Origin of the sequence: Psychromonas sp. psych-6C06 (assembly GCF_002835465.1) — a bacterium.
In the GTDB taxonomy this organism is placed as follows: Bacteria; Pseudomonadota; Gammaproteobacteria; order Enterobacterales; family Psychromonadaceae; genus Psychromonas.
On sequence record NZ_PIZM01000007.1, the window covers coordinates 1 to 57,671 of the forward strand.

Annotated in this window: 49 protein-coding genes and 2 pseudogenes (1 of these 51 running past the window's edge); 19 read left to right on the forward strand and 32 right to left on the reverse strand. The window is 39.8% G+C overall.

The window, feature by feature from the left end; translation table 11 throughout:
* A partial coding sequence (locus tag CW745_RS11010) for a transposase (RefSeq protein ID WP_153069761.1) occupies positions 1-260 on the forward strand: 260 nt, incomplete at its 5' end.
* Positions 261-288: 28 nt separating this feature from the next.
* Here CW745_RS11010 and CW745_RS11015 read toward each other — a convergent pair.
* From CW745_RS11015 to CW745_RS11025, 3 genes are all read right to left on the reverse strand, one after another.
* Complete coding sequence (locus CW745_RS11015; protein ID WP_101108734.1) at positions 289-558, reverse strand: hypothetical protein; 270 nt, start codon at positions 556-558, stop codon at positions 289-291.
* Positions 559-1,367: 809 nt separating this feature from the next.
* Positions 1,368-3,026, reverse strand: coding sequence for an FAD-dependent oxidoreductase (locus CW745_RS11020; RefSeq protein ID WP_101108735.1), 1,659 nt, complete (start codon positions 3,024-3,026; stop codon positions 1,368-1,370).
* 106 nt (positions 3,027-3,132) lie between these two features.
* Entirely contained in the window at positions 3,133-3,333 is a 201-nt protein-coding gene (locus CW745_RS11025) for a DUF2892 domain-containing protein (protein WP_101108736.1), read from the reverse strand.
* Positions 3,334-3,470: 137 nt separating this feature from the next.
* Here CW745_RS11025 and CW745_RS11030 point away from each other — a divergent pair, with 137 nt between their 5' ends.
* The 4 genes from CW745_RS11030 (at position 3,471) to CW745_RS11045 (ending at position 5,615) form a co-directional block, all read left to right on the forward strand.
* Positions 3,471-3,776 (forward strand): metalloregulator ArsR/SmtB family transcription factor, encoded by a 306-nt coding sequence (locus CW745_RS11030; RefSeq protein ID WP_101108737.1) that lies wholly within the window; start codon positions 3,471-3,473, stop codon positions 3,774-3,776.
* 30 nt (positions 3,777-3,806) lie between these two features.
* On the forward strand, positions 3,807-4,229 hold the full coding sequence (locus CW745_RS11035) for a YeeE/YedE thiosulfate transporter family protein (protein ID WP_101108738.1): 423 nt from the start codon (positions 3,807-3,809) through the stop codon (positions 4,227-4,229).
* A gap of 1 nt (position 4,230) precedes the next feature.
* Positions 4,231-4,707, forward strand: coding sequence for a YeeE/YedE family protein (locus CW745_RS11040; protein ID WP_101108739.1), 477 nt, complete (start codon positions 4,231-4,233; stop codon positions 4,705-4,707).
* 341 nt (positions 4,708-5,048) lie between these two features.
* The gene (locus CW745_RS11045; RefSeq protein ID WP_101108740.1) at positions 5,049-5,615 is read left to right on the forward strand and encodes a hypothetical protein; all 567 of its coding nucleotides are present in this window, start codon (positions 5,049-5,051) and stop codon (positions 5,613-5,615) included.
* Positions 5,616-5,640: 25 nt separating this feature from the next.
* Here CW745_RS11045 and CW745_RS11050 read toward each other — a convergent pair whose 3' ends face one another.
* A complete protein-coding gene (locus tag CW745_RS11050; RefSeq protein ID WP_101108741.1) occupies positions 5,641-7,218 on the reverse strand; it encodes a GGDEF domain-containing protein in 1,578 nt (525 codons plus the stop codon).
* Positions 7,218-8,678 carry a hypothetical protein gene (locus tag CW745_RS11055; RefSeq protein WP_101108742.1) on the reverse strand — a complete coding sequence of 487 codons (1,461 nt, stop codon included), beginning with the start codon at positions 8,676-8,678 and terminating at the stop codon, positions 7,218-7,220. Before CW745_RS11055 ends, CW745_RS11050 begins: the two co-directional genes overlap by 1 nt.
* A gap of 216 nt (positions 8,679-8,894) precedes the next feature.
* Between CW745_RS11055 and CW745_RS11060 the strand changes: the two genes are divergently transcribed.
* From CW745_RS11060 to CW745_RS11090, 7 genes are all read left to right on the forward strand, one after another.
* Complete coding sequence (locus tag CW745_RS11060) at positions 8,895-9,641, forward strand: SPOR domain-containing protein (protein ID WP_101108743.1); 747 nt, start codon at positions 8,895-8,897, stop codon at positions 9,639-9,641.
* Positions 9,642-9,880: 239 nt separating this feature from the next.
* Positions 9,881-10,549 carry a hypothetical protein gene (locus CW745_RS11065; protein ID WP_101108744.1) on the forward strand — a complete coding sequence of 223 codons (669 nt, stop codon included), beginning with the start codon at positions 9,881-9,883 and terminating at the stop codon, positions 10,547-10,549.
* 299 nt (positions 10,550-10,848) lie between these two features.
* Positions 10,849-11,214 (forward strand): hypothetical protein, encoded by a 366-nt coding sequence (locus CW745_RS11070; protein WP_101108745.1) that lies wholly within the window; start codon positions 10,849-10,851, stop codon positions 11,212-11,214.
* Between the two features lie 27 nt (positions 11,215-11,241).
* Positions 11,242-12,075, forward strand: coding sequence for a molecular chaperone (locus CW745_RS11075; RefSeq protein ID WP_101108746.1), 834 nt, complete (start codon positions 11,242-11,244; stop codon positions 12,073-12,075).
* 3 nt (positions 12,076-12,078) lie between these two features.
* Complete coding sequence (locus tag CW745_RS11080) at positions 12,079-15,138, forward strand: hypothetical protein (RefSeq protein WP_153069762.1); 3,060 nt, start codon at positions 12,079-12,081, stop codon at positions 15,136-15,138.
* Positions 15,139-15,271: 133 nt separating this feature from the next.
* Positions 15,272-15,868 carry an SPOR domain-containing protein gene (locus tag CW745_RS11085; RefSeq protein WP_101108748.1) on the forward strand — a complete coding sequence of 199 codons (597 nt, stop codon included), beginning with the start codon at positions 15,272-15,274 and terminating at the stop codon, positions 15,866-15,868.
* Between the two features lie 60 nt (positions 15,869-15,928).
* Positions 15,929-16,501, forward strand: a complete 573-nt coding sequence (locus CW745_RS11090; RefSeq protein WP_193755592.1) for an SPOR domain-containing protein — start codon at positions 15,929-15,931, stop codon at positions 16,499-16,501.
* Positions 16,502-16,711: 210 nt separating this feature from the next.
* Here the strand turns inward: CW745_RS11090 and relA are convergent, their stop codons facing one another.
* Positions 16,712-18,925, reverse strand: a complete 2,214-nt coding sequence (relA, locus tag CW745_RS11095; protein ID WP_101108750.1) for a GTP diphosphokinase — start codon at positions 18,923-18,925, stop codon at positions 16,712-16,714.
* 221 nt (positions 18,926-19,146) lie between these two features.
* Entirely contained in the window at positions 19,147-20,481 is a 1,335-nt protein-coding gene (gene rlmD, locus CW745_RS11100; protein ID WP_101108751.1) for a 23S rRNA (uracil(1939)-C(5))-methyltransferase RlmD, read from the reverse strand.
* A gap of 235 nt (positions 20,482-20,716) precedes the next feature.
* Between rlmD and barA the strand changes: the two genes are divergently transcribed.
* Complete coding sequence (gene barA, locus CW745_RS11105; RefSeq protein ID WP_101108752.1) at positions 20,717-23,491, forward strand: two-component sensor histidine kinase BarA; 2,775 nt, start codon at positions 20,717-20,719, stop codon at positions 23,489-23,491.
* Positions 23,492-23,509: 18 nt separating this feature from the next.
* On the opposite strand, the gene CW745_RS11110 is transcribed toward barA, so the two are convergent.
* Positions 23,510-24,586: a mechanosensitive ion channel family protein gene (locus CW745_RS11110; protein WP_101108753.1), complete on the reverse strand. Its 1,077-nt coding sequence runs from the start codon at positions 24,584-24,586 to the stop codon at positions 23,510-23,512.
* 202 nt (positions 24,587-24,788) lie between these two features.
* On the opposite strand from CW745_RS11110, the gene CW745_RS11115 reads away from it, so the two are divergent.
* Positions 24,789-26,324 carry a glycosyl hydrolase family 18 protein gene (locus CW745_RS11115; protein WP_101108754.1) on the forward strand — a complete coding sequence of 512 codons (1,536 nt, stop codon included), beginning with the start codon at positions 24,789-24,791 and terminating at the stop codon, positions 26,322-26,324.
* Positions 26,325-26,437: 113 nt separating this feature from the next.
* Here the strand turns inward: CW745_RS11115 and cgtA are convergent, their stop codons facing one another.
* The 3 genes from cgtA to rplU form a co-directional block, all read right to left on the reverse strand.
* Positions 26,438-27,610 (reverse strand): Obg family GTPase CgtA, encoded by a 1,173-nt coding sequence (gene cgtA / locus CW745_RS11120; protein ID WP_101108755.1) that lies wholly within the window; start codon positions 27,608-27,610, stop codon positions 26,438-26,440.
* A 156-nt stretch (positions 27,611-27,766) separates the two neighbouring features.
* Entirely contained in the window at positions 27,767-28,024 is a 258-nt protein-coding gene (gene rpmA, locus CW745_RS11125; protein ID WP_101108756.1) for a 50S ribosomal protein L27, read from the reverse strand.
* Positions 28,025-28,040: 16 nt separating this feature from the next.
* Positions 28,041-28,352 carry a 50S ribosomal protein L21 gene (gene rplU / locus CW745_RS11130; protein ID WP_101108757.1) on the reverse strand — a complete coding sequence of 104 codons (312 nt, stop codon included), beginning with the start codon at positions 28,350-28,352 and terminating at the stop codon, positions 28,041-28,043.
* 343 nt (positions 28,353-28,695) lie between these two features.
* Between rplU and ispB the strand changes: the two genes are divergently transcribed.
* Positions 28,696-29,667 (forward strand): octaprenyl diphosphate synthase, encoded by a 972-nt coding sequence (gene ispB / locus CW745_RS11135; RefSeq protein ID WP_101108758.1) that lies wholly within the window; start codon positions 28,696-28,698, stop codon positions 29,665-29,667.
* Between the two features lie 43 nt (positions 29,668-29,710).
* Here the strand turns inward: ispB and CW745_RS11140 are convergent, their stop codons facing one another.
* The 12 genes and pseudogenes from CW745_RS11140 to CW745_RS11190 all read right to left on the reverse strand — a co-directional run bounded on the left by CW745_RS11140 (position 29,711) and on the right by CW745_RS11190 (position 44,836).
* A complete protein-coding gene (locus tag CW745_RS11140) occupies positions 29,711-31,705 on the reverse strand; it encodes a Cache 3/Cache 2 fusion domain-containing protein (protein WP_101108759.1) in 1,995 nt (664 codons plus the stop codon).
* Between the two features lie 167 nt (positions 31,706-31,872).
* On the reverse strand, positions 31,873-33,186 hold the full coding sequence (locus CW745_RS11145; RefSeq protein ID WP_101108760.1) for an adenylosuccinate synthase: 1,314 nt from the start codon (positions 33,184-33,186) through the stop codon (positions 31,873-31,875).
* A 150-nt stretch (positions 33,187-33,336) separates the two neighbouring features.
* Positions 33,337-34,203 carry a protease modulator HflC gene (gene hflC, locus CW745_RS11150; protein WP_101108761.1) on the reverse strand — a complete coding sequence of 289 codons (867 nt, stop codon included), beginning with the start codon at positions 34,201-34,203 and terminating at the stop codon, positions 33,337-33,339.
* A gap of 2 nt (positions 34,204-34,205) precedes the next feature.
* Positions 34,206-35,381, reverse strand: a complete 1,176-nt coding sequence (gene hflK / locus CW745_RS11155) for an FtsH protease activity modulator HflK (RefSeq protein ID WP_101108881.1) — start codon at positions 35,379-35,381, stop codon at positions 34,206-34,208.
* Between the two features lie 99 nt (positions 35,382-35,480).
* The gene (gene hflX, locus CW745_RS11160; RefSeq protein WP_101108762.1) at positions 35,481-36,773 is read right to left on the reverse strand and encodes a ribosome rescue GTPase HflX; all 1,293 of its coding nucleotides are present in this window, start codon (positions 36,771-36,773) and stop codon (positions 35,481-35,483) included.
* Between the two features lie 163 nt (positions 36,774-36,936).
* A complete protein-coding gene (gene hfq / locus CW745_RS11165) occupies positions 36,937-37,164 on the reverse strand; it encodes an RNA chaperone Hfq (protein WP_101108763.1) in 228 nt (75 codons plus the stop codon).
* Positions 37,165-37,293: 129 nt separating this feature from the next.
* The gene (gene miaA, locus CW745_RS11170; protein WP_101108764.1) at positions 37,294-38,220 is read right to left on the reverse strand and encodes a tRNA (adenosine(37)-N6)-dimethylallyltransferase MiaA; all 927 of its coding nucleotides are present in this window, start codon (positions 38,218-38,220) and stop codon (positions 37,294-37,296) included.
* Positions 38,213-40,048 (reverse strand): DNA mismatch repair endonuclease MutL, encoded by a 1,836-nt coding sequence (gene mutL, locus CW745_RS11175; protein ID WP_101108765.1) that lies wholly within the window; start codon positions 40,046-40,048, stop codon positions 38,213-38,215. Before mutL ends, miaA begins: the two co-directional genes overlap by 8 nt.
* A gap of 20 nt (positions 40,049-40,068) precedes the next feature.
* Positions 40,069-40,209, reverse strand: a pseudogene (locus CW745_RS16935) (LysM peptidoglycan-binding domain-containing protein); the annotation flags it as partial.
* 33 nt (positions 40,210-40,242) lie between these two features.
* Positions 40,243-42,879 (reverse strand): annotated as a pseudogene (locus CW745_RS17050) (LysM peptidoglycan-binding domain-containing protein); the annotation flags it as partial.
* Entirely contained in the window at positions 42,876-43,334 is a 459-nt protein-coding gene (tsaE, locus tag CW745_RS11185) for a tRNA (adenosine(37)-N6)-threonylcarbamoyltransferase complex ATPase subunit type 1 TsaE (protein ID WP_101108767.1), read from the reverse strand. The pseudogene CW745_RS17050 and the gene tsaE, both read right to left, overlap by 4 nt.
* Entirely contained in the window at positions 43,334-44,836 is a 1,503-nt protein-coding gene (locus tag CW745_RS11190) for an NAD(P)H-hydrate dehydratase (protein WP_101108768.1), read from the reverse strand. Before CW745_RS11190 ends, tsaE begins: the two co-directional genes overlap by 1 nt.
* 33 nt (positions 44,837-44,869) lie before the next feature.
* Here CW745_RS11190 and queG point away from each other — a divergent pair, with 33 nt between their 5' ends.
* The 3 genes from queG to CW745_RS11205 all read left to right on the forward strand — a co-directional run bounded on the left by queG (position 44,870) and on the right by CW745_RS11205 (position 46,917).
* Entirely contained in the window at positions 44,870-46,036 is a 1,167-nt protein-coding gene (queG, locus tag CW745_RS11195; RefSeq protein WP_193755593.1) for a tRNA epoxyqueuosine(34) reductase QueG, read from the forward strand.
* A 118-nt stretch (positions 46,037-46,154) separates the two neighbouring features.
* On the forward strand, positions 46,155-46,484 hold the full coding sequence (locus CW745_RS11200; protein WP_101108769.1) for an antibiotic biosynthesis monooxygenase: 330 nt from the start codon (positions 46,155-46,157) through the stop codon (positions 46,482-46,484).
* A 46-nt stretch (positions 46,485-46,530) separates the two neighbouring features.
* Positions 46,531-46,917 carry a DUF2750 domain-containing protein gene (locus tag CW745_RS11205; protein ID WP_101108770.1) on the forward strand — a complete coding sequence of 129 codons (387 nt, stop codon included), beginning with the start codon at positions 46,531-46,533 and terminating at the stop codon, positions 46,915-46,917.
* A gap of 848 nt (positions 46,918-47,765) precedes the next feature.
* Here CW745_RS11205 and CW745_RS11210 read toward each other — a convergent pair.
* A complete protein-coding gene (locus CW745_RS11210) occupies positions 47,766-48,479 on the reverse strand; it encodes a pirin-like bicupin family protein (RefSeq protein ID WP_101108771.1) in 714 nt (237 codons plus the stop codon).
* Positions 48,476-49,423: a glutathione S-transferase family protein gene (locus tag CW745_RS11215; RefSeq protein ID WP_101108772.1), complete on the reverse strand. Its 948-nt coding sequence runs from the start codon at positions 49,421-49,423 to the stop codon at positions 48,476-48,478. The genes CW745_RS11210 and CW745_RS11215 overlap by 4 nt, the downstream gene beginning before the upstream one ends.
* A 371-nt stretch (positions 49,424-49,794) precedes the next feature.
* Here CW745_RS11215 and CW745_RS11220 point away from each other — a divergent pair, with 371 nt between their 5' ends.
* Positions 49,795-50,700, forward strand: coding sequence for a LysR family transcriptional regulator (locus CW745_RS11220; RefSeq protein WP_101108773.1), 906 nt, complete (start codon positions 49,795-49,797; stop codon positions 50,698-50,700).
* 27 nt (positions 50,701-50,727) lie between these two features.
* Here CW745_RS11220 and CW745_RS11225 read toward each other — a convergent pair whose 3' ends face one another.
* The 7 genes from CW745_RS11225 to CW745_RS11255 all read right to left on the reverse strand — a co-directional run.
* On the reverse strand, positions 50,728-52,575 hold the full coding sequence (locus CW745_RS11225; RefSeq protein ID WP_101108774.1) for a pilus assembly PilX N-terminal domain-containing protein: 1,848 nt from the start codon (positions 52,573-52,575) through the stop codon (positions 50,728-50,730).
* Between the two features lie 517 nt (positions 52,576-53,092).
* Positions 53,093-54,832 carry a polymer-forming cytoskeletal protein gene (locus CW745_RS11230; protein WP_101108775.1) on the reverse strand — a complete coding sequence of 580 codons (1,740 nt, stop codon included), beginning with the start codon at positions 54,830-54,832 and terminating at the stop codon, positions 53,093-53,095.
* A gap of 10 nt (positions 54,833-54,842) precedes the next feature.
* On the reverse strand, positions 54,843-55,448 hold the full coding sequence (locus tag CW745_RS11235; RefSeq protein ID WP_193755594.1) for a prepilin-type N-terminal cleavage/methylation domain-containing protein: 606 nt from the start codon (positions 55,446-55,448) through the stop codon (positions 54,843-54,845).
* Positions 55,445-55,906 carry a prepilin-type N-terminal cleavage/methylation domain-containing protein gene (locus CW745_RS11240; RefSeq protein ID WP_101108777.1) on the reverse strand — a complete coding sequence of 154 codons (462 nt, stop codon included), beginning with the start codon at positions 55,904-55,906 and terminating at the stop codon, positions 55,445-55,447. Before CW745_RS11240 ends, CW745_RS11235 begins: the two co-directional genes overlap by 4 nt.
* Positions 55,894-56,379, reverse strand: a complete 486-nt coding sequence (locus CW745_RS11245; protein WP_101108778.1) for a GspH/FimT family pseudopilin — start codon at positions 56,377-56,379, stop codon at positions 55,894-55,896. The genes CW745_RS11240 and CW745_RS11245 overlap by 13 nt, the downstream gene beginning before the upstream one ends.
* Positions 56,380-56,784: a type IV pilin protein gene (locus CW745_RS11250; protein WP_274521253.1), complete on the reverse strand. Its 405-nt coding sequence runs from the start codon at positions 56,782-56,784 to the stop codon at positions 56,380-56,382.
* A gap of 453 nt (positions 56,785-57,237) precedes the next feature.
* A protein-coding gene (locus tag CW745_RS11255; protein ID WP_193755595.1) for a pilus assembly PilX N-terminal domain-containing protein crosses the window boundary here: on the reverse strand, positions 57,238-57,671 show its final stretch. It continues 1,177 nt past the right edge of the window; only the last 434 of its 1,611 coding nucleotides appear in the window; its start codon lies beyond the right edge, outside the window; its stop codon occupies positions 57,238-57,240.

Consider the following 57,671-nt stretch of genomic DNA (forward strand, 5'->3'; position numbering starts at 1 on the left):
GGGCACCAGTTAATAAAGAAAGTGGCAGTTACGAAGGTCAACGAAATATACGAGGAGGCCGTCATAAAATCCGCACAGTGATGTACATGGCAATGATGTCAGCGATGCAATGCAACCCCGTTTTCAAAACTACATATCAACGCTTATTGGAGGCTGGAAAGCCAAAGAAAACAGCAATAATTGCGTGCGTGCGCAAGATGATTGTTATCTTAAATTCGATGGTAAGAGATGGTGCCATGTGGGATCCTAAAATGAGTTAAAATTAGGATTTGACACCATAGTCACTTGTTAGATTTTAAACACAGCTCGCCAACTTGAGGATAATAATGTAGCTAAGACACTCTCTGCAACTGCGCTATTTTCTGACTCTAAGGCATACATTCGCGGATTATCGTTATAAAAATATAACGCCTCTTCTGTGTTTGATGCTTCAATTGCTTGACTACTGAGTGTGAAACCTTGTTCGGTCAAAGACTCATATTCATCTTTTGAGTCTGAAGTGCCACACTCTACAGCAACGAATAAATCACCTTTTTTGAAAATCACATATTGCGACATATATACTCCTACTAAATATTTAACAAGTAAAACTAATCATGGGAATTGATAGCCCCTCCATATTAACAACACGATCCCAAAATGACATCAATATGTACTTAAACTGCCCGCCATCTTCCAGAGTATTCAGACTATTTTCACCATTTGGTATTATCTAAATACCTAGTTCTTCTACGCTCATCCAGTCGATATTTAAACTTACTGTGCAGATATTTCACCTTGTCGGCGACATTACTTTCTCTCAACAGCAAGAGAAAGTAAGCAAAGAGTGCCGTTCCGAAACGTTTTTGGTCTTGCTAAATAAATTCCTTTATACGCACCAGCTCGGACCGCACCTCCATGTGCGGAACCGAACTTAGTCGAGGCATCCATGCCTCAACTTGCTAAAGAAATTGATTTATCAAGAAAAACGTAAACGAAAACTTTGTGTATCCGTATTGAGCTTTTATACCGGAAAAGATTCTAGGTTTTACTATTTGAAAGTGCGTTATGTGCAATCAGGACGTGCAAATCAGAAAATGCTGGGCGGCCTTTCTTTGGAACACTTTTCTTTGGCCGTTCAAAGAGCATGCTTATTTATCCTTCGAAACATGTTTCGAGTCTAAAACGCTTACTCGCCAAAGGCGAAACACCCACTAAGAAATACCGAACAGTAAAAATTTTAGCTCTGTACTTTATGCATAAGGAAAAGATAGGTACTGAGTTACAATAATTTTTATAAGTAAGGTTAAACAGCTATTTACTGGATTTTCCATCACCCACAAAAAAGGGAAGCGATGCTTCCCTTGTTATCCTAGTATTCTAAAGCATTAATAGTTAACCGATTTCCAGGTTTTAAAACCGCCTGTTAAGTTTTTCACGTTATAACCTAAATTTTTCAATAGTGTTGATGCCACGTGTCCACGTAAGCCAACCTGACAATATACAAGAATCTCTTTTTGTTTATCAAGCTTACATAAGTTTGCACGCAAATCATCAACCGGTATATTGATAGCGCCCGGGATCATGCCCATATTATCGACTTCTTGATGAGTACGAACATCAATTAATAACTGATTATCATCTAACGCTTCTAGCTTATCGCAATGAAAGATAACCTCATCACCTTTCATCACATTACTTGCTAATAAACCCGCTTGATTTACAACATCACGCGCGGATCCAAAAGGTGGCGCATAACATAGTTCTAAATCCTGTAGATCATAAACAGTCAAACCTGCACGTTGAGCAACAGAAAGTACATCAATTCGCTTATCAACCCCATCCTTACCCACTGCTTGAGCACCTAAAATCTTACCGGTTTCAGGGTTAAACAATAATTTTAAACTAACAGGGTGCGCACCGGGGTAGTAACTCGCATGGCTCATCGCGTGTACGTATACTTTTTCATAAGACATTTTTTTGCGCTGTAATGTTTTTTCATTCATTCCCGTTGATGCAACGGCTAAATCGAATACTTTACAAATCGCTGTCCCCTGAGTTTTATTGTAGACCTCTGCACTACCAAAAATAACATTCGCAGCCAAACGACCTTGACGGTTTGCAGGCCCCGCTAAGGGTGAAAGCATTGCATCGCCAGTCACAAATTCAGGTGTTTCAATCGCATCACCAACAGCAAAGATTGCTTCATCGCTAGTTTGCATCTGCTTATTAACTTTAATGCCACCAAACTCGCCAAGCTCAAGTTCAGCTTGAACAGCAAGCGCAGTCTCAGGCTTAACACCAACCGCCATAATCAATAGATTAGTTTCCAGTGTTGAGCCGTCATTTAAGGTTAACGACAGATTATTATCTTGCGGGGTAGACTCGGCCACTTTTTGTAACGCTTTTCCTAATTTAAGTTCAACGTTATGTTGGACTAACTCTTCATGCAATACATTGGCTATCTCAATATCAACAGGCGCCATTACTTGTGGTGCTAACTCAACAAGCGTCACGGCAATATCTCGATGACGAAGTGCTTCCACCATTTCCAGACCGATAAATCCACCGCCACAAACTGTTGCATGCGCAGGTTTATTAACTTCAATAGCATGAATAATCGCATCCATATCAGGAATATTACGCAACGTATGCGTTAAGTGATTTTTAACGCCTGCAATAGGTGGCACAAAAGGACCAGCGCCAGGGCTAAGAATTAACGCATCGTAAGATTCGATATACTCTTTTTGCGCTAAGATATCGCGAACAGTAACCGTTTTGGCTTCTTTATTAATACTTAATATCTCATTTTGAACTCGAATATCAACGTTAAAACGCGCCTTAAAGCTTTGTGGAGTTTGCAGTAACAGCTTATCGCGTAGCTCTATTTCACCGCCAATGTGATACGGCAACCCACAGTTTGCAAAAGAGATATAAGGGCCTCGTTCAAAAACAATGATCTCCGCAGATTCATCTAATCGACGAGCACGAGCAGCAGCTGAAGCGCCACCAGCGACACCACCAATAATTAATATTTTTTTAGACATGCTTTTCCCTCAAGAAAAAATTTATAAAAGTGTAAAAGATAATTGAAAATAGTATTTAATATTTATCTCCCCCGACCTATTGGTTGGGGGAAAGGATTTTTAGCTTTTATTTTTCAGCTTCTGGTTTACAACCAAGTTTTTTTAGAAAAAAAACCGCTGGGCAAATACCGGTAAATGCGCTTTGTAATAAGTTAGCGCCGGCAAAAACCGTCAACCAAAAAAAGTTAGGATGAACAAATTGCGTTAATAAAACTGACAATAACACCATCGTTCCTGCGAGCACTCTAATACCATTTTCAATTGTCATTTTTTAAACCCTTTTTATTAAAAACAAGTCAATCATAAACCCCTTAATTAGAAAAGTCTAATTAATCTTTTGCTAAATTAGCTTGAAGATAATTATTTACAACGGTAGTATGGCAACATACTAACAAAGGGTGAACTATGGATAACAAATTAGCACTAATTCATGACAAAGCGAAAGAGGTCAGTGAACTTTTGAAACTGATGGCACATGCTGACCGAATGGTCGTATTGTGTTTATTATCTGATGGAGAGATGGGGGTTTCAGAGTTACGTGAGCACACTAAACTTAGCCAGTCTGCCTTTTCACAACACCTAGGTGTCTTACGAAAAAACAACCTTGTAAAAATACGTAAAGAGTCACAACAAGTATTTTATTCTATTGCTGATGAACGTGTCAGTGTCCTGCTTAGCGCCCTTCAGGCTGCGTTTTGCCCCAGTGACTAACATTAAAAAATAAATAATTAGGAGTCTTTCATGGATAACTTTACACCTTGGACATCATTGGCCGGGGGGGCTTTGCTTGGCCTTTCAGCAGCATTATTGATGTTATTCAGTGGTAAAATAGCAGGAATTAGTGGTGTCATTGGTGGCTTGTTAAGCCCTAAAAAACATGAGTCAAGCTGGCGAGCAGCCTTTCTAACCGGCATGATTTTAAGCTTTTTAATCGTTGCGCCATTAGGGTTTACATTACCAGATATTAGCGGTGAAAACATTTTAGTGGTTTCACTGGCCGGACTCTTAGTTGGTTTTGGCACCCGCCTGGGCAATGGTTGCACTAGTGGACATGGCATTATTGGTATGGGGCGATTTTCAAAACGATCTATTTATGCCACCCTCACATTTATGGCCTCGGCAATTGTAATGGTGTATTTACGCGGTTTAGTTGGAGTTACTTAGTATGTCAAAATCAAAAAAAATTCGCATTTTAATGGGGTGGATTTCAGGAGCCCTATTTGGCAGCGGTATGATCATCTCAGGTATGGTTGACCCCAATAAAGTGATTGGCTTTTTAAATATTAGTGGAGACTGGGATCCAAGTTTAATGTTTGTCATGGGTGGCGCTTTAGCCGTATTTACCCCTATTTATCATTTAGTAATTAAAAAGCGTAAAACAGCGATTAGTGGCGATGCCTTTACTTGGACTAGCAATACAAAAGTTGATGGCACTTTAATATGGGGCGCGATTATTTTTGGTGCAGGCTGGGGGTTAGCGGGGTTCTGCCCAGGCCCAGCTATGGCAAGTATTGGTGGAGGAACCAATATTATTCTAGCTTTTACGCTGAGCATGTTAGTGGGCATTGTACATGCTAATCAATACCTAGCAGGTCGCTTTCCGCTCCCTTTTGTCGGATACCGAAAAAACTGCCAAGATTAATAATATTAAATCAATTAACACTAGGGTCTGTTGATCTTTCGAGTTTATTTTTGCAACAATTTGTTGGCTATTGCTGTAATGACTTCGTCAATTCCACGCAATACAAAATAAAGAGACATTTTGCTGCTTATGCCGTGTGGTTATTCCACATCAATAGGTTAAAACGCAGTAAAAATGGCCAACAAAATTTAAACGGCAAAGATCCCCCCCCCCCTACTTTCATGATTACCGCCCTATTTCATGAAACTAGGGTTTAGCTAGCCCACAGATTTTCCTTTTTTGTCTTTACAAAATCCTCAGCGCATTCTTTACTAACATCATTATAAAAATGGAGAATTACTATGAATCAAAAACAGTTAATAACCGGACTGATATTAGGTGCTGGCTTAACATTCTCAGCATCAAGCTTTGCAGATGAAATTGTATTTACAGAAGATTTTAGCGGTGACTTTTCAAAGTGGCTTGGTAAAGAAGTTGAAGTTGATACGCCAAAAGGGAGTAAATTACAAAATTTAGACGTTTTGAGTAAAATTGTTGATGATCCTGTTCGTGAGGGAAAGAAAGCGGCTCAATCTACAGTGAAAGTATTTGGTGGCGACTTTATTAGTAAAGAAAGCTTTACACCGGGTAAATACACGCTCAGCTTTGATTACATGGGAACCTGTAAGCGAGACTGTGGCGGAGTAGTTGGTTATGGAGAAGGGTTCCCTGGTGTTAAACATCATTGGCTAGCAGGAACGACGCGTGCTTTTCCGAAAGGGCTACGTGATAATAAAGGTTGGAAACGTTACGAGTTAGCGTTTAAAGCTAATTATGATTTCCATGTTATTTTCGAACAATGGACCGACTCAATTGGTGAAGAGGGAACGGTATTCTTTGCAGATATTGAGCTTAAGAAACACGATTAAAGATTATTAATGAGGAATAGGCCCGCTATTCCTCATTATAAACATAACAGTTTCTGCCATTAGCTTTGGCTTTGTATAACGCACTATCAGCACGCTTTATTAGCCTTTCAATGAGTTCCCCCTGCCATCTTATTGCCCCACCGATACTAATAGTTAGCGGTCTACCCGGTAAGAGATCAGACCAATAAGCAACTTCTACTGCATTGCGAATTCGTTCTGCTAACCCCATTAGTTGTAATTCATTGGTTTCACATAAAATAATAACAAACTCTTCGCCACCAAATCGAATCACACTGTCAATTGGACGTATCTCTGAAGTTAATATATTAGCTAGCCTTTTTAAAACATGATCGCCAATTTGATGTGAGAAATCATCATTAACAGTTTTAAAATGATCAGCATCTATCATCAGTAGGGCATAGCTTTCATTATCATGTTTATTTTTTAAGGTTTCATCCATCCATCTACGATTGTAAACTTCGGTCAAAGGGTCAGTGAAAACATCATGCTGGAGTCGCTCAACCATATCATGTTGATCTTCAACCTGATCTTTTAACTCTTTATTTTCCAGTTGTGTATGCTGTATTAACAATAAGCGCTGTTGCTTAGCCAATTTATTAAAGTATTCACATTCTAGGGTGCCAACAGGTATTTTATCTATCAAAGATAATTCAATGGCATGGGCTACTTTTTCATGCTTTAGTGCCATTTCAAATTCACCTAATTGTGCATAAGCATCACTCATTGCGTCATTAAACTTTTGCTCTAAGAAATCCAGACCAACACCTTTAATACCTAGGAAAGTATCACTAAGTAAAGAGACAGCTTGATGGGCTTGGTTATCTGCAATTAAACAATTGCCATGCTCTAGTAAAAGCATGCTACGAGTCCAAGTTTCTCCGCCATTTTTTAATAATTGATTACCTTTTTCTATCGCCTCTAAAGCCTCTTTTATATGATCCGTTTGACGTAATATCTTAGCTTTATATAAATGTATTAATGCTTCAAATTCCAGCACAATTTCAAGCGTTTCATTACTAGCGCAAAAGTCTAAATATTTCTGTGCTTTATCATATTTTTTCAGTGATATATAACAGGCAACAATATGAAAGTTTAATCGAGCATGAGTAGTACCTGACTTAGATTTTTTAGAAAGCAGTTCAGCTTGGTTAAAAAAGTTTAATGCGCCACTATGCTCTGCGACAATCTCAAGCATTGATCCGATGCCCAAAAGTGCTTGGATGAAGAAGTCAACGTGTCCGACCTCAGCGCTGTATTCAGCAACACTCAGCCAATTTTGTGCAGCTTGCTCATATAAGCCAAGGTCATTGTTACGATAACTAAGGGTGGATAAAACCTGTAATCTGTCATCCGGTAAGGTATCTGTAGAAAAAAGGGCGATTGCTCTTTCTAAAGAAGCTACACTTTCATCGGTGTAACCTAGCTCAATCAGTATTTCCGACAGTAATAATTCACCATGTAGTTTTTCATTATTACGATAAGCTATTTTATCCACAAATTTTTTACATAATACTAGCGCTTCATTGAGGTTGTTATTTTTAAATTGCTTTCGTGCTTGTTGTAACAAAGGCATATTTCCCATTACTCACAGCCCTCAATTTTGTCTAAGTAACTTTCTTTATTATCGAGGAAATCATCAATAGAAAAATATCTTACATTTAACCCCATGCCTGTTTTGCCTATTCGCCACCACGGATAAGCTAACAATGTCGCCTTTAAGTCATTCAGCATTTTACCTTGATTCTCCGGCCCAACGTCTAGCAATAAGGCCAAACGATTGTTCTTAAAACGAGTAATTAATTCATGGGGCTGACAAAGAGCATGCACAATTGGCAGGATAGCAATTAGCTCCTTTTCGCTGTTCAACTCTAAAATAAACACCGTGCTATGGTTTTCAGTTTGTGCTCTTTGGCAAGCGTATAACCATATAGAGGCTTCTCTGAAAGCAGGGAAGCCACCTTCAGAAGCATTAAATGCACCAGCTTCTAATCGCCCAATCAACAGTTCTGCTTTATAGTTTAAAATATCAACCGTCAATTCACAGCGATCTTGCCCAAGTGCAAGACTACGACTACGTAATAGTTTTATGCTGTATTTTCTGTATTTTTTAAAATAGAGCAACATTAACTCAGAAGCTTGTTGGTGGCTTTCTAAATCGAAACGTAATAGATAGAGTTGTGCTAGCAACTCTAATTGGTTAAAACGCAAGGCGACCGATTCCGCCTCATCTAAAAATTGTCGCGCTAGATTATATTTTTTAAGCTTAATTGCCACCATTGCACGACTAATGGGAGTATAGGTTTCAACCCATTGTCCTCTTACCTTGACCGTTTCTTTATCACGCTTTTGTGTTATCTGCTCAGCCTCTGCAAAATGTCCCAGCGTGGCTAAGCCCATACTTTTTAAATCTTGAATTTCTGCATGCCAAGTAGAGTCTGGGTGACCATATAAAAACGATTCTGCTTTAGCTAAAACTTCAAGCATAAGCGTATGTTGGTTTAATTCATTGAGCACCCTGCTTAATAAAATAGCACTTTGACCGGCCAATATATTAAAGTCATATTGCTCGGCTAAGGTCATTGCCAGTGACAATGCTGAATAAGAAAGTTCTAACTCTCTATTCACTCGCCAGATATTAGCAACGCCAATCAAGGATTCAATCTGTAAGTTGAGTTGATTATGAACTAACGACTTTTCCATCGCTAGGTTCCAAAAGTGGTGTGCGGAACGAAATTGCTCTAAACCCCAATACTGCTGAGCATAGATATGATATAGCTCAGAGAGGTACTGGCTTTCAAATTCAGGTAACAGTAACTGTTCGGCTCGCCGACATAAATTTATCCCTTTATCGTATTGATTAAGGTGCCAAGCGATACGTGCTAGTTGCATAGTTGCAACTAATTGAGCACGATTTTCATTGAGTGCTTGCGCGCGTGAAAAAACACGCAATACCTTGGCTTCGGCCTGTTGAGGATTCTCTACGATTAGCGTTTCAATATCAGCCAAAGCGAGCATTAACGGACTATTATTTTCTGAGGTCATTTAATCTCTGAATAGTTATTAAAAACAACAATATGGTTAATAAAGTAGCATATCTAAAAAGTTAATTCGTGATATTGTGATTTATTGTTCACCAATCTTTGAAGGGTCCCACAAATAAAAGATGGCACTTTATTTGCTTATATTCGATAAACTCCATTAAGTGGCAATATTTTGTTGTCGTTAACGGAAGGTACAATTATAACTAATAGGTGACGGATGAACTTTCTGGGAAATAAACATGGTGGCATGGAGTATAAAGCGTCTTTAGTGGTCCGCTTATGCATCTCGCTGTGTTTGTTATTCAGCACCTTTATGTGCGTAGCGGCAGACACAAAGGCAAGCAATGAAGCCGACGCTATCATCAAGAGCGACACCTCTGCAACTACATTAGATGACGTAAAGGCATTGCTTGATCAACAGATAGCGGAATGGAACGAAATGAAACCCGCTTTAAAACGCTTAATTCAATCCGAAAAAGATTTAGCTTTAATCATTGATGCTTTAGATAAAACAACCCCAGTCGCGTCATCACCAAGTGATCAACAATTACTAGAAAGCCCTTCCCTCACTTTACCCATCGCTTCTAAAAAAACATCAGATAAACAGGAAAAAGTGGCCACTATCAATCCTATTACTATTAAGAATAAAGTCGATATTGCTCTAGCCGCTGACAGTGAAAAAACAGTCACAACAACCGTTCAGATAGGCGTTCATTTGGCTTCTTACCAAGAGGTCAGCAATGTGGAGCCCGGCTGGAAGATGATTAAAAAGCGATATAATCAATGGTTAGGTGATAAAACCCCCTTCTATTATCAAATGAATGTTGGCCAACAAGTTTTCACTCGTCTCGTCGTCGGCCCATTTAATAGTGAAGAACACGCCAAAGAAGCCTGCCAATTACTACAACAACATCAGCAATATTGTCAGGCAGTCAGCTATAAAGTGCTATCAAAAAGTTTATAAAAACGACTTCTGTGAAGTGCCCAACAATAAAAACACTTTATAGCTCACAAAAAAATTACTCACTAGGCAAGACAGTTAAAGTTACACCATACTTTGCCGATAAAACTCCTATTACGGCATGATTGCTTGCATCTAGCTCAGTTCTTATCGCATTCAGTTTTTTGCAATTTAAACACCATTAACTACGATTAAACCAATATTAAAAATCTTATTTTTCTAACCAGAAAAGGTGAAAACATATGAACAAGACGTTATTAACTACGACAAAACTGCTCGGCGTAACGGTTTTATTATCAGCAACAACAAGCGCAGTTGCTGTTGAGTCGGTGACATCAACAGCAACAGTGACAGTACAAAATGCATTTACCTTTTCAGAAGGAGCTGCGCTAGATTTTGGTACAATTCGAGCAGCAGCAGTGGCAGCCGGTGATGCTACCAATGGCTCAGACACCGGTGCCAGTGGTGGTACAACCCCTGACGTCGCAAGCCTAACATTAGCGTCTATTGATGCAGGCACATCTATCGTCGATGGTGCAACTGCTGCAATACAAATTTTAACACCTGGGACTGCAGGTACTTACACCATTGCAGGTGTTGCGCCCTATTCAACACTGACCATCACATTACCGACAGCAACTTCGGCAGCGGCCATTAAACTCACCTCAGGAAGTGTTCCACCAGGATCCGCTTATTTCTGGATGTATGACTTTGAAGCAACCGTCACCAGTGGCACGAAAAATGGAACCGCCTATTCGACAGCGGGTGATCTCACCGCTGATTTAAATGGAGATGCTAGCTTTAGTGTCGGTGCAACATTAGCGACCTCTCATCCCGCAACTGCAAGCGCGCAGGCTGGATATCAGGATGTTGCTTACACTGGCAGTTACACCATTACTGTCGATTATTAGCTTTGTGCTACAGCACTATATAACTAAGGCATAGTGATTCACGTGCCTTAGTCTCTTTATCGACATAAATGACATGCTAATAGAAAAATAAACTATTTACATAAAATTGAATGCATCTCCCTGTTTTACTTATCTTTACATCTAGAATGTAATGTACCTGTTAGCACAATGTCACTGGAAGTAGCCGTATCTTTAACTATCTTACTATTAAAACACTCTGTTATTTTGCATTGATATTAGTGCCTACGCAGGCTTTTTCTGGAATTATTGTCGAAAGGAAACTCTCTTTTGGCACGGTCGTGGTCACAGATAATAGCAGCGTGAGTAGCGTAACCGTTAACTTAGTCGATGGAAAAACATTATCAAACAATAAATTACGCGTTTTAGTCCCGGGGCAACTTGGTGAATTTACACTGATAGACTTTCCTCCCTACACACAGTTATACATTAACGCTGTAATTTTAAGCTCAGAAACCACCAGCGATGATTACTCTCCCAGCCAATTTACCTTAGATAATATTACTACCTTACCCACGATCACAGTTAATGAGAGTGGCATTGCTACCCTTTTTATCGGTGGCACTTTATCCACCTCTGGTGATGGCACTAACCAATACATTAATAGTAATTATGATGGTATCTATAACATCTCTATTAGTTATTAATAACACTTGTAAAGGAAATTTTTAGACATGAAAAACCGCTCCTCATTAATGCTCAAAATAACCATTTTATTGTTGCTATTTAGCCACTCGATGCTTCAAGCTGCATTACTTATCTCTCCTACAAAAATAAAATTGGAAGATAGAGAGCGTGCAACGCAACTTATTTTAATAAACACCTCAGACGCACCGATCACCTATCGTTTGTCATGGGAAGAAAAAACCGTTTCTGACAAAGGAAAATATCAACAACTTACAGAGCAACAGCTGACTACCTTTCCCAGCGCCAGTAACATGATTCGTTTTAGCCCTAAACAGGTAAAATTAAAGCCAGGATCACGACAAGTAATTAAAATTGCAGTGCGTCGTCCAAAGGATCTACAAATGGGTGAGTACCGTTCACATTTAAAATTAAGTGCGGTGCCGGATGAAAGAGAAAAACCTCAAAACAATGAAATGTCAATTAAAGCAACCATGCTATTTAGCTATGTATTACCCGTTATTGTTCGTAAAGGTGTTGCCACTTCTGCGGTGACGATTACCGATATTTCTCTTAAAAATAAAACCGAGAAAACCCCAGTACAATTGATTGTACAGATGAAAAATAAAAGTAAATATTCAACCACAGGAAATTTAATTGCCTATTTAGCTGATTCAAATGGCAATGAGGAGGTTATTGCACGACTACATGACTTTACTTTTTATCCCGACAAAAACCGCACCCAAGCACAGCTTGTTTGGCTTGATAATTGTAAAAACAAATGCAGCGGGCGATTACGTGTCGCCTTTGAAGGAATCAAAGAGAATATAGGTAAAATATTTGCAGAGCAGCAGATAGATATTAATGCAGATAGTTTCAAGTAATGAATGATGTATAGAGCAATCTGCACACACTACACACGATGCCTTATTATATTGTTGCTTACTTTTAATAGTCAGGGACTATTTGCAGCCCCTGAAAACAAACTATCGATAATATCAATTGAGCAATTACTGTTATCGCCTAACTTAGTTAATAATTTAAAACAGATTGAAAAAAAACAAAGCCTAACACTTCAAGAGATAGACACTACCTCCCCGACAGAAAATAGCTCTGCTATTCCTGCTGGCGAAGATTTGATTCTCTCGTTATACATTAGTGAATCGAAATATAGCTCCCTATATATCGCTGACATTTTCGCAATAAAAAGCGAACAAGGGGCGAAATTAAGCCTTCTCTCTCTTTTTGAGTCTCTCGACTTTCCAATAGCGGTTAGTGCGCGCAGTAAAAATATAGAAGGCTGGTTTATCAAGGAAGAGAATACTTTTAAACTGCAACAGCCAACGAATGAAACACAGACGCTAAACGTATTACTAGCAGATAATCAATATAGCTTATCAAAGGAAGAATACTTAGTGATCGACGATGATATTTTTGTCGAAGCAACATCTATTGAACAGTGGTTTGACCTTACATTTACCTTTAGCTTTGCCGATCAAACTGCACATATTAGTACTCAATCTCCATTACCAATACAGATGGCTATAGCGCGTAGAAACAAACTAAACAACACAGGTTATAGTAATAAAGCAGTGTTACCATGGAAAGAGAGCACTTATCAGCCTATTTCTGCACCTCTACTTGATGTTCAGTTAAACGGCTCGATCAATCAAGATCAAGTTTATGGTAACTACTCATTACTCAGCGTCCAAGACATCGCTTATTTAAGTAGCGAGTTATACCTCAGTGGCAATAAATTTGAACCACTCAATAACGCTCGACTCACCTTTTCTAAAGAAGATGAAAACAAAAGCTTATTAGGCCCATTAAAAGCAAGCCGATATCAATTTGGAGATGTTACTCCAGTTAAGTTAGCAAATAGTAGTACCAGCAGTGAGAATGTTGGCTTTCGTTTTTCCAACCAAAATACTTCGCTAGGAAGCGATAATAAAACTACAACCATCAGTGGAAATATTCAAGCAGGCTGGGATGCAGAACTTTATCGCAATGGTTTATATGTTGATAGGCAGTTAAATATTCAAACAGGGCGATATGATTTTAGAGATGTTGAACTCTACTTTGGTGAAAATCAATTTGAAATTATTCTTTATGGTCCACAAGGACAAGTACAGCAAGTAAGCCAAGATTATTATATTGATAGCAATGTTTTAAAGGCGAAAGAGAGCATCTATGACTTCTCTGTTACAAAAGTAGACAAATCACTGCTAGGCATTTCCAATGCACGTAAAGCCGGCGTAAAAGGCTGGCAAAGTGCGGCTGTTTTCAGTGTTGGTTTAACCAATAACCTATCTACGACAGCAGGAGCCTCTTACTTTTTTAATGAACAGGGTGAAGATTTATTCCAGTACTCTATTGGAGCCAGTTTTACGCCTATTAATCAATTAATTATTTCAGCAGATTACCAACGAGATAATCTCGATAACGACAGTATTACACTTTCAGGTCGCACGTTATGGTACGGACAATCCTTTTCACTTAACTACGCCAAAAATAGATTTATTAAGCGCCAAGATAACATCGTCAACAATGCGCAAAACTATACCTTTATTATGAGTGGTGAAATATTTTCAAAGACACCTCTGCCACTCTATTATCAAAATGATTGGCGACATTCACAAACAGACACGGGCAGTGAATCAAATTCATTTACCAATCAACTATCATTAAGGAATCGCTTTGGCGGTATCTCTAATCAACTAACTTGGTTAGAGACAAGTACACTAAATGTTGAACAACAATCTTTATTTGGTAGCCTAGAGTTACAAAAACATTTTTCACGCCTATATACACGCCTAACAAGTAGTTACCAGTTATCTGATCATAGAGAGTTTACCTTAATCAAGGGTAATTTATCCTATCCTTTAGCGGAAAAATTAAGTGCAACATTTGACCTTAGCTATACCCTAGCCAATGACCGATACCGGAGTAAACTAGGGCTAAATTGGTCATTAGAAAACATGATACTAAGCTCTACTGCAACTCATGATAGCGATGATAACTGGTCTATTGGCCTATTCACCTCCTTTGGGTTTGGTTATGAACCTACCACTAGTGAACTATTTATGGCCAAAGGCTCTATCGCACGAAGTGGCACACTGGTAGCACGAGTATTTGAAGATGATAATCTGAATGGCCAATTTGATGAAGGCGAAACATTATTAGAAGGAGTCAAAGTCAAAGCACAGCAGAGTCATCGACAAGGTTATACTGGTAAAGAAGGAACTGCTGTTTTAAATAATTTACCACCAGGCAGAAGAACCGATATTGTTGTTGATACAAAAACCATTGCAGATCCCTTTATTATCCCTGCGACCCCAGGTGTTTCCATCACAGCACGTAAAGGCTTAATTGAAGTATTAGATATTCCACTGGTTAATGCAGGTGAGTTAGAGGGAACGGTTTATTTAAATAACAAACAAAATCAAGAGAAAGCCGGTGCCTATTTAAAAGTCAATTTACATGACCAAAATGATAAACTCGTCGCCTCCACTGAAACAGAGTTTGACGGTTACTATCTATTTACAAATATTGTTCCAGGAAAATACACTCTGTCGATTGCTCCTGAAGAGTTAGAAAGAAAAAACCTACACGATGCTCAGATACAAGCATTTGAGTTTAGTGCGGCAGGAGATGTTATTGCAGGAGCCGATATTGTTGCGATGCGCTACACTTTTGTAAAAGGGTATGTGGTTGATCTTGGTGAGTTTAATTCTTTAACTATGCTCAAAGTATACTGGCAAATAATACAAGAAAAATATAATAACACACTGCAGCAGCAAGTTTTTTACAGCAAGCTAGAAGATGAAAAAATGTTTCGTTTGAATGCGGCCTTTTTCAAAGGGCAATCTCAAGCAATACGAGCCTGCGAGTATTTACAAGATATGCAGATAAGTTGCACCGTTAAAGCTTTTGAATTCAAAATTTAACCCAGTAAATGATATTTGAGATGATTAAACGGTCTCTATAATACAATGCAGTAGCAACTCATAGCGATAAAGTGTTCGCTTTTTAATTCCTTTAGTAATAACACTAGAGGTTTCGCCAATGTAAGGAACGTCGATGTTTAACAATTATTGCTTTTTGCTCTTACTCATAGTCGCATTATCAGGCTGCAGTAATACACAGCAAGCACAGCAGAAAACAGCGCAACAAACGCTTGTAACACAACAAGCGATGCTAATGGATAAAGTCGAATCTCTTGAACAGGATATCGAGCAATGGAAAAATGTAGCGCCTAATGTACAACGATTAGTGGCGATAGAAAGTGAATTAACATTATTAATCACGCAACTTAATGCCATCATTGCGCAGGCAGAAAAAAAAGAACACCAAAAAAACAGTGCTATTACACAAATAAACGCTCCCAAAAATCCGATTAATTCGACTAACAGAAACTATGCAGTGCAATTAGCATCGATCAATGATCCTACTGTACTACCTTCACTATGGATTAAAACCACTAAAAACAACCCTAATATATTCAAAGAGATGGAGCCAATAGTTGAAAAAATATCAGTCAATCAACGCGATTATTACCGACTTAAAGCGGGTTCTTTCGGCTCTAAAAGTGAAGCAACACAGGTATGTAAAAAACTCAAAAAAATTGCAGTAAACTGCCTAATTAGCCCTGCTACTGGTGAGCCTCTTGACTATTGATAGCCATTTAACTTTGACTGTATTTAGGCTAAAATATCGGCTCAATTTTAATAAGGGATTATGATGAAATTTAACGTAAGCGCAACGATGTTATGTGCAATAACATTAACAATCACAGGCTGTAGCAACACTTCCCAGCCCTCTGCAGAGATGCAAAAGATCACCAATCAGCAAACAGAAATTGAAATGCTTAAAACACAACAACAAGCACTTCAAGATGAATTAAACGCACTACAAGCGATGCAAAGTGATGTAGAGCGTTTAGTTGAACGCGAAGCAGAACTGAATAAGCTTATTCAAGAATCAAAAGATCTTGCTAAAGAAAATAAAATGAAAGCGATACAAGAGAAACGTAGACTACGTGATGCGCGTCCTTTCTTTATGCTACAAACGGCCTCATTAAATAGCCTTGACGATCTAAAAAATGCATGGCAATTACAACAGGAAGAGTACCCTGAAATTTTAAATGGCTTACCAGCACGTTACCAACAAGTTGAAATGGCGGGTAGAGAATATTTTCGCTTAAAATCAGGCGAGTTTGACCATAAAGGGGACGCAGTAATGACCTGTGAAATGTTAATGGACCTAGGCGCAGACTGCATTGTGGTTAATAACAAAGGCATTAAATTCTAAGTAGCGCCCCGATCTGTGTATTACCTCATTAAATACGCTAACAATTAAAAAGGTGGAATGGTTATTCCACCTTAATTCAAGAGAGCGTTCAAAGTTAGACCTAGAACAAATCATAGCGATTATGCTTGCTACTTACTTTTGCAATAATAATTAAACAGTAAAGCTCAACATCTTCTGACCACAAAATAATACACCATGGCCTTGAGCAAGCTATAAACGCCTTACCGAAGATACATCTTTTAACTGTTGTAATTTAACCACCAGCTTGGCAATGTCATCACTATTAAATACCTCTAAATTCATATCGATGATAGCAGACTGATTTTTAATATTTGACATACTATTCACGCCCAATAAATTTACCTTCTCATTAGAGAGTAAGGTAGTAATATCTTTTAACAAACCACTACGATCTAGTGATTCAAGGCGAAGAGTCAGTGAATATCCCGACGAGTGAGACTCTCCCCAGCTCGCTTCAATAATACGCTCAGGATGTGCATCACGAAGGTCTGCTAATTGCTCACAGTGTTTACGGTGTACTGAAATCCCTCTACCTTGGGTAATATAACCTTCAATATCTTCTCCCGGAATTGGCTGACAGCATCGTGCAACGGAATGCATTAAATTACCAACGCCATCGATAATAATATTATTTCCAGTCTTCTTTGGCGTAAAGCTCTGTTTACGCTTTTCAAGTGCTTCAAGGGCAGCTAAATCCTGCTGCTCTAAGGTTTGCTGGTGATGATGCGCATCTAAAAAATGGACCAGTTGATTTAATCGTAAATCGCCATTACCAATACCTGCAAAAATATCATCATCACAGCTAACATTAAACCGCTCAACTGCAGGTGTAACATCACTGAGTTTCAGTTTTACTTTTGCTAATTCTGTTTCCAGTAATTCACGCCCAGCCTGGATATTTTTATCGCGATCCTGTTTTCTAAACCAAGTCGCCACTTTGTTGCGTGCACGAGGCGCGTTAAGATACCCGAGGTTAGGGTTCAACCAATCACGGCTCGGATTAGGTTCTTTTTGGGTTAGTATCTCAACCTGATCACCAGTTTTAAGCTGATAGGTAAATGGCACAATGTGGTTAGCTATTTTAGCACCAATACAGCGGTGTCCAACTTGGCTATGAATGTAATAAGCAAAATCAACAGGTGTTGAACCAGCGGGTAGATCGATCACCTCACCCGTGGGTGTAAATACATAAACCCTATCATCAAAAACTTGGCTTCGAAGTTCATCAACTAAGTTTTCACTATCAGCAAGGTCTTCTTGCCAAGCGAGTAACTTACGCAACCAAGCAATCTTCTCTTCATAACTATTTGCTGATTTTCCGGCATTTCCACCCTCTTTATATTTCCAGTGTGCAGCGACCCCAAGCTCTGCATCATCGTGCATCTGTTGCGTACGAATCTGCACCTCAATCGCTTTTCCCTCTTCGCCTAAAACCACAGTATGAATAGACTGATAACCATTAGGTTTTGGATTTGCGATATAGTCATCAAACTCACTTGGAATATGATGCCACATAGTATGAATTGCACCTAAGGCGGCATAACAATCCTGTAATTTCTCAACGACAACACGTACCGCTCTCACATCGTAGAGTTGTTCAAATTGCAGCTCTTTTTTCTGCATTTTTCGGTAGATACTATAGATATGTTTAGGCCGACCGTAGGCATTACCTTTGATATTCATATCAGTCAATGAAGCTTGTACTTTGGTCACAAAGTCATGGATGTAGTTTTCACGATCGATACGTTTTTCAGCCAGTTGTTTGGCTAATTTTTTATAGGTATCAGGTTCAAGATAACGAAATGAAAGATCTTCAAGCTCCCACTTTAATTGGCCAATGCCTAAACGGTTTGCTAATGGCGCGTAAATTGAAGATATTTCACGTGCAACCAGCACTTTTTTCTCTTCATCAGCGATTTTAACTTGGCGTAGATAACAGATACGTTCAGCGAGTTTAATCACCACAGCGCGAACATCTTCTACCATTGCTAGGAGCATATGGCGCAGATTATCGACCTGTGAGGCAACAATTTTAGTTGACCCCTTATTCTGTAATGCACGAATTCCTTCCATGTCCATTGCGCCTTTAACAAGCTTTGCAATGCGCTTAGGCCACATTTCATCAACCTGTTCTTGGGTGACTATTTTATGGTCTAATAATGGAAAAATAAGCGCGGCATTCAAGGTGTCTCGATCCATATCAAGCGTCACCAGAATCTCTACCATTTCAGTACCCAGCTCTAACAATGGAAACTGTTCAGGCTTACTGCAAAGGGTCATTATTTTTTCATAGTTTTCTAGTAGGCTAGTTTGATCCTTTTCATTTAACCCTAATGTAGTTACCCATTTACTGGGATCTTTCTGTGCAGTTTGAAAAAAATGTGTATCGCGAACTGAAACCATGAAAACTCCAAATTTAATACTTGCCTAGGGTCTGTTGATCTTTACAACAATTTATTGGCTGCTCCCACATCAATACTCGAAAAAGCCAGTAAAAGTAGTCACCAAAGGCAATCCTACGGTAGACGAAATTCGCTTAGAATGACTAAGCGACAGTCCACCAGCCTTTTCAAGGCACGTTGTGTTGAACAAAAAACGGCTAAGTCAACAGGTGCTAGTAGAAACTATTTAATAAACAGCGCCATCGACTCTACATGCCCAGTTTGTGGAAACATATCTAATACACCTAATTTAGCCAATTTATAGCCTTTTTCCAACAGTTGTTGGCTATCACGAGCCAGAGTGACCGGATCACACGAGACATAAACAATGTGTGATGGCTTGAGCGAGATAATAAAGGGAATCGACTCAAGCGCTCCTGCTCGTGCAGGATCCAATAAGACTTTATTAAAGTCATTCTCTGCCCATGATTGTTGGCTAAGTTGCGCTGCGCTTAAATCAGCTTGATAAAACTGAGTATTATTTAAGGCGTTACACTGCGCATTTTGCGTGGCACGGTCGACCATTGTTTGAATTCCTTCAACACCAACCACCGATTCAACTTTAGTCGCGATAGGTAAAGTAAAGTTCCCTAATCCACAAAATAGATCCAATACTTTATCTTGCGCGTTTAAATTTAACCACGACAATGCTTGTTTAACCATTTTTTGATTAACTATTTCATTAACTTGTAAGAAATCAGTAGCACAAAATTTGAACTGGCACTGCCAGTCATCTAAGGAGTAACTTAAGCGCTCTTCACCGTACAATAAAACCGGCTTTTTATGATTAGGAAGGCTAAAGAAGTTCACCTGATGCTGTTCACAAAATCTATTAATGAGTGATAAATCAGCGTTGGATAAAACCTTAAGGTGACGCAGTAATACTACCGCACCTTGATCAGACCAGATAAGCTCAACATGCCCCAAATCCGCTTTACTACTAAAACCATTCAGTAATGTTTTCAGAGGCATAATCAAGGCTTCTAAAGGTGCCTTTAATACCGGGCAGACTTGCTGTTCGATTAGATCATTACTCTGTGAGCGCCGAAATCCCATCTGCACCTTTTTACTTTTTTTATTATATTGCAGGCCAAAACGCGCGCTACGACGATATCCCCATGGTGAAGCGGTGATGGCATCTTCAAGAGCAATCTCTGATTGCTTTGCAAAACGGCTGAACAAATCAATTAATCCAGTTTCTTTAATCACAATTTGCTGTTGTGCAGAAGTATGTTGCAAATGGCATCCACCACACTCCTCATAATGCTGGCAGAGTGGTGCAATTCGATGTTCACTAGCTTCATTAATATTAATGATTGTCCCTTTAGTGAATCGTTTTTTACTTTCAGTTATCTGTACATCAACATTTTCACCGGATAAGCCTCCATCAATAAATAAAGGCTTTTTTTGAAAAAATGCGATACCTCGTCCTTGATGATCAAGCTTTTCGACTAATACATTTTTCAAAATACGATTTTTTATACTATTTTTGGGTGATGCTTTAAAGAACTGAGCCATAAGTAATTCACAGGTAAGGGAAGCTATGCCATCATAGCCTTATAGACACTCATGATACTTCAAAATAACAACTCATCAAGGCTAATTATAGCAATGCGATGGGGATGAAATTATTCATTCCGATACTGTTTGTATAACAAAACAAACCACATGATGATTTGGCATTAAAATGAGCGGTCGAATAAAACAGGATCATTGCATTCATTTCATCGACTAAAAGATTAGATAAATACCTATGACAAAATATGGACTGCGCGCTCAAGTCATCACTTATACCATCTTACCTACCATACTAATTGGCGGGTTATTAGCGACCTATTTCACCATTAATCGTTATATGCAGGGGAATGATTTTCTTATTAACCGCGCGATTAATATTACCGAGCCTCTCGCGATTGCTAGCGAATATGGTATCCAAGATGAAACACGTACCATTTTAAGACGTATCATCGGCGCAACGCACCGAAAAAACAGTGCAATGATCAAAAGTATTGCTATTTTCGATGCCGAAAATAAACTCTTTGTGACCAGTAACTATCACCGCAATTTTCAACTATTAAAAATTGAGCAGGGGCAAAGTATTCCCGAAATAACTCAGGTGATTCACCATCTAGATAGTACAGTAATTCAAACCCCCATTATTGATGAATCCAATTTCTTAGAATATCAACTGACCTTTGATCAACCCCGTAAAGTAATCGGTTATGTTTCTTTAGAGATTAATCGCTCACAGGTAGATCTTCTCTTTTTCCGCGATGCTGCGTTATCATTGATCGTAGTATTAATGGGTATTATCGGCAGTCTCTTTTTTGCCTTTAGACAAGCCAAACGCATTACCGGTCCAATTACAGAGATGGCCTCTGTGGTTGAAAAAATTAGTCTTGGACGCCTTAATGCGCGTGTAGAAGGAAGTTATAGCGGGGAGATCGAATCCTTAAAAGATGGTATTAACCAGATGGGCTTTGCCATGTCAAAGCACCATGAAGAGATGCAAGATAATATTGACCAAGCAACCAGTGAATTGCGTGAAACCCTCGACTTGATGGAAGTGCAAAACATCGAGCTAGATATCACAAGAAAAGATGCGCAACAGGCGGCTTCGGTTAAATCAGAGTTCCTTGCTAACATGAGTCATGAGTTACGTACCCCACTCAATGGTGTTATCGGCTTTGCAAGACAACTTTTGAAAACTCAAATGACCACAAATCAAGTCGATTACCTGCAAACTATCGAGCGCTCTGCCGGTAATCTATTAAATATCATCAACGATATACTCGACTTCTCTAAATTAGAAGCGGGTAAATTAACCCTAGAGCATATCCCTTTTGATCTGCGTGAATGTATTGATGAAACCATGCATCTGCTCGCCCCAAGTGCACACGAGAAGAAACTTGAACTGAGTATGATGGTAGACTCCGAAGTCCCCTCTGATGTTCTGGGGGATGCAATGAGGCTACAACAAATTCTCACTAATCTGATTGGTAACGCGATTAAGTTTACCCAAGAAGGAAATATTGAGGTACAGATTCAACGTATCAGGCAAGAGGACGATGTTGATAATAATGTGACTCTGAAAATTATGATCTCCGACACCGGTATCGGTATTTCAGAAAAACAGCAACAACAACTATTTAAAGCATTTGGTCAAGCAGACTCAAGCGTAACACGCCAATATGGCGGTACAGGCTTAGGCTTAGTTATCACTCAAAAACTAGTTACTGAAATGCAGGGTAGTATAGATCTCGTTTCAGCACCTAACCAAGGCTCTACATTCTGGTTTACCATCACTATTGAAAAAAATAGCCACAGCCCATTAGAGCAATTGCCACTTGATCAACTGCAAAAGCAATCTATTTTAGTTTATGAAACTAATGAGTTTGCAGCCCGTGCTTGTTCGCAATTACTAAACCAGTGGCGAACCACACTTACCCTAGCGGAAACAGAGTTACAACTACAGCGAAGTCTAGACAAACAATACAGTAGTATTGTCATTGGCTATAGCCATTGCGATAACCTACAGCCCTTACTTAGTCATATCGAAAAAGCAAAATCGTTCACTAAAAACATTGTCGTTTTGATAAACTCCAGTGATCCAAGTATTTTTGAGATGATTCAAAAAATGGGGGTTAATCACTGCTTAAGCAAACCGATCAACCATAAGCATTTAGCCAATGTACTCGTCCCTGAAAATGAAAGTAGTCCAGAATTAATTGCACCACAAAATATACCGGCTTTAGTGCGAAAAGATATCAATGTCATGGCGGTCGATGATAATCCAGCCAATTTAAAGCTTATTCAAGCAATGCTTAATGATAGAGTTAATCATGTTACTACCTGCGTCAATGGCCAGCTAGCTGTAGATCAATCACAACTGCAAAAGTTTGATCTTATTTTCATGGATATTCAAATGCCAATACTTGATGGCATCAGTGCTTGCCTGAAAATTAAAGACGGCAACACCAATAATGAAACTCCAATTATTGCCGTAACAGCGCATGTTTTACCAGGAGAAAAAGAGCAGTTCCTGCAACAAGGAATGGATGATTGTTTAGCAAAACCGATAGATGAACACGCATTACAACAGATCATCAACAAATGGACACCTGACGCAAAATTACTTGAAAGCGTGGCACAAAATAGTCCTGATTCTCTGCCACCAACAAGCAATCACAATGTATCATTTGACTGGCAGTTAGCACTCAAACAATCTGCCGGCAAAGAAGACCTCGCGAAAGAGATGCTCACTATGTTGCTCGCAGACTTTCCAGAAATTGCAGAGTGCGCTAATAAAGCCATAAATAATGAGATTGATAACGTTCACCTTACCCAAGTAATCCATAAATTTCATGGTGGTTGTAGTTACAGTGGCGTACCTAAACTAAAGAAAATTGCAGCCGTGATTGAACAGGAGCTAAAACAGGGAATTAGCCCTGACTTATTAGAGCCAGAGCTATTGGAATTATTAGATGAATTAGAAAACGTTCAACGAGCGGCTTCAGAGTATCTTTAAAGTAGCCGCTGAATAAAACTATTCCGCATCTTTGGATATATGTAGTTGCCTTGTCGGGAAAGCAAATTGAGCATTGTTGTGGTCAACAATTTTAGCCACTTTAAGTAGCACATCCTGTTTAATGGAGTGAAACTCTACCCAATTTGTGGTTTTAGTGAAGGTATAAATAAAGAAATCTAAGGACGAATTATTAAACAGGTCAAAGTTCACGATAAGCGTTTGGCTTGTATCAATTTCAGGGTGATTTAGTAACATCTCGCGTACTTCCTGAATAATGGTTTCAACTTGATTAATATCGCCATAACGTAAACCAAAGTTTTCCTTGATACGACGGTTACTCATGCGAGAGGGGTTTTCAACCACAATTTGTGTGAATAAGCTATTCGGTACATACAAAGGGCGCTTATCAAAAGTACGAATACGTGTCACTCGCCAACCAATATTCTCGACAGTGCCTTCTATAGACTTATCAGGACTGCGGATCCAGTCTCCCACTTTAAAAGGTTTATCCATATAGACCATAATCGCACCAAACAAATTCGACAATAGATCTTTCGAAGCCATTCCGACAACTAATCCGCCCATACCACCAAAAGCAAGTACACCTGAAACGCTAACACCAAGCGTTTGCAAAACAGAGAGTAAAATAATGACCGAGATAGATAACTTAGCTAATTTCGCAACTGCAGTCACCGTCGTGGTATCGGTATTATCATCAGCGACATAAATCATTTCAGCTTGAGTAATAAAACGCCAAAATCCCCAACCAAGTAAGATTAAAATAGATATTTTTTGTACTAATGGCAGGTAATGCGAAATAAACAGCTGTTCACTTTCAGCGACAATGCGTAAGGCCATTGACCCACCCATTAGCACAATTAACCAATTAGTCGGTCGCGAAATAGCAAACCATACAATATCATCCCAGTGATTAGTCGTATTGACGATCATGCGTTCTATTTTGCTGGTCACAACACGCCAAACTAGTTGCACTAATAACGTAATTAGTAACACCAACGCAAAATTGGCAACCCAACTGCCAATATCCAGTGCCATTAAAAGTTTACTAAGATATAACTCAAACTGTTCAATCATCTTTCACCTAAAATATATAAAATTATTAACAACATCTATGGTACTGCTTATACACTAAGCAAACAAATTAAACTAAAAAGCAATAAGATAGCAAAAATCAGAATTGCGACCTCGATAGCTTGTATAACTTATAAGAAAACAATTATAATTGCACAAATAACAAACAACTTGTTATTACACAACGCTTACAAGGAATGTAGCTATGAAACTCAATAAAATAGTATCGTCTATGATACTTTGCTCTGCGATCGCCCTTCCCTCTATTTTTACACCAGCCATTGCTGATGTTGCAGACTCGGACTTTAAAAACGTCGGGTATATGCCAACTTATCGTGGCTATTTAATGGATAAAATAGAATTTTCTAAATTAACACATGTTATGTATTCGTTTGCTCGCCCTGATGCACAAGGAAATATTTACTTCTATGGGAGCGGAAGCGCTTCACAACTTGCGAGCTTGGTTGCAAAATCTGCAACAGCAAAAGTCGGGGTTGCATTAGGTGGCTGGGATGATAATTACAGCACTGCGCGTATCTTTGAAAATTTAACAGCCAATCCAACAACACGTACAAACTTAGTCAATAATATTGTGCAATTTGCAAAGACCCACAATATCGATGGTATTGATATGGATTGGGAACACCCAACAGCATCTTCGGCAAATAATTACACGCTGTTCATGACAGAACTTGCGGATGCTTTGCATGCAGAGGGCTTATTTTTATCGGCGGCCGTTATATCTTATGGTCCAATGGGAGCGCATGTACAGGATGCAGTCCTAGATAAACTCGATTTTGTAAATTTAATGGCTTACGACGCACAAGGTCACCCAGATGGGCATCACTCATCTATGCAGGTCGCCATTGAGTCTGTTGCTTACTGGAAAGGTCGTGGTATTGATCCTAAAAAGATTGTATTAGGAACACCTTTTTATTCTCGTGGTGCGGCAGTTGAAACCTATGCACAGATCATTGCTAGCTCTCCTGATAATGCTTGTTTAGATAATGCTAATGGACGAATGTATAACGGCATCCCGACAACACGTGCAAAAACACAATATGCCATCGACAATGTTGGCGGTATTATGAACTGGGAGCTAGGACAAGATAGCTTTACTCAATATTCTTTATTAAGTGCAATTGATGATGTAATTAATCAAGTACCTGATTATATTTGTGATACTGGTAATCCAGAAGTGACACCAACACCAACACCAACAGTGACGAGTACACCCACACCAGTGATCACACCGACACCGATTGTTAGTATTACACCGACACCTGTTGTGGGTGATATTACTGTCTTTATTCCAGGACAAACCGTGGCTAAAAATGGTGATATCGTCAGCTATCAAGGTAGTTGTTACCAAGCTAAAAACAACCCGGGAACATGGGAAGTACCAACAGCTTCGTCGTGGTTCTGGAATAGCGCACAGTGTTCAACGATTCCAACACCAACGCCTGTTATTACAGTAACTCCGAGTTTGACGCCAACACCGATTGTTACAGCAACACCGACACCGGTAGTCACTGCGACACCAACGCCGATTGTTACCTCTACACCAGTGGTGACACCAACGCCACTGCCAGAAATCACTGAAACGACATGGGATAAAAACAGCGTTTATAACAACGGTGATGAAGTGCTTGTGAATGGTGTTGTGTATACGGCTCGTTGGTGGACAAAGGGTGAAAACCCTGTAGATTCAACGCAATGGGGAGTTTGGAAAAAACAATAGTCTTGTTTTATAGTGGCAGTTTTGCAGTGACTGTTGTGTAAAGCGGCTAAATAAAAAAGCCACCGAGTTATTAACTCCGTGGCTTTTAATCAATCGATGCAGGCGAGTGGAAACTAATCGCGAACGTAGATCACTTCCATCGTCTCTTCATCTTCATCCCAATCATCGTCATCATCTTCAGCGACGTAATCTTCATTAACGCTGTCCATTGTTGACTCATGGTAATCATCCCATTGGAATTCGACCTGTTGGCGCTCTTCTTCAGCAGTGTACTCCGTTGGCATCTCTTCTAAGTGATCAGCCACATTCTGACATACCTCTTGCGTACCTGTTTTTGAAATAGCCGCAATTTTATAAACCGGCCCATCCCATTCAAGACGATCAATAACCGATTGCATCACCTCTTCAGCTTCTTCAGTTGGTAATAGATCTGTTTTATTAAAGATCAACCAGCGCTGTTTCGAGGCTAATTTCGGGCTATGCTTAGCGAGCTCTTCTAAAATTATTTCTGCATTATCAGCAGGATCAGTACCATCTGCCGGTAATAGATCAACCATATGTAATAAAACGCGACAACGTTCAAGGTGACGCAAGAAACGCGTTCCAAGCCCAGCCCCTTCTGAAGCACCTTCGATTAACCCAGGAATATCAGCAATTACGAAGCTACGACCGTGACCCATACTTACAACACCAAGGTTTGGAATAAGGGTCGTAAATGGGTAATCCGCAACTTTAGGTTTTGCTGCTGACACACTACGAATAAAAGTTGATTTACCCGCATTTGGAAGTCCTAACATACCAACATCAGCTAACAAGAGAAGCTCTAATTGTAAATGACGAATCTCTCCCGGCGTTCCATCGGTCTTTTGACGAGGTGCACGGTTAGTACTGGTTTTAAATCGTGCATTACCAAGGCCATGGAAGCCACCTTTAGCGACTAATAGCTTTTGACCTTCAGTGGTTAAATCGCCGATTACCTCACCCGTATCTTCATCGCGAGCACGTGTACCAATAGGCACAGGAATCACTAAATCTTTACCACGAGAACCTGTACAATCACGCGTTTGTCCATTCTCTCCACGCTCAGCTGCGTAGAAACGTACAAAACGGAAATCAACAAGGGTATTTAAATTCTCATCTGCTTGAAGGTAGACATCACCACCATCGCCACCATCGCCACCATTAGGGCCACCACGTGGGATATATTTTTCTGTACGAAAGCCGACACAGCCGTTGCCACCATCTCCAGCGTCAACCTTAATTTTTGCTTCATCAACAAACTTCATTACAACCTCCAAGAAAAACATGCACAACATTTTGCTGCGCACTGATTATACCTATTTCTATTAAACATAGATCACATTTTTATGGGTAATAGAGATAGATAAGTAAAAAAAAAGCCCCGCATAAGCGAGGCTTTAGAATCTTACTTCGAAACTGAATTATTCAGCAACGATGCTCACGTATGAACGTAGTGGTTTACCTTTCTTTTCGAATTTAACTGTACCAGTTTCTTTCGCGAAAAGAGTGTGATCTTTACCAAGACCAACATTTAGGCCAGCGTGGAATTTAGTACCACGTTGACGTACAAGGATATTACCAGCTAATACAGACTCGCCACCAAAACGTTTAACACCTAAGCGTTTACTTTCTGAATCACGACCGTTATTAGTACTACCACCAGCTTTTTTATGTGCCATTTTTAATAACTCCTAATTAAGCGTTAATCGCAGTAATTTTAACTTCAGTAAACCACTGGCGATGACCAGCTTGAGTACGTGAATGTTTACGACGGCGGAACTTAACGATTTTAACTTTTTTACCACGACCGTGTGCAACTACTTCAGCAGTTACTTTACTTCCGTCTACGTATGGAACACCAACTTTGATGTCGTCTGCGTTTGCTACTAGAAGAACTTTATCAAATTCAACAGTTGCGCCAGCTTCTACATCTAGTTTTTCCAAACGAAGAGTTTGTTCTACAGCAACACGGTGTTGCTTGCCACCACTCTGGATAACAGCGTACATGTTTATTACTCCGTTCAGGCGTCTCGTGCTATTCATCTAGGAACCAGCATCGAGAGCACACTTATTAATCACAATGGAGGCGGAGTTTACGGCAATTAATGTCACTTGGCAATAATAAATGGAAAAAATAATAGAAATAGTTGCAACTTCTATTCCACATTACAAATAGACGATTTTACGAGTAAACAAAAACACTAAATATCAACGAGTTGATAAAAAAAGGTGCAGTGAATCTAGAAATGAAATTAGTTATTATTATTTCCCATATCAGAGTTGAGATAAGTACTATAAAGGGCAATAATAAACACTTATTTTATCGCGCTTACTTCGGAACCGTTACATCATGGATATTAAACAGATTCAACAATTATCAAACAATGAAATGCTACAAGTAAACGCATTAATTCAAGCACAATTAACCTCTGATGTAGCGCTAATTAATCAACTTGGCTTTTATATCGTTAATAGTGGTGGCAAACGTATTCGCCCTTTAATCACTATATTAGCAGCTAAGGCACTTGATATACATAACGATAAAACCACTAAATTAGCCGCAATTATTGAATTTATTCATACAGCAACACTATTACATGATGATGTGGTAGATGAATCTGATCTTCGCCGTGGCGAGAAAACAGCGAATGCTCTTTTTGGTAATGCTGCCAGCGTTTTAGTGGGTGATTTTTTATATACACGCTCTTTTCAGATGATGACTGATTTACAAAACCTTAAAGTGATGGACGTTCTTTCAAATGCCACCAATGTCATTGCCGAGGGTGAAGTTTTACAGCTAATGAACTGTAACGACCCAGATACTACTGAAAAAAGTTATATGGATGTTATCTACTTTAAAACAGCTAAGCTTTTTGAAGCTGCTACGCAATTAGTCGCAGTTTTGGGTGAACAGCCCACTGAAATTGAACAAGCTTTGTTAAATTATGGAAAATATCTCGGTACCGCTTTCCAGCTAACAGATGATGTGATGGATTATAACTCTGACGCCTCTGAAATGGGTAAAAACACAGGTGATGACTTAGCAGAAGGAAAACCAACATTACCATTACTTTATGCGATGCAACACGGTAACGAAACACAAGTCACCTTAATTCGAGATGCAATCGAAAAAGGCAACGGAATGGACCACTTTGATGACATTATGCAGGCATTAAAAGAAACCAACGCCTTATCATATACGCAACAACGTGCGCTAGAAGAAGCAGATAAAGCGATAGCCGCTATCTCGATTTTACCTGAAAACGATTATAAACAAGCCTTGATTAGCCTTGCACACTTAGCGGCCAATCGTAAAAACTAGTGGACATGCCGTTACAACTCGCAACGGCAGTAGCTCACTAAATTTAGCTAAAGTAAGCGACCTTATCACTTAAATCACTAGATAATCGATGCAGTTGCGTTGCGCTATCTGCATTTTCTACCGCAGCTTTATGGTTATCACTATTCAGTGTACTAATACGATTTGCATTAGCAGATATCTCTTGTGTCACAAGCGCCTGCTCTTCTGAAGTCGCGGCAATAGCATCAGATTGTTCTGCAATTAATACGACCTGATTAGCAATACTCTTGAGTGACTCTCCAACTTCAAAAGCATGTGAAGTTACTATACTGCCACGCTCTTCACTTTTCTCCATCATATTGACTGCGCTGGATGTACATTGGCGTAACTGTTCCATAATCGTAACTACTTCTTTAACCGACTCCTGCGTTCTAGCGGCTAATGTGCGGACTTCATCGGCAACTACGGCAAAACCTCGCCCTTGTTCCCCAGCGCGTGCGGCTTCAATGGCTGCATTCAAAGCCAGCAAATTAGTTTGCTCCGCAATTTCATCAATCATCTTAGTGACACTTTGAATGTTATCGCTTTCTTGACTGACTTTTTTGATCGCCTCTGAGGATGCTTTGAGTTGTGAATTTAATTCACTAATATCGGTTGTCATCTCAATAACTAAAGAAGAGCCTGAATGCGCATCATTTTTGGCAATATTAACACTGCTCGCAATCTCTTCTATCTGCTGTGCAGATGATTGCGCCGTCGCAGCTATCTCCTCTATTGCAGCCACAACTTGGTCTATTTCCATCTGTTGTTGCTGAGACATCTCCAAGCTACTGTCTGCGTTCCCAGCCACACTATTAGATTGTTGATGTAGTTTATTACTATTTTTTCGTAAACCAGTTACCAGCTCATTTAACTGTGTTGCCATGGTATGCACACCATGTATTAATTTATCAACCTCATTCTGAGAATCAGGCGTAGTTTCACCGACATTAAAGCTAACCTCTCCATTACCTAACCGTTGCATATAGCCGGTTAAAGATTTTAACGGCGTGATCATTTTACCGACAAAAATAATCATAATTAATAAGGTAAAGCCACCTACTAATGCTGAAATTGTAATAATAGTCAGTAAGAGTTGCTTACTTTCTCTGGTTATTTCAGCGACGGTTGTTCCCCCAACTAGCTTCCATTGCCAGCCTGGCACATTAGCATAAACAAGATAACTAGCTTGATTACTTTTATCTGTATATTGAACAACACCTTGTTCAGAGTTAAATAAAGAGGAGAGGATTTTTCCTACTAATGGTGCACTATTTTTCGTAGGGAAGAGATAACTGCCTTTATCTTTTTCAGCATTACTCAAGACAAAACTTTCACCGGTTTCTCCCCAGCGAATATTAGCAAGGTTTGCAAAAACTTCTTCAGTGGCAACCCCAATTGGAATTCCAATAAAAGAAATGGCAACGATCTGACCTAGATTATTTTTAATAGGTTCATAATAGGTTAAATATTCATCACCAAATAAATCGACTTTGGCATAATACGGACTACCAGTCGTTAATGATTGATAGCCATCGTGTTGCTTACCTAATAAAGTGCCAACAGCACGCTGACCATTTTCTTTTTTCAAAGAGGTAGAGACACGTAAAAAATCATCACCTGATTTTAAAAACAACGTTGCGATTGCCCCCGTATCACGATAAAAAAGATCCACTTCATCAAAGTGGTTGATCACTGAAACGCCATTAATAGTAGCGTTATTGACGCGATGTCCATTAACTATCACCACATCATTTTGTAGCGTTAACCCACGAAGGTAGGCATGCTGGAAAGTTGAACCAAGTTTTTCAGCATTTTCTAGATAAGTACCAAATTGGCTTGATATAGTGGTTGCGAGCGCACTTACACGCGACTGTTGTTCAGCTAACGTACGATTTAATAGTACTTGTGAAATGTTTTTATAAACGAGTACTGCAATAGTTGAAAAACCTAATACCAAACATAAGCTGATAATAGAGACCATTTGAACCGTTACGGTTCGGTTTTTGTAAGCTTTCATAGATGACTTCTCCTTTTATACTCATAAAAGAGTAGTTAGGAGCAAATAAAAGACAAGTAAATATCAAATTAAAGATCGGTTTAATTGACTAAAGTCATCTTTAAAAAAAAGCCCTTATCATGTGACCATGATAAGGGCTTATATTAATTAAGTTTATTAATCATTAATTAAACAAATGGATTCACTTGAATCATTGTTTCATTACGATCAGGGCCAGTAGAGATGATATCCATTGGCACACCAGTTAACTCTTCTAAACGCTTAATGTAAGCTTTTGCATTTTCAGGTAATGCATCGTAAGAAGTAACACCAAATGAAACCTCACTCCATCCAGGCACTGTTTCATAGACAGGAACAGCTACTTCGTAACCATCAGCAGACATTGGAGGCACATCCACTACTTTACCATCAGGCATAGTGTAACCAGTACAGATTTTAATCTCTTCTAAACCATCAAGTACATCAAGTTTAGTTAAGCAGAAACCAGTAATACTGTTTAGTTGTACTGCACGTTTAATTGCAACAGCATCAAACCAACCTGTACGACGTAAACGCCCTGTTGTTGCACCAAACTCATGACCAACTGTACCTAAATGGTGACCAGCTGGGTCTAATTTATCAACGCCATCATAAAGCTCAGTCGGGAAAGGCCCAGAACCAACACGTGTGGTATAAGCTTTAACAATACCTAAAACGTAATTTAGGTGTGTTGGCCCAAAACCACTGCCCGTAGCCACGCCACCCGCAGTAGTATTTGAAGAGGTTACATAGGGGTATGTACCATGGTCGATATCAAGTAGAGTACCTTGCGCACCTTCAAACAGGATATTGTCACCACGTAGGCGTGCTTTATCTAGCTCATCGGTAACATCAATAACCATGCTGATTAGCAATGGTGCCATCTCAGTCATTTGTGCAAGTACATCTTCATAGCTTACAGGGTCTACTTTGTAGTAATGCTCTAACTGGAAGTTATGGTATTCCATTACTTCTTTTAGTTTTACTGCAAATGTTTCCATGTTGAATAGATCATCAACACGTAATCCACGGCGAGAAACTTTATCTTCGTAAGCAGGACCGATACCACGACCAGTAGTACCGATTGCTTTATTACCACGTGCTTTTTCACGCGCCATGTCTAATGCCACATGGTAAGGTAAAATAAGAGGACAGCCTTCACTGATAAATAGGCGCTCTTTTGCAGGAATACCTTTATCAGTAAGCATGTTCATCTCTTTGAACAATGCATCAGGTGCTAATACAACACCATTACCGATAACACATTTTACGTTTTCACGCAGGATGCCTGATGGGATAAGATGAAGAACCGTTTTCTCCCCATCGATTACCAATGTATGACCCGCATTGTGTCCGCCTTGATAACGAACTACCCATTGTGCTTTGTCTGTTAGTAGGTCTACAACCTTACCTTTACCTTCGTCACCCCATTGAGTGCCAAGAATTACTACGTTTTTTCCCATCAGAATCACATGTCTCTAGCGAATTGAGCGGGGATTTTAGCAAATATTAATTACCTTGATCAATCTCTTTATGAGTAAATCACTATTTGTTTAAATTTCAGGCGAAAAAAAAGGCAACTAAGTTGCCTTTTAAAATAGATGGAGTAAGTGTTAATCCTTACTATTCATGAACTTAAAGAACTCTGAATCTGGACTTAACACCATCACGTCATCTTTACCTGAAAAGCTTTTTTCATAAGCTTGCATACTACGTAGGAAAGCAAAGAAATTTGTGTCTTGTGCATAAGCATCTGCATAAATCTTAGCGGCTAACGAGTCACCGTTACCACGAACCTCTAAAGACTCTTTGTTAGCTTGCGCTAACATAACAGAAACCTTACGGTCAATATTTGCACGAATCACTTCTGACTTCTCTTGACCTTGAGAACGATGCTCTCTTGCTACCGCTTGACGCTCAGCACGCATACGCTTATAAACACTGTTACTTACTTCATCAGGCAGGTTAATCTTTTTAATACGTACATCAACAACTCTGATCCCCAACTCCGATGAACGAGCCATACGTTTCAATGCGGTTTCCATTACTTCACCACGTTTACCAGAAACAATTTCCTTAATCGTGTGGGAACCAATTTCATTACGCAAACCATTATTAATTTTACGTTTTAATAACGCTTCTGCTTGCATCTTATTACCACCTGTTGCCAAGTAATAAACAGACAGGTCAGCAATTTGCCATTTAACGTAAGAGTCAATGATCAGATCTTTTTTCTCTGAGGTTACAAAACGATCCGCTTGATCGTCTAATGTTTGAATACGAGTATCCATAATACGTATCGAGTCAATAATCGGCACTTTAAAGTGTAGCCCAGGGCCAAATACAACTGGGTTGCCCTCTGCATCACGTTTAACCTTGCTAAACTGCATGACGATACCGCCCTGCCCTTCTGACACGACAAATGCACTACTGATGAAACCTAAAAACAGTATGATAGGTAAAATTAAAAGTTTATTCATAATTACTCTCTCCCGCCACTGCGGCTACTACGAGATAATCTCTCACTTGTTGAACTCCGTTCATCTAAATCAGCTTTTTCATCCGCACGTGAGCGCGTTTCTATTTCACTTGAATAAGGCGCTTCTACCTCCTTGGTTTTACTCATTAGTTTATCTAATGGTAAGAAGGTCAAGTTACCGCCCGCTTTATTATCAATTAACACCTTAGAGCTGTTATTAAGTACCGACTCCATTGTTTCGATATAAATACGCTGACGTGTTACTTCTGGATTTGCTTGATATTGAGGCAGTAGGTTTTTAAAACGTGCAACTTCACCCTCTGCTCGCAAGACTAAACCTTCGCTGTAAGCTTGTGCTTGCTGCTCAATACGTTTAACTTGACCACGTGCAATCGGCTCTTTTTCACGCTCATAAGCTTCAGCTTCACGTACAAAACGCTCTTCATCTTCTTGCGCTGCAATAGCATCATCAAAAGCGGCTTTAACCTGCTCAGGAGGACGTGTTTGCTGTAAGTTCACATCAACAATATCGATACCAAGATCATAAGGCTCTATAATTTTATCAACCATTTCCCATGTATCTTGACGAACCACTTCACGGCCTGTTGTTAATACATCATCCATGGTTGAGTGACCAACCACAAAACGCAGAGAGCTATCTAATGCCTGTAATAAGCTGTTATCAGCATTAGTAACACTAAACAGATATTTTTCAGGCGATACTATACGGTATTGAATTTCCATGCCTACAGTGACGATGTTTTCGTCTTCAGTTAGCATAAATCCCGTTGTTGGCATGGTACGGAACGCTTCAACATTGATAGGAATAATTTCATCAATAAATTTTGGATTCCAATGTAAGCCAGGTTCAACTTGGCTATGATAAGCACCAAAACGTAACACTACACCACGATCAGACTCTTTAATGGTGTACCAACCACTAACAAACCAGACCACAAATAACAACGCTGCAATAGCAATGACAGCGAACTTTCCGCCACCACTTTTATTACCGCCACTTCCTGATGATGGTTTTTTACCAAATAAACCACCGAAAAGGTCAGACATTTTCTGAAATACAACATCTAGATCAGGTGGCCCCTGCTCATTTTTTTTGCCGTTATTCTGCCACGGGTCTTGATCTTTCTTACCGTCTTTCCCCGGTTCATTCCAAGCCATCCAAGCCATTTTAGCCCTCGATATGTAAGTAATTAAATTTAAAATATTAATGTAGCAATGATCTTAACAAGAATAAAGCTACTATGACATATTATGTTACTATTTATTTTGCACAATACACGCTTCTAGCGCACCATCAAACTGTTTTCGTAAACGCGATAGATCAACATTGTTAATGCGAATATCTAATATGCAGTCCCCATTTTCGTCATAACTTTCATTATCAATACAATTGAGCTCATAAAACGCTGCGCGTAATTTGCCCTGTGCAGGCGGAATAGCGAGTTGCAAAGCACGAATTTGCCCAGATAATAATGAACTTAATGCTTCAAAAAGTAACTCAACACCTTCACCAGTACGAGCCGATAGCCAAACGCGCATCGGTTTTTCTTCATCATCAAAGTCAATCCGTGGCGAAACATCATCAAAAGCATCAATTTTATTCATGATAATCAACTGTGGAACATCACCAGCATCGATATCAGTCAATACACGCTCTACAGCATCAATATTGCCTCGATAGTTTTCATCAGAGCAATCAACGACATGCAATAGCAATGTTGCTTCTCTTGTTTCTTGAAGAGTAGCTTTAAAAGCGGCCACTAAATCATGCGGTAAATGACGAACGAAACCAACCGTATCAGCTAAGATACAATTACCCACATCGCCTATTTCGATTTGACGTAAAGTAGGGTCGAGTGTCGCAAAGAGTTGGTCGGCTGCATACACCCCCGCATCGGTGATTTGGTTAAACAGTGTGGATTTACCTGCATTGGTGTAACCCACTAATGATACGGTAGGTACCTCTGCGCGTTGACGAGCGCGACGGCCTTGATCACGTTGTTTAGCAACTTTTGCCAAACGCCCTTTGATGGCTGTGATACGAGCACTTAATAAACGCCTATCTGTTTCTAGTTGAGTTTCCCCGGGGCCACGCATGCCTACACCACCTTTTTGTTTATCTAGGTGACTCCAACCACGAATAAGGCGCGTTGACATAAAGCGAAGCTGCGCTAATTCAACTTGTAATTTACCTTCGTAGGTACGTGCACGCTGTGCAAAAATATCTAAAATTAGCGCTGTTCTATCTAGCACTAAACATTGGCAGATAGCCTCTAAATTACGCTGCTGTGCAGGTGTTAATGAGTGATTAAAAATAACCACATTAGCCCCTAAAGTTTGCACTGTATCAGCAATTTCTTGGGCTTTACCGGTACCAACAAAATAACGTGCATGGGGAGACTTTCGAGGGCCTGTTACTGTGCCAACAGTTTCGACACCAGAAGAACTGACTAATAGCTTAAGCTCGTCAAGATCCTCTTTTTTTTCATCATCAGAAAAAGTGATATGAACTAAGACAGCCTGTTCACCGGCTTCATAACGATCAAACAAATAATTGCTCCAAAATAGGAAATAGAAAATAGAAAAGAAGTAGGTTATTTCAATCTGATAAATAACATACAGACCAATAATCCTACCATAGTAGTTTAAATTTTGGATAAAAAAATGGCTTACATAAGCAAGCCATAAGATATGTTATATGTGAATACAATAATTACTCAACATGCGGAATGGTCGGCACTGCCCGTGCAGGTACCACCGTTGAAATAGCATGTTTATAAACCATCTGACTGACAGTGTTTTTCAATAAGATAACAAATTGATCAAATGATTCAATTTGCCCTTGTAGCTTAATACCATTAACTAAGTAAATTGATACAGGAATACGTTCTTTACGTAATGTATTCAAAAATGGGTCTTGTAATGATTGTCCTTTAGCCATCGTTATTCCCTACATTATTTTTATTATTAATTTTAGTGAAGCCAGTATAAACAATGGTTAAATAAAAACCGATTTGAATGTTAAATTTATGATCAGTAACACTTTCTAAACACTAGCGTAGAATAATATTTACGACATAAATGCTGTTCTACAGATTTCAAAATTATTTTCATCTCCGCTCTCAAGCCATTTTATCTCGCTTTTCCAGCCTCGAAGCCAAGTCATTTGTCGCTTAGCAAGCTGCCTAGTTGCTACCACACCGCGGAAAACCATCTCTTGATGATCCATCTTACCATCAAGGTATTCCCACATTTGTCGATAGCCTACACAACGCATCGAGGGTAAATCTAAATGTAAGTCACCACGATTTCGTAAACGTTCAACTTCTTGCTCAAAACCCGCAGCGAGCATAAGCTCAAAGCGACGTTCGATACGCTCATGCAGTACGGACTTTTCAGCCGGAGCAATGGCAAACTGCTTAAAAGTAAATGGTAAGGAATCACTTTTAGTTTCCGTTAATTGGGTCATGCTTTTACCCGATATCCGGTATACCTCAATGGCACGTGATAAGCGTTGCGGATCATTAACATGAATACGTTTAGCTGAAACCGGATCAATCTCTGTCAATTGATCATGTAGATACTGCCACCCAAATTGCTCAGCCTCAGCCTCTATGTCAGCCCGAATTGCTACGTCTGCACTTGGCAATGGTGATAAACCATCAATTAATGCTTTGTAATAAAGCATGGTGCCCCCAACTAATAGAGGGGTTTTGCCACGCGCAACAATTTCATGCATTAAACGAATTGCATCATCGCGGAAATCCCCCGCTGAATAAGCTTCTAACGGGTCAATAATATCCACTAAGGCATGTGGCGCTTCCGTTAACTCTGCTTGAGTCGGCTTAGCCGTGCCGATATCCATACCTTTATAGATCAGAGCAGAATCGACACTGATAATTTCACAGTCACACTCGGTCGCTAAACGAATAGCCAGATCTGTTTTTCCAGAAGCCGTTGGCCCCATTAAAAAAATAACGTTAGGTAATTCATTCATCTGAAAAGCCTTGTAATAAAAGAGTAAGATCAGGCCTGATATAAAGTGCATTTTGTGCCATTAACTCTGATGTTGAAAAGCGTGACAATAACGCAGTTACAGCACTGACATCAAATGACTTATCGGTACTAATTTGCTGGATCATAAAATCGCAAAAAGCATCTATCTGTGTGTCGCTTAACGGCGCATCAATGGTACTTAAATAATCAAACAACAGAGGTAATATTTTACCAATGGGAGCCTGACGGAGTAGCGCAGGAACTTTGCTAATAATAAGTTTGTTTGTCTGATTTTTAAAGCTAAAACCCAAACGCAAAAACAGCGATTCAAAGCGTTCACTAATTTGCAACGAAGCATCATTGAGTATGATACGAACAGGGAGCAGGAGAGGCTGTGATATCACTTCACCATTTTGCCAAGCTTCTAACAAAGAATGCTTTTCAACATATTGATAACATCGTGGCAGAGAAACTAACAGCAATTCATTTAGCGACTTAACCTTAACTAAAGCATGACGGTTATCGACCAAACTAAGCAGTTCAAAATCTGATTGAGACTGATTATCTACTGTCCCATTTAAAGGTTGATGTGACTCACTAACAAAGTCACAGTAGGCATTTACCTGTCGCTCATCTAATGGGGTCGGCTTATATAGTGTTTGATAATGTGGTTGGGCGTTCCCCTGTTCACCACTTTGGTTTCGAGGCTCACTATAATTATTACTTTTTACTCCCGCGCTACTTTCTCTATTAGATGAAAGTGGTGATTGAGGAGGCTGATAGTCATGTTCATATTGCTGGTGCGATTGGTGTGCATCTTCACTATTTAAGGTCATTGATAAGGTACTAACAATATAATCATGCACCCACCTTGCTTGATGAAAACGTACTTCGTGTTTAGAAGGGTGCACATTCACATCTACTTGCTCAGCTGGACAATGAATGTAAATAACATAACCGGGAAACTGACCTTCAGGTAATAAACGCGCATAGGCTTGCTTAATGGCATGGTTTACCAATTTATCGCGGATCATACGCCCATTAATATAGCAGTACTGCACATCACCTAGTAACCGAGGTGATAACCTATCTGAAATCCATCCTGAGATCTTAAGGTAATTTGCTGTATTACTATTTTCTTCGCTACTAAAGGACAGCGCGCTTTTTACAAAGCTCTCACTACAGATACTAGCAAGGCGCTTATCTATTTGTGCGGAAGTTTGCGCTGCTCGATACTGGCGAATAATTTTTCCGTTATGTCTTAACACAAAACCAATATCAAATGAGCTTAATGCAATACGACGAATCAATTCATCAATATGCTGAAACTCTGTTTTTTCGGTTTTCAAGAAACGGCGTCGTGCAGGTGTGTTAAAAAACAGATCTAATACTTCAACGGTAGTGCCTTGTGGGTGTGCAGCGGGTTGAATATTCACCTGCATATCACGTCCCTCAGCAACAGCTTGCCAAGCCTGATCTTGGTCACTTGGTTTAGACGTAAAGGTTAAACGCGAGACTGAACTGATACTGGCCAGTGCTTCACCGCGAAAGCCAAGACTAACAATTGCTTCAAGGTCATCAAGATGGCTAATTTTACTTGTTGCATGGCGACTTAACGCTAGCGTAAGTTGGTCTTTACAGACACCGACACCATTATCCTTAATGCGGATACATTTAGCACCACCTTTTTCGATATCAATCTCAATACGAGTTGCACCGGCATCCAAGCTATTTTCAATTAATTCTTTTACCACCGATGCAGGTCGCTCAACCACTTCACCTGCAGCAATTTGGTTTGCGAGGCGAGCGGGTAAAATTTCGATTGCCATGTTGATTTAATCCGAAGAGTTTAAGTCGTTGGAATAGTAAGCAGTTGTCCAATTGCCAGCGAGTTAGAGCGCAGTTTATTGATCGATTTAATCACTGAGGCACTAGTACCATAACGCTTTGCTATCACTGACAATGATTCACCACTTCGTACTTTATGAGTGGTGAGCTTATCTGCATTTGCAGGTATTTTTATCTTTTGTCCAATCGCCAAAGTTGTTGAACGTAAGTTATTATGTTTCTTTAACACCAATGAACTGGTGTTATATCGTGATGCAATCACCGACAAAGATTCACCACTACGTACTTTATGTACTGTTGCCTTTCGTGAAACAGTGCGCTCAACAACTGCACCATCAACAGGAATTTTTAATTTCTGGCCAATGGCCAATGTGGTAGAGCGCAATTTATTATACTTCTTCAGCTCACTACTACTGTAACCATAGCGTTTTGCTATCACCGAAAGAGATTCACCACTTTGAACTATGTGTAGCGATGGTTTTTCAGGTACAGATGATTTCGCTATTACAGTGCTTGCATTGGGGATTTTTAGTTTCTGGCCAATAGCCAATGAAGTAGAACGAAGCTTATTATAGGACTTTATCGCATTGCTAGAAGTTGCATATTTTTTAGCAATCACAGAAAGTGATTCACCACTACGCACAATATGGACACTAGGTGGGTGAATAAGCGTTGCTTTCACTGGCGTTTCAGCCACTTGCGAAGCAACACCAGGAATTTTAATTTTTTGGCCGATTGCTAAGCTCGTTGAGCGTAAGTTATTAAAGGTTTTTAATTCCTTGCTTTGCTTTCCATATTTTTGCGCGATAACAGAAAGTGATTCACCTTTACGTACTGTATGCACGGTTGCTAGGGAGGTTCTGGATACCACTGGCGCCTTCACCGGTGTACTCACTACTTGAATAGCCTCCCCTGGGATTTTTAATTTTTGTCCAATCGCCAATGACGTTGAACGAAGTTTATTAAAGGTTTTAATATCACTGCTCGACGTACCATATTTTTCCGCAATAACGGAAAGTGACTCACCTCTACGCACTGTATGTACTGTTGCTATTGACGCGACGGGTGCTTTTAATGGCCGACTTGCCACTTGAGAAGCTACTCCTGGTATTTTTAATTTTTGTCCAATTGCCAATGATGTCGAGCGTAATTTATTATACGTTTTTAATTCATTACTCTGTTTACCATATTTTTGTGCGATCACTGACAGTGATTCACCTTTACGCACCGTATGCACTGTTGTAGCAGTTACATCAGACGTAGTAACAAAAGTATCAGTAGGTATTTTAATTTTTTGACCAATAGCCAATGACATGGAGCGTAATTTATTAAAGCTTTTAAGCTCTTGTGTCGTGGTTTGGTAACGTTTAGCAATAACCGAAAGTGATTCCCCACTTTTTACTTTATGAATCGTCGGTTTTGACAAAATAGAATCTGGCGCAGGAACCACTGCAATCGGATCAGGTTTTACCACTAATCGATAATTGGGTGGTATTTTTAATACTTGACCGATACGTAATGAAGAAGATTTTAAACGATTATAAGACTTTAACTCTTTTGAAGTGACGCTGTAACGCTCAGCTAAAATTGACAGAGACTCGCCACTGCGCACAGTATGTTTGATCGCACGTTTTTTTTGCGCAAATAAAGAGTCGTGTGGAGGAGACTCTCTAAAGTGACTGTAAATACCTTTGAAAACTGCATTTGCCACTTTATTTTGATATTGCGCTTGGTTAAGTAACCGCTCTTCACGATGATTGGTAATAAAACCAGCTTCAACCAAAATAGAGGGGATGTAAGGCGATTTAAGCACAGCTAAACTTGCACCCACCGGTTTTTTCTTATGTAGTTTTGTTATCCGGCCTAGCTCTTTGACAACTAAGTTTCCAACATCAGATCCAACCTGCATGGAGTTAGATTTGGACATATCAAAGAAAACTTTATTCAAAAACGGAACACTGCTCGCGGCTTCAGACGCCTGACCTTTACCCCCTAGTAACTCAGAATGAACTTCGTGGCGTTCCATTCTCCGTCCCATTTCAGAGTTTGCACGACGATCAGATAGAATCCACACTGATGCTCCACTGGGTTGACTAGAACTAAAACCATCAGCATGAATAGAAACCAAAAAGTCTGCTTTACCTTTTACGGCAAGCTCTGAGCGTTTATTTAAATTAACGTAATAATCGCCTGTACGAATTAAAAAAGCACTCATACCCGACTGTTTGTTAATCCGTTTTTGTAAACGTTTAGCAATCTGTAGGGTAATTTTTTTCTCATAGCTAAACTTACCAATGGCGCCGGGATCTTCACCACCATGACCAGCATCAATGGCAATAATCACATCACGGCCAACACTCACAGGACTTACAGTTTTATCTGGCGTTGGTGTTGCATCAGCAACTTGGTGCGGTAAATCAATGACTAAGCGATGCCCATAGGGGTTAGCAGGAGGCAGTGTAAATACGTTCGCAATGCTTGCCTGTTTAAGATCTATCACTAAACGATAAGTGCCACTGCTATTACTTGCGCTGGCGCGAATGTTTTTAACTAGGGGGCCATCGTGAGAAATGGTTTTAAGATTAACTTTGCTACGAGTTGATTGAATATCCAATACAAGGCGGTTTGGTTTTTTTAAATAATGAATTTCATAATCGGGTTTACCACTTAAATCTAATACAACACGCGTATTATCGGGCGAAGGCCATGCACGCACACCTTTTAGTTGATTAGCCTGCGCACTGTTAAATGCGAATAATAAAAAGCTGACAATCAATAATTTGTATATAAAAAAGCGATCACTTAAATTCATAGTTTCTGTAAGACTTGTTTGCCTGTCTCTGTATTTGCTTGCAATGAAATAATACGTTGCTCACCATCATATCTGAGCGTTAAATCAATATCAGCTAACGGTAATACACCTTCACCTCGCTCTGGCCACTCAACTAGACAATGGCTATTATCGGCAAAATAATCTCGAATGCCCATAAACTCTAGCTCTTCAGGATCGCCTAAACGATAAAGATCAAAGTGATAAATATTCCAGTCAGCCAGTTCATAAGGCTCTACTAAAGTATAAGTGGGGCTTTTTACATTTCCCTCATGACCTAAGTTTTGGATAAAACCACGTGTTAATGTGGTTTTACCTGCACCTAAGTCACCATGTAAATAGATACAAGTTGCACTTGTACAAGCACTACTTAATCGGCCCCCAAAAGCAACGGTTTGCTCTGCATCACTTAACTTTTCTGTAAATAAATCAACCATTATGGATTAACCAACTTCCTGATATATGGGAAAAGATCACTGGCTAGTAGACCTCGTTCATCGGTTTCTGCTGCTGCATCGGCAGCTAAACCATGGATAGATACCCCTAAAATAGAGGCCTGTAGCGAATCTAACCCTTGTGCTAATAATCCGGCAATGATACCAGAAAGTACATCCCCCATGCCACCACTTGCCATGCCAGGATTACCAACATTCGCAACATATACCTGTTTTCCGTCACAAATTAGTGTGCCCGCTCCTTTCAAAATCACAACGCCACCAAAACTCCGTTGTAAATTGCGCACCGCACTGAAGCGGTCTTCTTCAATTTTACTGATTGAGCAACCTAATAAGGTTGCAGCTTCACCAGGATGGGGCGTTAACATCCAGTTTTCTTTCCAAGCAGGTTTATCCACCAGTAAGTTCAACGCATCAGCATCAACAACCACAGGTAGCTCACTTTCTAATACATAATCGAGTAATGTTTGTGCCCATTGATCACTACCTAAGCCAGGACCGATAGTTAAAACGGTTGCCCAGTTCTGTAAAATATTATTGGTTAATTTATTAAGCCCGATCCCCTCGCCCATTAACTCAGGTCGACCAGATAGAATAGTATGTAAATTCTCAGGTACTGTGAGTACTTTTACAAGACCGGATCCACATCGTAACGCGGCTTCTGATGCTAACCTTGCAGCACCAGGCATACCGACATTGCCTCCGATAACCAATGTTTTACCAAAAAAACCTTTGTGGCTAGTACGGGTTCGTGGAGTTAAGTAACCACTCACATCGCTATACGTTACTCTAGAGACAGTATTTTTACATAGCTGTTCAAATTCATTTTCGACACCAAGTCCTGAGAAATAAAGCGTTCCGCAATATTCAGCAGAGCGCCCGGTGAATAAACCTTGCTTTAATCCCACTAAACAAAGTGTGGCATCGGCATTAACAGCAACATCAGAAATATACCCTGTATCTGCATTTAACCCTGAAGGAATATCAACACTTAATACTGGTTTATTACTTTGATTGATTCGATGGATCAGTCGCTGATACTCTGCGCGAAGCGTACCTAGTAAACCAATACCTAATAGTGCATCAACAATGACATCACAGCGTTCAAAATCAGCTTGCTCAATGCCATCAATCACGCCTTGCTCAATACGCCAAGCATTCCTTGCTTGGGCTGCATCTCCAGTTAACTCACTAGCATCGCCTACTTGGCAAAGCTGAACATGTAGCCCTGCATCTTTAGCAATAGCTGCAAATACATACCCATCGCCACCATTATTACCTGAGCCTGTTAGCACCAGCACTTTTTTCGCTTCAGGAAAATGACTTGTAAAAAGTTGAAAGCAAGCTTGTCCAGCGCGTTTCATCAACCCATACAAGGTCGTGCCTGCTTGTTCAGCAGCAATGCCCTCAAAATCTTTTATCTGCTGAGCACGGTATAAAGAGTGTGGTAAACTTGCATTAACTTTTAGCTGTTCAGAAAGCATATTTTGGGCTCCGTTCTATAAAAAGAGAAAACAATGGTTGAGAAACATACCGCTGGCGATCAAATTGATACTAAGCAGATAGATTTAATTCAGTTAGCTGAAAATATCAAGCTCTGGGGAAAAGCGCTAGGGTTTCAGCAAGTGGGTATCTCAGATATCGATCTCAAACAACATGAAACCGCTTTACAACAGTGGTTAGACAACCAATATCACGGTGAAATGGATTATATGGCGCGCCATGGCATGAAACGTGCGCGACCAGATGAGTTACACCCTGGCACATTAAGGGTTGTTTCAGTACGTATGGATTACTTGCCTGAAAATGCACAATTTGCGCGCACTTTAAAAAACAAAGAAAATGCCTATATTAGCCGTTACGCACTTGGCCGAGATTACCATAAAGTTATGCGTAAACGTCTCAAACAATTAGGGCAAAAAATTGAACATCAGGTGGGTAAACTAGGCTATCGCCCCTTTGTTGATAGTGCCCCTATTTTAGAGCGTCCACTTGCAGAAAAAGCAGGCCTTGGCTGGACAGGCAAGCACTCACTACTTATCGATGCAAAAAATGGCTCGTGGTTCTTTATCGGGGAGTTACTAATTGATTTACCCCTGCCCGTTGATCAACCCGTAGAAGAAAAATGTGGACAATGCGTTGCCTGTCTAAAAATATGCCCTACTCAAGCCATTGTTGCTCCCTATGTCGTTGATGGGCGACGTTGTATCTCCTATCTAACGATTGAATTACAAGGCGCAATTCCGGTCGAGTTTCGTAAAGCGATAGGGAATAGAATATACGGCTGTGACGATTGTCAGCTTATTTGTCCTTGGAATCGCTTTGCTAATGTGACGCAAGAGCAAGACTATCAAGCCCGCCATCAGCTTGAAAAGCAACCTTTACTCGCGCTTTTTGCATGGGATGAAGATACCTTTTTAACCAATACAGAAGGCTCACCGATAAGGCGTATCGGTTATCAACGGTGGCTACGTAATATTGCTGTCGCCTTAGGTAATGCACCGCACAGTGGCGCATTAATAGAAGCATTAAATAAAAAACTCAGCGAGAGTGATTGTGAGCTACTTAATGAACATATTATCTGGGCCTTAGAGCAGCATCAAACACATATTCCTATTATTGAAGATCGACTCAATAGTCGCTTGATTAAAGCAATTGAAAAAGGCTTACCGCGCGATGCTTAACTTTAGGTATAAAAAATCACCTACATCGCTTAATTCCCAGCTATTTAAAGACGACTTCCTTGACATATAAGCTATTGTCTCTAAAGCTTAAGTCAGCTATTTCTATTCAGGAGGATTTATGATCACAGTACTTTTTCGTTGGGATATCAAGCCACAATATGAACAGGCATTTAAAGAGGGTTGGTCGGAAATCATTCATCGCAATATTGAAAAGTATGGAGCATTAGGATCACGTTTGCATAAAACTCATGACAACCAGTGGATCTCTTATAGCCAATGGAGTAGCGAGCAACATTACAAGAATGCACAAAATTGCCAAGATAAACACGAGCAAGCACGTATTAAAATGGTAACAGCGATCCAGAAAAGCTATGAACCGATTATTATGGTACCAATGCTGGACCATCTTCTTGCTAGTGAAACATCCATTCCCCAATTGTTGCCTTAACAAGCGATGAGCGGTAGGCTAACCAAAAACATCACTAGGAAACATAATGAGCAATACACTCACTGAACAACAAGTTAAAGATATTCAGCGTTTAGACGCACAAAAGCGTTATCAATACCTGTTAAAAGAGGTAGTTAAAAACAAGCAAATTTGGCTATTAGTAGATGAGCATGGATGCGTCATGCTCAACAGTGAAGATGAAGACTGTGTGCCTGTTTGGCCTAATCAAGAGTTTGCGTTAGCGTGGGCAACGGAAGAGTGGTCACACTGTAAAGCGGAAGCTATTTCACTAGAGAAATGGCATAACCGTTGGACACATGGGCTTGAAGATGATGAATTAGCGTTAGTGGTATTTCCTGACCAAAACAGTGAAGGGCTGATCTTCTTTCCAGATGAATTTGATTTTGAGCTTAAACAACAGGCAAGAAAGTAACATTTCTATATATCCCTAAAGACTCAGGATTACCTGAGTCTTTGACTCGTTCTCTCGCTCGGCGTAGTAATGCATAACATCCAAATTGTGCTAGAAAAAGTTTATAGCTGTGCAAGATTACCATTTATCTTTTGAAGCATGTTCTGAATATAAAACACTACTAGCCAAGGGCGAAATATGATCTATTCGCCTCTGCTCATCCAGTCAATATTTAACCTTACTTTGCAGTGATTTCGCCTTTCAGCGAGTTACTTTTTCTCAACAGCAAGAAAAAGTAACCAAAAAGTGCCGTTCCACAATATTTTCTAATCTGCTAAAAAGCATCACTTCTTAACGCACTGCATCTGAATACACATCCATGTGCATGCAGATGCTAATGAAATCATCCATGATTTCCTTTGCTAAAGTGATGCTTTTTATCAGGAAAATATAACGGAATTTTTGTGGGTACGCATTGAGTTGTTAAAGTTTATGGGCCAGATCTTTGTTACTTTACAGACAAACAAAGCAATCAAGGTGACACAGATGCCCTCTATTTTTCTTGCTAAGGCAGGATTGCTTAGCAAGTCCCGCCATGGATGGCGGTGCTAGGCTTGATCAGCACAGGGGTGTGCTGTTCAAGCCGGTGCGTTTAAGCAATCAGGTTGCGCAAGACAAAAAAATAGCGGGTCGGCCTTTCTTTTGGTTACTTTTCTTTGGCCGTAAAAGAAAAGTAACTCGCCAAGGGCGAAACACCCTCTAATAAATACTGGAAACTAAAAATTTTAACTCGAAAATTGTGTATAAGAGACAACGCAGAGCGTGAGAACGAGTTATAAAAGACTCAGGTTTTTCCTGAGTCTTTCATTTTAAGGGGTATCTATCAGCAACAATTCACAATCAGTGATTGCACTAATTGTCAGCGTTTTTACATTGGTCACCTCGGCACCATCCCCTTTCCTTAAAACCACCTGCTCACTGCCATCTATAATGCTAAACTCCCCCTGCGAAGCTAGCAGATAAGCTTGTTGGTCGATAGTGTGCTCAATAACACTGCCTTTTTTTAATACGCCTGCATAAATACGCGCATGTTGATAAATTGAAAGTAGCTTTGCGTTGCCTTGATCTTGCTCATAACCAGAAACCAATAGCGTCAATTGCTCAACATTATCACGCGTCGGAAAAGGCAAAGTTTGCCAACGTGGTTTAACATTGTGCACATTAGTTTCTATCCATATTTGATATAAGGTTAACGGCTCAGTTCCCAAATTATATTCCGCATGGACAATACCAGATCCCGCACTCATCACTTGTACTTCGCCAGCTCTGGTGACGCCTTTATTGCCTTCGCTATCTTGATGAGAAATTTCACCGCTTCTAACGTAAGTAATGATCTCCATGTTACGATGCGGGTGTGCATCAAAGCCATACCCCGCTTTAATAATGTCATCATTAATGACGCGTAATTTACCAAATCCCATTCGCTGCGGATTATAATAATCCGCAAAACTAAAATGAAAACGGCTACTCAACCAGCCGTGCTCACCACGCCCTAATTGCGCAGAAGAGATCTTTTTTATCATAACGCTTCCCTGTTGTGGGCTTGATTAAAATCAACCCAAGGCCCAGCGGGAATAATACGTGTCGGATTTATCATATCGTGGCTGTAATAATAGTGCGTTTTAATATGCTCAAAATTCACTGTTTCAGCAACGCCTTCAATTTGATACAACTCTCGTAAATAGCCACTAATATGTTTAAAACTCGCTAAGGTCTGACGGTTACATTTAAAATGTCCATGATAAACGGCGTCAAAGCGAATCAAGGTTGTAAACAGGCGCCAATCTGCCTCTGTGATTTGCTCACCAACTAAATAACGTTGTTGTGATAAACGAAGCTCTAACCAATCTAATCGCTCAAATAAGCGATGGTATGCGCTTTCATAGACCGCCTGAGACGTCGCAAACCCCGCTTTATAAACGCCATTATTGATATCATCATAGATAAATTGATTCACCTCATCGATTTCACTCTGTAATGGATCAGGATAATAATCATCGTGATTATCCGTTAGTTGGTTAAACGCACCATTGAGTATACGAATTATCTCACTCGACTCATTATTAACAATAGTCTGCGTTTTTTTGTCCCACAATACCGGCACAGTAACACGCCCTTGGTAGTTTGAATCGCCTTTTAGATAGATTTCATACATCTGCTTTAGCTGGTAAAGATCATCTCCTTTTTCTGCAAATGACCAGCCTTTATTAAGCATTTCAGGCTCAACAACCGACACAGAAATAATGCCAGTTAGCCCCTTAAGTTGACGAAATATCAATGCACGATGCGCCCAAGGGCAAGCGAGTGACACATAAAGATGATAGCGCCCCGCTTCTACCTGATAAGGATTATTTGCTTGGTTATTAATTGAACCTCGATAAGCACTGTCTTGGCGTACAAATTGTCCATCGCTATTTTTTGTGTCATACCATTTATCAACCCACTGTCCATCTATAATTAATCCCATTTCACACTCCTTTAAGTCACCATAGATATACCCATGTTACCTCAAGATGCTTTGTCAGGTACAAGCTCGAATAGCAATGCAAGGCGTAACCTGAGGGAATTGTTATTCACTTTTCAAAGGTTACAACGCAGTAGTGCTGTTCGAGCTTGCGCCCCGTAGGGCAAGTCAAATTGCACCAATCTGCGTTGTTATAAAATATCGATGTAGAATAACTATACTTCAATTTTATGCCTAGCATCTTGGCACCATTTGTCTTGCTGACTTTGCATCTTGAAGTATCATGGGTATACAGTATACAAATTGCTTATTTTTTAATAAGCCATTAAATTAAAGGTATCTATTCAGTTTTTTTGAACAATAAAGAGAGCCAAATGCAAAACTTGCCCATTACCTTAGAAGCGATCACTGTCTTAGATGCCATCGAGAAACGTGGTAGCTACGCAGCGGCTGCCGAACAGCTGAATAAAGTGCCTTCAGCTCTTTCTTACATCGTACAAAAACTTGAAGAGCAGTTGCAGGTCACCATTTTTCAAAAACAGGGGCGACGCTCCGTATTAACACCAGCGGGTAAGAACCTATTGATTGAAGGACGAATCATTTTAGAAGCGGTACAACGATTGGCAGAAAAAACGCAAACCATCTCTAATGGTTGGGAGCCCAAAATTAATATTGCCATTAGCTCTATTTTGCACTGCGATAGTATTTTCATAATATTAAAACAATTTTTAGATCAGCACCCGAGTATCGAAATGGATATCAGCGAGGAGATAATGAATGGTGCTTGGGAGGCTTTAGTGGATGATCGCGTTGATATGATCATTGGCTCTTCCGGAGAAGTACCAAAACAAAAAGGGATACAAACACAACCACTGTGCATTTTTGACCGTGTTTTTGTAGTGAGTCCAGATCACCCTTTAACACAGGTTGCCCAACCTATCGGTCACGACATTATTGCGCAACATCGTGCCGTTGTCGCCCATGATACGGCAAGACAATGGATAACCCAGACGCATTCAGTGATCAGTAAAGATAACTATTTTTATGTACCGAGTGTGGAATATAAGCTGCGTGCACAACTGCAGGGCATCGGCTGTGGTTTTTTACCGCGTTCACGAGTACAAAAGTACCTCGACAGTGGGCAACTTGTTGAATTGACGCTTGACCCAGTGTTATGCCCAGTCCCCCTTTACCTAGCATGGAAAACCGTAAACAGGGGCAAGGCGTTACAAACAGTGAGAGAGATGTTAATCGCACAAAAGGCGAATATACATTGTTGAGTATATCCGCCTTTAATAGCTAAACAATTAATTTTCAGGGTAATAATAATACACATTAGTGTATAACGATGGCCCACTGTTAATCGGCAGTCTCGACTCTCCTGCTAAGCTTTCATCATAATGTAAGCCACCATCGCCGGAAACAAGCACTGTTTTTCCACGTACTGAGCCCATGAATTCGCCACTCGCTTTTACTGCAACATGCCCCTTTGGCGCATAAACAGTTGCCGCCATATCTGTGCTTTGAATATCTACAGCTAAATCTTCGAATTCATCTTCCGTACCGGAAGGATTATCGTTCGAGTTGTAGGTAGAGTAAATGGCTAATGGTGAGCCACTTTTAGGCTTTGGATCATCGGAGGTAGATGCAACATATTGCACCTGTGTGCCTGTTTTCGTCTCCATTTTTCCCATTACAATCAAGGTTAACGAACTCCCCTCTTCGACATTAATCGCAGCTGCACGCGTTACATAATCGTCATTTTCTGTGATTCGATATCCCTCTGAGTCAACACGATTATTGTTATCATCAACAAGATATGTTTCACCACCAGCAGTATGGGAGCTATAGGTACCATCTGCACTTTCGCCTTTCTGCTTTGTGCCAGTTACTCCGGCAGAGCCAAGTAAAAAGTCTCCCTTAACAACAATCACCACATCTTTATCACCTTTGATGGTCATATCTCGACCATTTAAGGTAAAATTATCAAAGACATGCGCTTTTTTACTATTACCTAAAACATTCACCGAGACTGCATTCTTAGTTTCCAACTGGTTAGTGTCTGCGTCCCAAATATGTGCTGAGTTCTGTGTAAATTCATAAGCTTGACCATCAGGAATATTACTTAGGAAATCACCATTACTGGCGAAATTTTGATAGTTTAAAACTTCACTGGCAATATCGCGTACATCACATTCACCGACATCGATATCAGGCGCAGCAAGGCTATAATCTTGCTCATATTCGCCTGCATGGGTACTTTCTTCACCCGACATACTGCCATTTTCACCATAGATAACTTTACCGGTACGCTCGCCATCGGTAATACCAACTTGGCTGGTATTTGAAGCGACGCCCATTACCGATGCATTACCCGTTACCGTATTGGTATTTGCGTCAAAGTTACCGCCAGTAGCAACATTGCCCGTTACCGCATACGCAAAAGGAGAATCCGCAGCTTTACTTGCAAAGGTGACATTTTGCTTAGCACTAATGTTTCCCACAACGGATGAAGATCCATTCATATTAAAATTACCGGTGGCCTTAACGTTGCCCCAAACTGGCGCACTACCACTTAGGTTAATATCTTTATTATCAGTTAACGTCGAGACGGTCGCCCTAGCATTTTTGTTGTTTTTTAATACCCCATCCACTGTCACTTCACTGTTATATGCGCCTAAGCTTGAATCAAAGCTATCAACATGACCACTACCTTTGATAACAACGCCATCACAACCAACTACGGCATCATTATTAATAATATCTTCACCGGGAAGCTTAGCCAGAATTTCAGCCTTTAAATAGGCCGTTGCGCCGTGGTACATGCCAGTGCTCATTAGTTTATAGGTACGATCCTGCTCCGTGATCACAACATCAATAAAGTCGTTATCAGTAAATAAAGATTCAATGTGGCTTTTTACATCTTCAGCGCTAGGGGCAGAGCTTACCGTGGCGGCAGCATAAGTTGATTTAATATAAGCAAAACTGTCGAAAATTCCTTTTTCTGCTTTCAAGCGAGCATTAAGTTCTTTTTGTTGATTACCACCAATACGCTCTTGTAACTTGCTCTCTTGAATAGAGTTCATTGCTAACACGCTGGCAATAGTCGTGATCAGTAACACTGAAATAAGGACAAAACCTTGGAAATTTTTCATGCACACTCCTTATGCGTTGATAAGCAACTAACAAACTTTCATCCTGAATTTTTATTTAGTTGATTAAGCAGTTATTCTTTTGGAAAGGTATATAACGGTCAAATTATAACCTTTATTCGATAGACTAATAACCGAGAAATGCAATCGTTATATCGATTTTATTTTTGACTTTTTGAGTGTTTTGTAAGCGGTTGTTTAGAAAGGAAGGATTATTTGTTTTTGGAAAAGGTATAAAATTTATCAGGTATAAAAAAGATACAAATAGAAGGGTGAATATCTGTTCCGTTAATTTTATATTAAAAGATAACGCTTACGTGTTGGGGTATAATTTGATGAATTAAATAATATAAATATCAATTCTTAAATTTATGCTCGCCTTATGAATAACCTATAACTACGAGCAAATCTTCGAGATAATAACCTAAGAAAAGCATTATCTCGAAGAGCCTTAAATTGCCGGTATTACTCGGACAACTAATTACATATCAAAGTCACAAGCATATAATTCCAATAAAGCTTAATTGTAATAATAGTATGCAGATAAGTATTTTACTTTTGATGGGTCAGGGGGATCGCCACGCTCAGGAAGGCCAAGAGCCTCATCATAATGCACTCCGCCAGTTCCTCGAACATCAACAGCTTTACCACGAACAGAGCCCATTAATTTACCAGAGCCATTAACACTTACATACCCTAATGGTGCATAAATTTTTGCATACATTGCCGAATCACCAGCAAAAACAAATGCAGCATCAACATTTTGTTCCGTGCCACCAGAGCCTGAATTATATGAATCTGCGCGCGTTCCTGAACTATCATAAGATGAATAGATAGAAAGCGGTGCTCTGCTACCATTATGTACTTTTGACGCATTAGGAAATATAGTTGCATCACTTCCGATGGTCACTTTACCTTTCGACACAATAGTTAAAGAGCTGGTAGACTCTGCACCAGAAGCAAATTTAAAACCAGACTGCCCACCAAAAAGTGATATATCCCCCTCCACTATTAAGGTTACATCACCTTTTATCTCTAACTGAGTATTTACTAGCTCTAGTGATTCCAATACATAAACTTTCTCATTAATAGCGAGTTCTTTGCTATCAAGCGCAGTTAGATTCATTTCTGAAGTATATACCGGTGTTGTTACAAGGTTATTATCACTGTCACGAGTAAACACCTCACCTGTTCTACCATCTGCATCGATCACACTATCTGTTAACTTCATGGTGCCACCAGATGGCCCAGAAACAGCAGCAACCGCAGTAGGCTTATTAGTATTTTCATCTATCGCACGGACAACAGCGCTAATACCTTTCGGGTCACAGCTCTGTTTAGAAGCAGGAGGTGTTTTTTCTGCAACGCCAGAAACATTATTGTGGCCAAAATCATATGTAGATGGAGTTGGATCAGCTCCTCCAGACTGCACCAGTAAATCGCCACCATAGCTTACATTACCATCTACAATGGGGGATCCAGTATGGGTTAAATTTCTACCTGAATTGAGGGTACCTTCGATATGTCCGCCAGTTATATGTGCCGACTCTCTAGCATTGACATTACCAGTAATAGTTGCCTCTTTAGTGGTTATATTTTTTTGTGCAGTAAGGTTACCAGTCACATTTGCGCCAGAACCTCCGGGAGTCGTTCCAATTGAGCCATTGGAATCAATATTACCTTTTACGGTACCTGCATTTAGAGTGACATCAGCATCTGAATTTACCGTTGCGATCCCTCCGTTGTTTCCGGCATTATTTTCATCATAAGCTCCTGGATTATCTGCTGAATTGTAACTGTCTACTACACCATTATATAGGCCTACACCTTCACAACCAACAATTGCATCTTTAAAAGGACTCGGCGGTATAATTTCACTTGCATCAATCTCTGCGATCATTAATGCTTCAGCGCCATGTATTGTACCTTTGCTCTTGAAAGTAAAAATATCTGCATGCTCTGATGCATCCAAAATAGTAATTAAGCCTTCTTCATGATTGATATACCCAGTATTCCCATTATTCAGAGCATTAATCATATCGTTAGTATCTACACTATTTGACATAGCAACTTGAATATATTTAAAGCTCTCAAAAATACCTTTTTCCGCAAGTAATCTCGCATTCATCTCTTTCTGTTGATTACCACCAATGCGCTCTTGTAGCTGATTGCCTTTGATTTCAGAAAAGGCGTAAAAGGTAGCAATAGAGGTGATCAATAATACAGAAATCAGCACAAATCCATTTTGAGATTTTTTCATTGTTCTTTCCTTATAAACTGGTATTGCTTGCGTTCGATACTCCTGCATCGATTAAAATCCGTTGACGCATCGCAAGGCTAAATTTAAATCCATTTGTAGCCATATCTCCCGGCATTCCTTTTATTGCCAGAGCGATATACACACCTTTTTTATTACCCGTCGCTAACGAAGCTGAAATATTGGTCACATCAAGCGCAACCAGTTCTTCAACTGATACTAATGTTGCAGCGCCAGCACTTGCTTTACCTACTGTATGGCAATATAAGTTGTCATCTACAATTTTAAATGTATCTTTTGCACCTGAATATTGTCGCTCGCCTAAGCAACCATAAAAAATATTGTTATCCGCTTCACTACCATAGGTAACGATCAATTCACGGTCAGTGCCATTCGCCCCTGATAGCGCCAAACCATAACCTTGACGCACAGAGCGAGACATTAAATAGTGTGCAGTGCGCAAAGATTCCTGTGCCGTCGAGAGGTCCTGAGAGGCCTTTATACTGTCTCGTAATGAACTATATACCGATGCACAGGCAAAAATAAGTGTCAAGCTGATAACCATCGCAATCAGTAATTCAACAAGACTAAAGCCGGCTTGTCTTTTTGCATAAATCATAAACATAGCCCCGAAAAATCTGGGAAGTTAACATCTAACTGAACGCGATCATTTTCAAGCACACTGTCAAAATTTTTGTCATTCCAAAAGACTAAAATAGAGTCCTGCAGCAAAAGTTCATCTAACGGCGCAGTCTTACTGCCATCAAATACAGTGTAATTACTATTAACACTCGCTAAGCTAGCTCGCCAGTCATTATAAAATGCTGTATATATCGCCTTGCCTGCAGGGCTAGTTCTTCCTCCGGCCTGTTCAATTTCACACAGATTTTGCCATGTTTTATCGATCAAGGTATTTGCTTCAATCGTCGCTAAGGTGTAATTAAAACTAGATTGCGATGAACGAAGAATATTCAACTCGAGCATGACTAGTCCCAATACAGCAACCCCTGCAATAAACATTGAGATAAGCACTTCAAATAGGGTAAAACCCTCTTGTTTTTTATTTAAAAATTGCATGATTGAAGAGACTCATAGCTTTGGCCATTTTTAAGAATACAGAGGTATTGCGCATTACTATTTCTAGTATCAAACACCCTAAATGCCTGGTTAGCTGTAATTGTTCCTCGTGCAGTAACAGTAACAGTGCTGCCTGTAATATCAATTTCCGAAGACTTTACAGCAGGATAATCTACTAAATGATTATTCGGTTCGCCTTGAGGATAAACGATCCACCCGCCATCCCAATCACTGCCACCTCCGGCACCAAAACTCTGCATTACCATCGAATGTGATGTTTTTATTGCTTCTGCTCGGGCAAAACGATAAGCATTATACAGATTATTATAGGCATCATTAAACTGACCTTGCTGGACAAACTTGTTGTAACTTGGCACTCCAACAGCGGTCAAAATTCCAATAATGGCCAGTACGACTAAAAGCTCGACCAACGTAAAACCTGAAGGCAGTTTTTTAATAAGTCGGCGTCTCATTTACCAACACTCCCTAATATCTGCATCAAGTAGTGAGGTGTCTTTGACTTTAATCAGCCCAGATTGTGTTAACCTCATTATCCCGCATTCATCAGATGCTTGATTGGTTCTCGCTTTAGGTGTTGCTTTAATTTCATATTCTTTTTCATTAGGATCACGAGTCAAAGTGATTTCATAAGTACTGGGAATCTCAACGCCAGTCGCAATAGCAGAGCTTGGATAACTATTCTGACGCGCATATTGACGTTCAGCAATGAGAGACATTTTAGTCATTGCCATTTTAGCATCAAGGCGATTCGATTTACGGATATGTGCTTGGTATGAGGGTAGTGCGATGCCCACAAGAATGCCGATAATCGCAATGACAATCAACATTTCAATTAATGTAAAACCTTTATTTTTCATTGTATTAATAAACCCATTCATCCATTGAATTATCGCTTAACCGCTTGTTAAGCTTATTTTTTTAAGTTGGTACTTTATTTATCAACAATATTAATATTGACGAGTACTCTATAGTTATAATAAAAATTTAGTAGCTCAATAATACAGCATAAACAAGCTCAAAAATGAGGGGCTATTCATTTTTTTTAAAATATGCTAATTAATTGATGCAGTTTAGTTAATGACTATTAACGTTTTTAACCAAATAGTAATGAACAAATAGAGACAATGTAGGCTAGTAGTTCATGCTCAGAATGGGGAGTGAAAAAAGGACGTAATCAACTACCTAAAAGGAGGTGGCGAATAACTATGGTAATTATAGATTATTCGCCTAGCATTGTAAGAGATCTGCCTGCAATCATTTATTCTTACCTCAGACTAGTCACAAATCTTTAATGCGGCTGGTCTGTTAGGTTAATTAGGGTAGTGGTAATAAATAGCAGCAAACTTTGTAATATCCTGACTATTACTGCTTTCTTGGCCAACATGCTTTAATGCTTCATCGAAATGTATTGCTCCAGCACCAGAAATATCGATATATTTCCCTTCAAGCGCCCCCATCATCGCACCACTGGCCGCATATTCGACACGCCCAAGTGGCGCATAAACTTTCGCGTACATATTAGCAGCACCATCTAAAAACACGGCATTTTTATTAGCATTATTACCTTTACTTTCATAGGAAGAGTAAATAGTAAGCGGAACCTTTTTATTGACCGAATCCACGACTGCATTAGCAAAGACTGAAGTATCACTGCCAATATCAACCGTGCCTTCACTTAAAATAGTTAATGAGCTGTTGGTATCACCATCATTAAAGCGGAAACCAGTCTCTCCTCCTGTAGTGG

What these genes read in the sequence shown, in the direction of transcription:
- hfq (WP_101108763.1), bottom strand. Translation starts at nt 37,164, where the DNA reads ATGGCTAAAGGACAATCATTACAAGACCCATTTTTGAATACATTACGT.
- CW745_RS11035 (WP_101108738.1), top strand. Translation starts at nt 3,807, where the DNA reads ATGGATAACTTTACACCTTGGACATCATTGGCCGGGGGGGCTTTGCTT.
- barA (WP_101108752.1), top strand. Translation starts at nt 20,717, where the DNA reads ATGACAAAATATGGACTGCGCGCTCAAGTCATCACTTATACCATCTTA.
- rplU (WP_101108757.1), bottom strand. Translation starts at nt 28,352, where the DNA reads ATGTACGCTGTTATCCAGAGTGGTGGCAAGCAACACCGTGTTGCTGTA.
- CW745_RS11085 (WP_101108748.1), top strand. Translation starts at nt 15,272, where the DNA reads ATGTTTAACAATTATTGCTTTTTGCTCTTACTCATAGTCGCATTATCA.
- CW745_RS11140 (WP_101108759.1), bottom strand. Translation starts at nt 31,705, where the DNA reads ATGAAAGCTTACAAAAACCGAACCGTAACGGTTCAAATGGTCTCTATT.
- CW745_RS11250 (WP_274521253.1), bottom strand. Translation starts at nt 56,784, where the DNA reads ATGAAAAATAAAGGTTTTACATTAATTGAAATGTTGATTGTCATTGCG.
- cgtA (WP_101108755.1), bottom strand. Translation starts at nt 27,610, where the DNA reads ATGAAGTTTGTTGATGAAGCAAAAATTAAGGTTGACGCTGGAGATGGT.
- ispB (WP_101108758.1), top strand. Translation starts at nt 28,696, where the DNA reads ATGGATATTAAACAGATTCAACAATTATCAAACAATGAAATGCTACAA.
- CW745_RS11015 (WP_101108734.1), bottom strand. Translation starts at nt 558, where the DNA reads ATGTCGCAATATGTGATTTTCAAAAAAGGTGATTTATTCGTTGCTGTA.
- CW745_RS11075 (WP_101108746.1), top strand. Translation starts at nt 11,242, where the DNA reads ATGAAAAACCGCTCCTCATTAATGCTCAAAATAACCATTTTATTGTTG.
- CW745_RS11145 (WP_101108760.1), bottom strand. Translation starts at nt 33,186, where the DNA reads ATGGGAAAAAACGTAGTAATTCTTGGCACTCAATGGGGTGACGAAGGT.
- CW745_RS11110 (WP_101108753.1), bottom strand. Translation starts at nt 24,586, where the DNA reads ATGATTGAACAGTTTGAGTTATATCTTAGTAAACTTTTAATGGCACTG.
- CW745_RS11200 (WP_101108769.1), top strand. Translation starts at nt 46,155, where the DNA reads ATGATCACAGTACTTTTTCGTTGGGATATCAAGCCACAATATGAACAG.
- mutL (WP_101108765.1), bottom strand. Translation starts at nt 40,048, where the DNA reads ATGGCAATCGAAATTTTACCCGCTCGCCTCGCAAACCAAATTGCTGCA.
- tsaE (WP_101108767.1), bottom strand. Translation starts at nt 43,334, where the DNA reads ATGGTTGATTTATTTACAGAAAAGTTAAGTGATGCAGAGCAAACCGTT.
- CW745_RS11190 (WP_101108768.1), bottom strand. Translation starts at nt 44,836, where the DNA reads ATGCTTTCTGAACAGCTAAAAGTTAATGCAAGTTTACCACACTCTTTA.
- CW745_RS11080 (WP_153069762.1), top strand. Translation starts at nt 12,079, where the DNA reads ATGATGTATAGAGCAATCTGCACACACTACACACGATGCCTTATTATA.
- hflK (WP_101108881.1), bottom strand. Translation starts at nt 35,381, where the DNA reads ATGGCTTGGAATGAACCGGGGAAAGACGGTAAGAAAGATCAAGACCCG.
- miaA (WP_101108764.1), bottom strand. Translation starts at nt 38,220, where the DNA reads ATGAATGAATTACCTAACGTTATTTTTTTAATGGGGCCAACGGCTTCT.
- relA (WP_101108750.1), bottom strand. Translation starts at nt 18,925, where the DNA reads ATGGTTTCAGTTCGCGATACACATTTTTTTCAAACTGCACAGAAAGAT.
- hflC (WP_101108761.1), bottom strand. Translation starts at nt 34,203, where the DNA reads ATGAATAAACTTTTAATTTTACCTATCATACTGTTTTTAGGTTTCATC.
- CW745_RS11245 (WP_101108778.1), bottom strand. Translation starts at nt 56,379, where the DNA reads ATGAGACGCCGACTTATTAAAAAACTGCCTTCAGGTTTTACGTTGGTC.
- queG (WP_193755593.1), top strand. Translation starts at nt 44,870, where the DNA reads ATGGTTGAGAAACATACCGCTGGCGATCAAATTGATACTAAGCAGATA.
- CW745_RS11055 (WP_101108742.1), bottom strand. Translation starts at nt 8,678, where the DNA reads ATGACCTCAGAAAATAATAGTCCGTTAATGCTCGCTTTGGCTGATATT.
- CW745_RS11040 (WP_101108739.1), top strand. Translation starts at nt 4,231, where the DNA reads ATGTCAAAATCAAAAAAAATTCGCATTTTAATGGGGTGGATTTCAGGA.
- CW745_RS11050 (WP_101108741.1), bottom strand. Translation starts at nt 7,218, where the DNA reads ATGGGAAATATGCCTTTGTTACAACAAGCACGAAAGCAATTTAAAAAT.
- CW745_RS11230 (WP_101108775.1), bottom strand. Translation starts at nt 54,832, where the DNA reads ATGAAAAAATCTCAAAATGGATTTGTGCTGATTTCTGTATTATTGATC.
- CW745_RS11225 (WP_101108774.1), bottom strand. Translation starts at nt 52,575, where the DNA reads ATGAAAAATTTCCAAGGTTTTGTCCTTATTTCAGTGTTACTGATCACG.
- CW745_RS11045 (WP_101108740.1), top strand. Translation starts at nt 5,049, where the DNA reads ATGAATCAAAAACAGTTAATAACCGGACTGATATTAGGTGCTGGCTTA.
- CW745_RS11205 (WP_101108770.1), top strand. Translation starts at nt 46,531, where the DNA reads ATGAGCAATACACTCACTGAACAACAAGTTAAAGATATTCAGCGTTTA.
- CW745_RS11115 (WP_101108754.1), top strand. Translation starts at nt 24,789, where the DNA reads ATGAAACTCAATAAAATAGTATCGTCTATGATACTTTGCTCTGCGATC.
- rpmA (WP_101108756.1), bottom strand. Translation starts at nt 28,024, where the DNA reads ATGGCACATAAAAAAGCTGGTGGTAGTACTAATAACGGTCGTGATTCA.
- CW745_RS11220 (WP_101108773.1), top strand. Translation starts at nt 49,795, where the DNA reads ATGCAAAACTTGCCCATTACCTTAGAAGCGATCACTGTCTTAGATGCC.
- CW745_RS11020 (WP_101108735.1), bottom strand. Translation starts at nt 3,026, where the DNA reads ATGTCTAAAAAAATATTAATTATTGGTGGTGTCGCTGGTGGCGCTTCA.
- CW745_RS11240 (WP_101108777.1), bottom strand. Translation starts at nt 55,906, where the DNA reads ATGCAATTTTTAAATAAAAAACAAGAGGGTTTTACCCTATTTGAAGTG.
- CW745_RS11060 (WP_101108743.1), top strand. Translation starts at nt 8,895, where the DNA reads ATGAACTTTCTGGGAAATAAACATGGTGGCATGGAGTATAAAGCGTCT.
- CW745_RS11235 (WP_193755594.1), bottom strand. Translation starts at nt 55,448, where the DNA reads ATGATTTATGCAAAAAGACAAGCCGGCTTTAGTCTTGTTGAATTACTG.
- CW745_RS11215 (WP_101108772.1), bottom strand. Translation starts at nt 49,423, where the DNA reads ATGGGATTAATTATAGATGGACAGTGGGTTGATAAATGGTATGACACA.
- CW745_RS11090 (WP_193755592.1), top strand. Translation starts at nt 15,929, where the DNA reads ATGATGAAATTTAACGTAAGCGCAACGATGTTATGTGCAATAACATTA.
- CW745_RS11030 (WP_101108737.1), top strand. Translation starts at nt 3,471, where the DNA reads ATGGATAACAAATTAGCACTAATTCATGACAAAGCGAAAGAGGTCAGT.
- rlmD (WP_101108751.1), bottom strand. Translation starts at nt 20,481, where the DNA reads ATGGCTCAGTTCTTTAAAGCATCACCCAAAAATAGTATAAAAAATCGT.
- CW745_RS11210 (WP_101108771.1), bottom strand. Translation starts at nt 48,479, where the DNA reads ATGATAAAAAAGATCTCTTCTGCGCAATTAGGGCGTGGTGAGCACGGC.
- CW745_RS11025 (WP_101108736.1), bottom strand. Translation starts at nt 3,333, where the DNA reads ATGACAATTGAAAATGGTATTAGAGTGCTCGCAGGAACGATGGTGTTA.
- CW745_RS11065 (WP_101108744.1), top strand. Translation starts at nt 9,881, where the DNA reads ATGAACAAGACGTTATTAACTACGACAAAACTGCTCGGCGTAACGGTT.